The following is a 54,627-nucleotide window of genomic DNA, read 5'->3' as shown; positions in this document are numbered from 1 at the left end:
GGCTGTGGATCGAGCAGGGCAGCAGCGTGCTGCTGCGCGGGATCAGCGGTGGCGGGAAGAGCACGCTGCTGGGCCTGCTGGCGGGCGTGTTGCTGCCCGGCAAGGGCAGCGTGGAGGTCGCCGGCCACGCACTGCAGGCGATGCGTGGCGCCGCACGCGACCGCTTCCGTGCCGACCACCTGGGCGTGATCTTCCAGCAGTTCAACCTGCTGCCGTTTCTCAGTGTGCGCGACAACATCGCACTGGGCCTGCGCTTCTCGCGCGTGCGCAGCGCGCGCATCAGCGGCCCGGTGGATGCCGAGATCACCCGCCTGCTGCAGGCCCTGCAGCTGGACCCGGCGCTGATGCAGCGGCGCGCAGGCACACTCAGCGTTGGCCAGCAGCAGCGCGTGGCGGCGGCACGCGCCCTGATCGGCCGCCCGGCGTTGCTGCTGGCAGATGAGCCAACCTCGGCGCTCGATCGCGACGCGGCCACCGCGTTCCTGCAGCTGATGTCTGCGCAGTGCCAGGCGGCCGGCACCACGGTGCTGGTGGTCAGCCATGACGACAGCCTGGAGCGGTTGTTCGACCGCACGATTGCCCTGTCTCAGATCAACCAGGCAGGTGCCGGCCATGCTTGAGCTTGCCTGGGCCAGCCTGCGCAGCCGTGCGTTGAGCGTGGGCCTGACCGTGCTGGTCATCACCCTCAGCGTGGTGCTGTTGCTGGGCGTCGAGCGCGTGCGCACGCAAGCACACGAAGGCTTCGCCAGCACCGTGTCCGGTACCGACCTGATCGTCGGTGCGCGTTCGGGGCCGGTGAACCTGCTGCTGTACTCGGTGTTCCATATCGGCGACCCGACCAACAACGTGTCCTGGCAGTCCTACCAGGCGCTGTCCGCAATGCCGCAGGTGAAGTGGGCGGTGCCGCTTTCGCTGGGCGATTCCTGGCGTGGCTACCGCGTGGTCGGTACCAGCGATGCCTATTTCGAGCACTACCGCTACGGCGCCGGGCACCTGCTTGCGTTCGCGAGCGGACGGCCGTTCGATGACCTGTATGACGTGGTGATCGGTGCCGAGGTGGCACAAGCACAGAAGGTCGTCCTCGGCGATGAGATCGTGCTGGCGCACGGCACCGGCGCGGTCAGCCTGGCCACGCATGCCGACAAGCCATTCCGTGTCGCCGGCATCCTGCAGCGCACCGGCACGCCGGTCGACTCGTCGCTGCTGGTCTCGCTGCCGGCCATCGAGGCGATCCATGTCGACTGGCGCTCGGGCGTGCAGCTGCGCCGCCAGAGCGTCAGCGCCGAGCAGGCGCGTCATCTGGACCTGACCCCGACCAGCATCACCGCCTTCATGCTCGGCCTGAACTCGCGCATTGCCACGTTCTCGGTGCAGCGCAGGATCAACGAGTACCCGGACGAGGCGATGCTGGCAATCCTGCCCGGCGTGACGCTGCAGCAGCTATGGCAGTCGCTGGGCACCGCCGAGCGGGCGCTGCGGCTGATCAGCGCGATGGTGGTGGCACTGGGCATGGTTTCGCTGGTGGCGCTGCTGGTTTCGACCCTGCAGGAGCGGCGGCGTGAGATGGCCATCCTGCGTGCCACCGGGGCACGGCCGGGTTACATCGCTGGCCTGCTCGTGGTGGAAGCGGTGGCGACCAGTGCGGTGGCGTGCGTGCTGGCCCTGTCGCTGCTGGTGGTCGCCAGCATTGCCGGGCGCGGCTGGGTACTGGCCACCTTCGGTTTGTCGATCAGCCATGTGTGGCCGGATGGCCGCGAGCTGGGATGGGTGGCGGGGGTGCTGCTGATCAGCACAGTGGCCGGGCTGGTGCCGGCATTGCTGGCTTACCGGCGCACCTTGGCCGATGGCCTTTCAGCGGGAGGCTGAGCATGCGATGGATGCGGGTAGTGCCGATGGTGCTGGCGCTGGCCGCCTGTGAGCGGCCGGTGGATACCGGTGTGCAGGCCTTGCCACCTGCGCCGATTGTCGACCGCGCTGACGCTTCGGTTGCGGCAGAGCAGGAGCTGGACTGGTTGCAGATGATGCCCGAGGACGAACTGGCCGCGCTGGAGCGGGGCGAGGGCCCGGAGGTCGAGCACAACGGCAACCGGCGCATGCCGCAGTTCGGCACCTTCCGCACCGTGGACACGGTCCTGCAGCGACCGGTGCGCCTGCCAGGCTACGTGGTACCTCTAGCCAATGCGCAGGACGGGCGGCTGACCGAATTCCTGTTCGTGCCGTACTACGGCGCCTGCATCCACGTGCCGCCGCCGCCGCCGAACCAGATCGTGCACGTGGTGCTGCCGCGCCCGATCGAGATGCCGGACATGTACTCGCCATTCTTCCTGGCCGGCACCCTGCGTGCCGAACGGCTGGATGACGATCTGGCCGGCTCGGCCTACACCATGCGCGATGCGGAGCTGAGGCCGTATGAACCGTAGCCCCCTTTTGCTCATGCTGGGATGCCTGTGGCTGGCGGGCTGTACGTCGCCGGGCGGCGATGCCGTGGCGGTCGTGCCGCAGGACAAGCCGGCGCGCTCGGCCACGGCCGAAGCCCCCATCGACCGTTGGGACACGTTACGGCCCGACGAAGTGACCTATCAACGCCCACCCCCGCAGATCGGCCTGTCACGCAATGGCATGGACGGGGTGGGCGGGCTGATCGACGACACCGGCTCCGGCACGCCACCGGGACAGCAGATCGATCATTCCAGCCCGGACCGCGCAAGACAGTTCGGTTCTTCGCAGGTGGTCGATGCTGCCGATGGCCGCGCGGTGGACCTGGATGGCTACGTGGTACCGCTCGGCACCAACGATGCCGGCCTGGTGGATGAACTGCTGTTCGTACCGTTCTACGGTGCCTGCATCCACGTGCCGCCACCGCCGCCGAACCAGATCATCCACGTGACCCTGGCGACGCCGATCACGCTGGGCGATCTGTGGGATCCCTACCGGCTTGTCGGCCGCCTGCAGGTGAAGCGCTTCGACGCGGACATCGCCAGCGCCTCCTACGATGCTGCTGCGGCCACGCTGACGGCGATCCACAACTGATGCGCCGGCGCTGGATCATTGCTGCGGGGATACTGCTGGGCGCAGTTGTGCTGCTGGTTTGGTGGCAGCGCGCCCCCACCGCGCCGCCGTCGGTCGCATTTCCGGCGCCTTCTTCCGATGCCCGCCAGCGCATCGAACAGCGCCTGGCTGATGACCACGCCTTCCGCAACGACGTGCTGTTCCTGCTCGCGGCAACAGTGCGCGACCGCTGCCAGCCGGCGCAGGCAGGTCTGTTGGCGCGCATGGCCAATCGTGCATCGCTGCCGGTGCTGGCGGCGGTGAGTGCGGTGACCCAGCAGGACCCATCGCTGGACCGGCCGATCTACCAGTACATCCAGCATCGCGCTGATGCGACGCCGTGCGGCCAGCCGCTGCAGATGCCGCTGGCCGGTGGGCGCAGCATGGCCGTGGACATCGAACAGTACGCACGCACGTTCCCGGACAGCTACTTCGACCCGCAGCGCAGCAGCGAACCACGGGATTTTGATGGGGTGTCGTTGCAGCAGCGGGCCGGCAATGCCTGCAACAGCGTGGTGTATTCGGTGTTGCCGCTGGGTGGCACCGATTGGCGGTGCAGCAGCCTGCGCGCCAATGCCCGGGCGCGGGTGCGCGGGCTGTGCGAGGACGAACTGCGGCGCCGGCATGGGAATACAGGTGGGGAGCTGGACATGGCCGTAGGGCAGGGCATGCAGGCGGCCGTGGTATCAACCATCGCCGCGCTGCCGGAAGACTGCCGGTGATGATCCCTGACACCGGCCACACTCGGCAGGAGCGGCGCGGCAACATGAACATTGGCCGGACCCCAATCTGAACCGGTGGTACTGTCTCCATAACTATACCGGATATCCTGTATAGTTTTGGTGGTACTTCATCCCATCAGGTTCTCCCATGGCTCTGTCCCAGCCCTTGGCCGGCGCTCCGGCCCTGTCGCGTGCCCGTCGCTGGGCACTGTTGTTCACCGTCGCCGCCGGCCTGCTGCTGGTCACGCTGGATAACTCGGTGCTCTACACCGCACTGCCCACACTGACTGGGGAACTCTCGGCCAGCGCCGGCCAGGCGCTGTGGATCATCAATGCCTATCCACTGGTGATGGCCGGCCTGCTGCTGGGGGCGGGCACGCTGGGCGACCGCATCGGCCACCGCCGCATGTTCCTGATCGGCCTGGTGGTGTTCGGCGTCGCCTCGCTGGCAGCGGCGTTCGCCGACTCCGCAGCGCAGCTGATTGCCGCACGTGCGTTGCTGGCGGTCGGCGCGGCCGCGATGATGCCGGCCACGCTGGCGCTGATCGGCCTGAGCTTCCACGAAGAGCGCGAACGCAACATCGCGATTGCCATTTGGGGTTCGGTGGCCATCGTCGGTGCGGCGCTCGGCCCGATCATCGGTGGCTGGCTGCTGCAGCATTTCTGGTGGGGCTCGGTGTTCCTGATCAACGTGCCGGTGGTCGTGGTCGCGTTCGTGGCCACGCTGCTGCTGGCACCGGAAGGCCAGCGCGACACCTCGCGGCCGTGGGACCTGGTTTCGTCGCTGCTGGCTCTGGCGGCACTGTCCGGCCTGGTGCTGGCGATCAAGTCGCTGATCGCGACGCCGCCGTCGTATGCGCTGGGCGCAGGCGCGCTGCTGCTGGCCGTCATCAGTGGTGCGGCGTTCGCACGCCGCCAGCAGCAGTTGCCGTACCCGCTGCTGGACTTCGCGATCTTCCGTAATCCGGCGTTCCTGGCCGGCACGCTGTCGGCGGTGTTCACCCTGTTCGCGATGGCCGGCCTGCAGCTGGTCACCACCCAGCGCTTCCAGCTGGTGGCAGGCTTTTCGCCGCTGCAGGCGGGCCTGCTGGTGTCGGTGGCCGCGCTGGGCAGCCTGCCCAGTGCGCTGCTGGGCGGCAGCATCCTGCACCGGGTGGGCCTGCGCCCATTGATCTGCGGTGGCCTGGCTGCGGGCGCGCTGGGCGTCGGCGTGGTGGCGTTCGGCTTCCCGCACGGCCTTGGCTGGGTGGTCGCCGGTATGGCCATCACCGGCTTCGGTATGGGCGCGGCCATCTCGGTGGCGTCCACGGCCATCCTCAACAATGTGCCGGCGCACCGTGCGGGCATGGCGTCTTCCGTGGAAGAAGTGTCCTACGAGTTCGGTGGCCTGTTGGCTGTGGCGATGCTGGGCAGCCTGAGCGCAGCGATGTACAGCGCGTTCCTGCCGGTCTCGGCCGATATGCCCGCGCTTGCCCGCGAGGGTTTCACCCAGGCGCTGCATGCCGCGCGCGAGAGCGGGCAGGGTGATTGGTTCGCACTGGCTGCGGCGGCATATGACCGTGGCTACCAGAGCGTGCTGCTGGTGATCACGGCGGTACTGGCGCTGGGCGCGACGATCCTGGCGCACCTGCTGCGTGGCCGGGCCGGCAGCCGTGAGGGCGCCGCCGATCGCGTAAAATGACGCCATGAGAACCAGCAAGCGCGACCGCATCCTCGACGCTGCCGTCAACGTGATCAATCGTGACGGCGTGCGTGCGGTGACCTTCGAGTCGGTGGCGGCCGAGGCCAAGCTGACCCGCGGCGGCCTGCTGTACCACTTTCCCTCGCGCGAGGCGCTGCTGCGCGGGATCGACGAGTACCTGGCGCAGGCCTGGGAGGCGTCCATGGAAACGCTGCTGGGCAAGCGTGCGGACGAAGCCTCGGCGCTGGAGCGTTACCAGACCTTCGTGCGCGTGTCGGCCCAGAGCGCCACCCGTGCCGAACTGATGTTCATGCTCGAATCGGCCGACCCGGAGGCGGGCGAGCGTCCGTGGGGCCCGGCGGTTCAGCGCTGGGCACCGTCCGCGCCGGAGGCCGGGAATGTGGATCCGACGACGCTCGACAATTTCGTGGCACGTCTGGCCGCCGACGGCCTGTGGATCTACGAGGCGATGTACGAAGGGCAGCTGGATGAAGGCGTACGTGCCCAGGTGGCCGAGCGCATCGCCGGGCTGCTGGCAAAGTCTGACGGCACGTCCAGTTGAGCGGCCGGCCGGCGCGCCGACATCGCCCGTGGTAGAGCCGACCGCGGGTCGGCTGCTCTGCGGCCAAGCCATGAAAACCCCGCGCTTTGCGCGATGGTCGGCCAGCGGCCGACCCTACCCTGACGCAATTACCGAGCCTGCGTGGCGCTCGCGTCCAGCCACGCCCTGGGCGATGCCCCCAGCCGCTTGCGGAACGCCTTCGACAGTGACGGGGTATCGGCAAACCCCACCTCGATCGCCACCTGCTTGACCGCCACGCCGGCCCGCAGCTGCGCGCAGGCCAGGCTCAGCCGCCAGTCCAGCAGATAAGCGGCCGGCGTCGCCTGCATCACCTCCTTGAACACGGCCGCGAACGCACTGCGCGACATGCCGGCGGTCGCGGCCATGCGCGGCAGCGTCCATTCGTCCTGCGGCGCCTGGTGCATCGCCACCAGCGTACGAGCCAGCCGCGCATCGGACAGCCCGCGCATCAGCCCATGGCTGACGCCCGCTGCATCCGGATGATCGACCACCCAGCGCAGGATCTGGATCAGCGCGACCTCGAACAGGCGGTTGGTCAGCAGCCGTGAACCGCAGCGCTGGCGATCGGCCTCGGCAAACAGCAGCTGCAGGGTGTCATCCAGTTCGCCGATGGCCGCCAGCGGCACCACCATCACCGGTGGCAGCGACTGCACGATCGGATTGCGCGCACCGCCATCGAAATCCAGCGTGGCGCAAGTGAAATCCGGGCCATCCAGCGGCGCGTTGAAGAACACATGGTGCAGCGGCTGCGGGTACAGCAGCAGGCTGGGTGTGTCGATCTTCAGCCGGGGCAGCGCGATATCGCCGTCGGGATGGCGGACTTCCATTTCACCCTGGCGCAGGATGTGCAGGAACGCACGACCGGGCTGCGGCTCGAAGACATGCTGCCCGCACAGCGGGCCACTGTGGAACAGCGCCGCCTGCACCCGGAAGCGTTCCAGCAGGGAGGAGAGGCGATCTGGCGCAGGGGCGGCGGGCATGCTCATGGACGTATGGACAACATGTGTGGCGAATTACGACTGATGCGTCCGGAGAGTCTCCCTAGGATGAGCGGGTCGTCCAATCCCGGGCGCTTTCCCAAGGAGATCCACCATGTCCCGTGTCCCCCTGATCGATGCCGCCAACACCACCGCCGAACGCCAGGCCCTGCTGGGCCAGGTCAACGCCGCCTTTGGCGCCACCCCGGCCATGTTCCGCGCCGTAGCCAATTCGCCGGCCGTGCTGAAGAGCATGTGGGGTTCGTTCGGCGCACTCGGTGGCGGTCGCCTGTCGCCGCTGCTGGGCGAGCAGATCGCCGTGGCCATTGCCAACCGCAATGCCTGCGAGTACTGCCTGGCCGCGCACACGGCACTGGGCCGCAAGGCCGGCGCCAGCAGCGAGCGGATGGCTGCCGCGCAGATCGGCCAGTCCAGTGACCCGGCGACCGCCGCTGCCCTGGACTTCGCGCTGAAGGTGGTCGAGCAGCGTGCGCAGATCGCCGATGGCGACGTGCAGGCGCTGCGCGCGGCTGGCTTCGATGATGAGCAGATCGTGGAGATCCTCGCGCATGTGGCGCTCAACCTGTTCACCAACTACGTCAACGTCGCGTTCGACGTGCCGGTGGACTTCCCGAAGGTCGCGCTGCGCTGAGGTCTACCGGGCCGGGGGCGCTGTGCTCCCGGCCATCTTCAGCGGGCGTGGCCGTCGTCCGCCTGCAGCCGCTCCGGATGGGTATATACATTGAACCCGCTCTCCCGCGCGAACCCGACCAGGCACAGGCCGGCGCTGCGGGCCAGGTCGATCGCCAATGCGGTCGGTGCCGAGACTGCAGCCAGCACGCTGGCACCGGCGCGCACCGCCTTGCTGACCATTTCGTAGCTGGCCCGGCTGGAAATCACCAGCAGGCCGCCTTTAATGGTGTGTTCGTTGTAGTGCAGCGCGCCGATCAGCTTGTCCAGCGCGTTGTGGCGGCCGACGTCCTCGCGGACCCAGCCGATGCGCCCACTGGCATCGGCCCAGGCGGCGGCGTGGATGGAGCCGCTCACCGCATTCATCGGCTGGTGCTGCGCCAGCGTGGCCACCGCGCGCTGCAGAGCGGCGGCGGCATAGCTGCGTCGTTCGCGGACCTGCGGCAGTGGGCGCAGCACTTCCTCCAGCTGGCGCGTGCCGCACAGGCCACAGCCACCACGGCCGGGCAGCAGGCGTCCATTGGCCGGGTCCAGGTCGGCACCGGATGCCTCCTCGGCCACGGTCATCTGTAATTCGATGCCTTCCAGCTGCGGGCGGATCTCGATCGACAGCAGCTGCGAGGGCGTGTCGATCAGGCCCTCGCTGAGCGAGAACCCGAGCGCGAAGTCTTCCAGGTCGCACGGGGTGGCCATCATCACTGCAAAGGGGGCATCGTTGTAACGCAGCGCCACCGGCACTTCTTCGGCCACCATGTCGACCTGCTGCTGTTGCCTGCCGCCGCGCCAGCGCTGCAAGGGGCGCTGGGCGGTGCCGGCAGGCGGGATGTGCGGCGGGATCGAATAAGGCATGCAGCGCGTCCGGGCAAGGGGGAAACGCGGGCGGGCCACCGCCTGCGGTTTCGAGGATAGCGCAGTGGTCGCGTACAGACGCGGCTGTAACCGTTGCCCTGACAGGTTGTGCTGAAAACAGCCAGTGCCCTCTGGCGAAGCGGCGTGGGCCGTGCTTGACTGTGGGGCTTGCTGCGCAGCCGAAACGACCGCCCGCCGGCGTCGTGCCGTTCGTTGTAGCGTTCCTCCCGCCGACCTGCCTTGGCATGCTGGCCACGTTGAATGGAACGCCAGTCTCGCCGTGGCGCGAGGCGCCGGCAGCCGCCAGTTCCCCGCAACGGGCATCGCCGCCGATGCCTGACCCGTTGCGTCCCCCCATTGCGTGATTTCCTGCAGGCGCTCAAGCGCCTGCCATGACTGTTCGACTTTTTCTCGACTCTGCCTGCGACTTCGATGCGCGGGCGGCGGGCTGCGTTGCCCGACTCTGCAAAGGAATCACTCCCTATGCACCGTACTCTCTCCCTCGGCCTGCTGCTGGGCACCGTGTTTGCCACGACCGCCTGTGCACGTGCCGCCGAAGAATCCGCCGCCGCACCGATCGCCAGCGCAGCATCGGTGGCACCGATCCAGGCCAGCCCGGCCAAGGTCGATCCGGCCTTGCCGGTGGCCATCGTGCACAAGACCGCCAGCTGTGGTTGCTGCGGCATCTGGGTCGACCACCTGAAGGCCGCGGGCTTCCAGGTCGAGGTGCGCGACACCGATGACATGAATCCGATCAAGGTTCGCCTGGGCGTGCCGGTCGGCAAGGCCTCCTGCCATACCGCCGAGATCGGCGGGTATGTGGTCGAGGGCCACATACCGGCCGAGGACATCAAGCGCCTGCTGGCCGAACGCCCGGCCGCGCGCGGGCTGGTGCTGCCCGACATGCCGGCCGGTTCGCCGGGCATGGAAATGCCGGATGGCTACGTGCAGCCGTATACCGTCGAGCTGGTGCGCACCGACGGCAGCACCGAGCCGTTTGCCCGGCACGGACAGGGTGGCTGATGGACGGCGGGTGCCGGTCGTCCTGACCGGCACTCTTCGACGCGTCCTGTGTAGAGCCGAGCCCACGCTCGGCTGTTGTCGGCCGGCAAGACGAGCATGGGCTCGGCTCTACAGGATCTGCAGAATCAGCGTGCCGTGGCCGTTTCCTTGGCCAGCTGCGCGTCGAACTTCTTCTCGGCCGCATCCGCGTAGGCTTTGCAGCTCAGTACCTTCTCGCTGGCGTTGCTGCCAGCAGCATAGTTCCAGTTGCTGGCGCCCGGATGCGGGGTCAGCAACAGGTCGCAGGGCAGGCCGCGCACCGTAGCGAAGCTGCGTCGGTAGTCCTCGACCAGGCGGGGATAGCGGGCATTGCCCTGCAGCTGGTAGCCCGGCGCGCTCAGGCTGTCGGCATAGGCGATGCGCACCGGCTTGCCATCGCGCGTATCGGTCCAGGTCCAGGCGGTGCTGCCCGGGGTGTGCCCGGGCATGAAGTAGGCGGTGAACTCGATGCCGCCCAGCTTAACGACCTCCCGATCCATGACGATGCGGTCTGCATTGACCGGTGGAAACGTGATTTCGTCGCCGAAATGAAGGTCGTCGCTGCCGCCTCGGGCCAGCAGCACTGCGGTTTCGGCGTTCACGACCACCTGCGCCCCCGTGCGGCGCTTGATCTCGGCCACAGGGCCGGCGTGGTCGGTGTGCGCGTGGCTGAGCAGGACCATGCGCAGGGGACCGGTATTGGTTCCGCTGGCCTTCATGTTGGTCAGGAGGTAAGAGGCCATTTGCGGCATGCCACCATCGATCAGGACGAGGCCATCAGCCGTCTGGACCAGCAGTGCCGTCAGGTCATGCGTGCCGATCTGCCAGGTGTGATCGGCGATCTGCAACGGCGCCATCGGTTGCAGCCAGGAAGGGTCCACCGTGTAGGCCTGCAGCTGTGGCAGCGATGCGTCGGCGGCGGCGCCGTCGAAGGTGATGAGCGTGGCGGCCAGGGCGAGCGACGAGAGGCGAAGGTGCATGATGGAAAGAAGGTCGAAAGAGAGGAGGATGACGTTAACACGCACCTGGCGGCGCGCAGTTTCGCGAATAACTCATGGCTCCGATAAGGCGGCCTCGGTATCGGCAGCCGATTGTTCGGCCGATCTGGACTGTGAATCCATGTACACGGGCTGGAGCGAAGAATCGGCCGGGGCTAGCCTGTTCTCAGGCTCAAGGAGGTGGACCATGCATGTGCTCATGGTGATGCTCGGTGGCGTGCTCCTGCTGGGGGTGTTCCTGCTGTTTGGCCAACTCTGGAGCGTGGGCACCTCGCAGCTGCGCACGGCGCTGATCGCCTTCATCGCCACCTGGCTGCTGGTGGCCGTCGCCAACATGTGGGTGGGGGTCAGCAAGGCCGGTTATACGGTACGCGAGGAGCTGCCGATCCTGTTGCTGGTGTTCGCCGTGCCGGCGCTGCTGGCCGGGTTGCTGTACTGGCGCCTGGCGCGCTGAAGGCGTTGCATGCGTACCCGACCGCGCCTGCCCGCGCTGCGCCACCGAGATGGTCACCATGCCCGCGTGACCTACGAAGAACTGTTCTTCGATCTGGTCTACGTATTTGCGGTCACCCAGCTCAGTCACCACCTGTTGCACCACCTGGACCTGGCTGGCGTGCTGCAGACCCTGGTGCTGTGGTTCGCAGTCTGGCTCGGCTGGCAGTACGCGTGCTGGGTCAGCAACTGGTTCGACCCGCAGGCGCCGCGCATCCGCGGCTTGCTGTTCACCACAATGCTGTTGGCGTTGTTGATGTCCTCGTCCATCCCCGAGGCGTTTGCCGAGCGTGCGTGGATCTTCGCCGGAGCGTACGCCACGATGCAGGTCGGACGCACCGCGTTCGTGCTGTTCGAGGTCGGCCGCAACCATCCGTTGGCGCCTAACTTCCGTCGCATGCTGGCCTGGGTCAGCGTCTCGGCCTGCTTCTGGCTGGCCGGCGCAGTGGCCGAGGGCAATCTGCGGCTGGCACTGTGGGCGGTGGCAGTTGCCTGCGAATACATCTCGCCGATGTTCGGCTTCGCCTTCCCGGGCATGGGTCGTTCGCACACCCGCGACTGGACCATCGAAGGGGGGCACCTGGCCGAACGCTGCCAGCTGTTCGTCATCGTCGCGCTGGGTGAGACGATGCTGGCCACCGGTGGCGTGCTCAGCAACGTCGAGCATTGGAGCCTGGAAGTGGTTTCAGCGGTGCTGGCCACCTTCGCCGGCACGATTGCCATGTGGTGGCTGTACTTCGGCATCTCCAGCCACGATGCCACTGAGGCCATCACCCACGCCGAAGACCCCGGAAGGATGGGCGCCAACTTCCACTACGTGCATGCATTGCTGATCGCCGGCATCATCGCCACGGCGGTGGGCAATGATCTGGTCATGGACCATCCGGGGGTGGCCGCCACCAAGGTTTACGCCAGCGTGATGGTGGCAGGCCCGCTGATCTATCTGCTGGGCAGTGCCCTGTACAAACGCGTGGTCTATGGGCACGCGCCGCGCTCGCATCTGCTGGGCGCGGTGGCGCTGCTGGTGCTGGGGCTGGGGCTGATGCTACCGCACGTGCACCTGCTGGCCGCCGGATGGCTGACCAGCCTGGTGCTGCTGGGCGTGGGGCTGCTGGATACGCGATTGAAGCGCCGCTTGCTGCGGGCGTGATCCGTTGGGTCCGCCCACTGCTTCAGCCTTCACGGAGCGCGAGCGCGGCGCAGTGCCTGAGGGTCGACGCTACCGCCTCCGGCCAGCACGCGGATTGCTGGCAGGCCAGGTAAGCGCTGCGGCCATCACTGCAAGCTTGCCGATTGTGTTCATATTGCGGGCGGTGCCGTGCTGGGCATAGGGCACCCGCAAGCGCGAGTCGGCCATGCCGGCACCGTAGTGGATGAAGATCTCGCGCGTGCCGAGTGCAAGCTGTTCGTCGCGCCGGCCGGTCACGCCGTCCAGCGGATCGGCAGGCAGGCTGCCGTCGAGGAACAGGGCGACCACACGGTTGCCGGCCGCCTGCGCAAACGGGTTGCGTGCCACCACACCGGCAATCTCGTTGGCCGAGCGCACCAGCACGCCCACCGGCTTGCCGGCATAGGCCTGGAGCCGCTGGCCGAGGGCCTGGCGCACGCCTGTTTCGTCGAGCGAGCTGCGCAACACCACGTTGCCGCTGGCGATGTACGTGCGGACATCGGCGAAGCCTGCGTCCTCGCACATTGCCACCAGTTCGCGCATCGGCAGCTTGCCGGTGCCGCCGACGTTGACCGCGCGCAGCAGCGCGACGTGGACGTTCATGGCGTACCCGCCTGCAGGCGGTCGTACATGCGCACCAGGTCAACCAGGGTGCGTGCGCCCATCTTGCGCATCACCTGCGCACGGCGCACCTTCACCGTGATCTCGCTGACGCCCAGATCGCCGGCAATCTGCTTGTTGAGGCGGCCGCGCACCACGCCATCGACCACCTCGCGCTCGCCGGCATTGAGGGTGTGCCAACGCAGCTGTAGCGCGCCGAGCGCCTCGTCCTCGCGGCGGCGCTGGCGGTCGATCTCGATGCCCTTGTGGATGGCATCAAGCAGTTCCTGGTCACGGAAGGGCTTGGTGAGGAATTCGATGGCGCCGTCCTTGATCGCGTTGACGCCCATCGCGATGTCGCCGTGGCCGGTGATGAACACCACCGGAAGCTGCAGGCCGTGGTTGCCCATCGTGCGATGGAATTCAAGACCGCTCTGGCCGGGCATGCGCACGTCCAGCACGAGACATGCCGGTGCGTCTTCCAGCGCGTGTTCGAGGAAGGCCTGGGTGGAGGCGAAGGCCCGCACCTGCAGGCCCATCGAGGCCAGCAGGTCTTCCAGTGCCGCGCGCACCGACGGATCGTCGTCGACCACATAGACGATGGGTGCCGGATCGGGGTTGGCGGCAGTCGGCTTACGCATGGTGGGCGTCCGTGGCAATGGGCAGGTCGAACACAAAGCAGGCACCGCCGCCTGCCGGTCGTTCGGCACGGATCTGGCCGTCGTTGGCTTCGATCATCGAGCGGCTCAGGCTGAGACCCAGCCCCAGACCGTGCGACTTGGTGGTCCAGAAGGCATCGAAGACGCGTTCGGGATGGTCGGCGGGCAGGCCGACGCCGCGGTCACGCACACTGAGGCTGACCCGCTGGCCGTCGCGCCGGGTCAGCAGGGACAAGCGGCGGTCGGCGGTGGGCACGGTCTCCATCGCGTCCACCGCATTGAGGATCAGGTTGCCGATCACCTGCTGTACCTGCACGCGGTCGGCCTGCACCGGTGGCAGCTCGGCGTCCAGCAGCAGCGCCACGGCCACGCCATGCCGGTCCAGCTCGCTGCGCGACAGCGCCAGCATTTCCTCCACCGCCTGGTTCAGATCGAAGGCGCGTCGCTGCGGTGCCGCGCCCTGGGTCAGGCCACGGATGCGGGCGATCACGTCGCCTGCGCGGTGTGCATCGGCGAGGATGCGGGCCACGGTCTGGCGGGCCTTGTCCACGTTCGGTGGGTCCTGCGCGAGCCAACGCTGGCAGGCTTCGGCGCTGCTGGCGATGGCCGCCAGCGGCTGGTTCACTTCATGCGCGATGGAGGTGGTGAGCTCGCCCACGGTGGAGGCGCGCGCTACCCGCAGCAGGCGGCCCTGTGCTTCCTGCACGGCGGCCTTGGCCGCTTCCATGTTCAGGGCAAGGTAGGTTGTGATGCCGATCACCAGCATGCCGATGACCGAATTGACCAGGCCGATGCGGTAGGTGCCGAAGCGGGTCAGGAAGAAGCTCACCCCGGTCAGCGCGATGCAGGCCAGGGCAAGCGTGATCAACCCGCGTGCGCCCAGCACGCGCGATGCGGCCAGAATGACCGCCGCGTAGAAGCAGGCAGCGGCAACCGCGTAATCGGTGACGGTGTCGATCAGGAAGATCGCCGCCATCACGACGATCAGGACCAGCAGCACCAGTGGGCGGCGGGGCGACAGCGATGGCATCGGGGAAGCTCCCTGGCGTGGGCGGAAAGGATAGCAAAGCCGCCATCGGTGGATGCCGACCCTGTTCGGCACCGGTCAAAGCGATGCCTGGTAGTGCCGGCCGCTGGCCGGCATCTGCAGGGTGCTTCCGGAGATCATGAGGTTGCCGGCCAGCGGCCGGCACTACCGCAGTGGTGGGCATGCCGAGGCGATGCACGGGGCGTCCGGAGATCATCAGGTCGTCGGCCAGCGGCCGCCACTACTCCTCCAGGCCGGCGTTCCAGAACCCCTGCAGGACGCCGGGCGTGGTCGCCAGCGTGGCCAATACCGCATCGAGTTCGCCGGCATCGACGGTGGTGGCATACAGCACCGCTTCGATCTCCACGTCGCGCTCGCCAAACGGGCGCTGGTCGACCGCGCGCACCGGGTACTGCGCCTGTTCAAGCAGCAGCAACAGCTGGTCCAGTACCTCGGCCTGCTGCTCGCGCTGGCAGACCACGTTGATCGCATAGGTTGCCTCGCTGAACGCTTCCGGCAGCGGCTGCCGATGGATGCGGTTCACCACCGGCCGCAGCAGGGTGTTGGCGGCCAGCACGAACACCGCGGCGAGCACTGCTTCGGGCAGCAGCTTGATACCGGCACATGCTCCCACCGCCGCCGATCCCCACAGGGTGGCGGCGGTGTTCAGGCCGGACACCTGCGCGCCGTCCTTCATGATCGCGCCGGCACCAAGGAAGCCGACGCCGGAGATCACATAGGCCACCACATGCAGCGGTGACGGTGGGCCGCCGTACAGGTCATGGAAGCGCACCGCCAGATCGACGAACACCGCCGCACCCACCGCCACCAGCGTGTTGGTACGCAGGCCGGCGGTGCGTTGCCGCAGCTGCCGTTCCAGGCCGATGATCGTGCCCAGCACGAACGCCACCGACAGGCTGATCAGCGAGCTGAGCGTGGCGCCGGCGTTGAACGCCGGCAGGTTCGGATTGATGTCCATTGTGTTTCTCCCTGGACAAGCGGCGGGCGCTTACTGCCAGCCGTAACGACGGATGTAGAACCGCTTCAGCGCAGTGGTCAGCACCGCGTAGCCGAACAGGATGGCCACCAGGAAAGGCCAGTAGCCGGCCGGCAGCGCCTGCAGCTTGAAGTAGCCGGCCAGCGGGCTCATCGGCAGGGCCACGCCAATCGCCATGATCAGGCCGGTCATCAGCAGCAGTGGCGGCGCGGCGATGCTCTGCAGGAACGGCACCTTCGGCGTGCGGATCATGTGCACGATCAGGGTCTGGGTCAGCAGGCCGACCACGAACCAACCGGACTGGAACAGACCCTGGTCGGCCGGCGTGCGTGCATCGAACACGTACCACATCAGCGCGAAGCAGGTCAGGTCGAAGATCGAGCTGATCGGCCCGAAGAACACCATGAAGCGGCCGATGTCCGCCGGGTTCCACTTCAGCGGCCTGCGCACCAGCTCCTCGTCCACGTTGTCGAACGGAATGGCGATCTGCGAGATGTCGTACAGCAGGTTCTGCACCAGCAGCTGCAGCGGCAGCATCGGCAGGAACGGCAGGAACGCGGAGGCCACCAGCACCGAGAACACATTGCCGAAGTTGGAGCTGGCGGTCATGCGGATGTACTTCAGCATGTTGTTGAACGTGCGCCGGCCCTGGATGACGCCTTCCTCCAGCACCATCAGGTTCTTCTCCAGCAGGATGATGTCGGCGGCCTCCTTGGCGATGTCCACCGCACTGTCCACGCTGATGCCGATATCGGCCGCGCGCAGCGCCGGTGCATCGTTGATGCCGTCGCCGAGGAAGCCGACCACCTTGCCCTGTGCGCGCAGTTCGCGCACCAGGCGCTCCTTGTGCAGCGGCGTCAGCCGCGCGAACACGCGATGGTGGTGCAGCGCCCGCGACAGCGCGCCGTCGTCCATGCGCTCGATCTGCGGCCCGGTCAGGATGGTGTCGGCATCCAGTCCCACCTGTGCGCACACACGGGCGGTCACCAGTTCGTTGTCGCCAGTGAAGACCTTGACCTCGACGCCGTGTGCGGCCAGCGCCTGCAGCGCCTGCGCGGCCGATTCCTTCGGCGGGTCCAGGAAGGCCACGTAGCCGACCAGGGTCAACCCGCACTCGTCCGCCTGCGAGTAGGTGGTCTGGCTGGCTGCGGTCTCCTTCATCGCCACCGCCACCACGCGCAGGCCCTGTTCGTTCAGTTCCTCGGTGGTCTGCCGCACCCGCGCCAGGCGGCGCTCGTCCAGTGGCATGTCCTGGCCGTTCTCGCGCACGGTGCTGCACACCGCCAGCATCTCTTCCACGGCTCCCTTGCAGATCAGCTCATGGTGGTCCTCGCGCTCGGAGACCACCACCGACATGCGGCGGCGCTCGAAGTCGAACGGGATCTCATCCACCTTGTGGTAGTCCTGCGACAGCCGCAACGAACTCTGCAGCTCCACGTGCTCCAGCACCGCGCGGTCGAGCAGGTTGATCAGGCCGGTCTGGAAGTGACTGTTGAGGTAAGCGAACTTCAGTACGTCTTCCGAATCCTGGCCGAACACATCGGTGTGGCGCTCCAGCGCGATCCTGTCCTGGGTGAGCGTGCCGGTCTTGTCGGTGCACAGCACTTCCATCGCGCCGAAGTTCTGGATGGCATCCAGGCGCTTGACGATCACCTTGCGCCGCGACAGCAGCACCGCGCCCTTGGCCAGGGTGGAAGTGACGATCATCGGCAGCATTTCCGGCGTCAGGCCCACCGCCACCGACAGCGCGAACAGGAACGCCTCGGTCCAGTCGCCCTTGGTCCAGCCGTTGATCAGCAGCACGAATGGCACCATCACCAGCGCGAAGCGGATCAGCAGCCAGCTGACACTGTTGACGCCGGCCTGGAACGCGGTGGGCGCACGGTCGGTGGCGGTGCTGCGCTGGGCCAGCGTGCCGAAGTAGGTGCGGTTGCCCGTGGCCAGCACGATGGCGGTGGCCGTACCGGACACCACGTTGGTACCCATGAACAGCAGGTTGTGCTGTTCCAGCAGGCCGGCCAGGCCATCGCCCGGGTGCGCGAACTTCTCCACCGGCAGCGATTCGCCGGTCATCGCTGCCTGCGCCACGAACAGGTCCTTGGCGGTCAGCACGCGGCAATCGGCCGGAATCATGTCGCCTGCCGACAGCACAATGTGGTCGCCGGGTACCAGTTCGCGGATAGGCAGGTCCAGCAGGCGTGCCGGGCGGCGGCTGTGCAGGTGCGCGCCGAAGTACTGGTCGGCCACATCCGCAGCCTCGGTGCCGGGATTGCGGCGCAGAACGCGCGCAGTGTTGCCGACCAGTGCCTTCAGCCGCTCGGCAGCACGGTTCGAGCGACCCTCCTGCACGAAGCGGATCAGCGTGGACAGCAGCACCATCGCACCGATGACGATCGTCGCCTTGATGTCCTCGGTCAGCCAGGACACCGCCGCCAGCACGGTCAGCAGCAGGTTGAACGGATTGCGGTAGCACTGCCACAGGTGGCGCCACCACGGCAGCGGCTTCTCGTGATCCACCTCGTTGGGGCCGAGCGTGGCCAGTCGCTCCTCGGCCTCATGCGGGCTGAGGCCATCGGCATGTGATTCCAGCGTGGTCAGCAGCTCGGCTTCGTCCTGCTGGGCGAGGGTGACCAGGCCGGTGGTGAGCGCGAACGGCGCGGCCTCGGCGCTGCCAGGGCCGAAGCCGGCTTCGGGCATCGCACGGCGGCGGAACAGGTTGCCTGCGCGGCGGCTGCGCAGGAAGGCGTTGAACCAGGCGTTGAGCAGGCTCATGGGACGCTCCTCGAATGTCAGAGCCGGCCGCAGCCGGAACACGAACGGAATGGGTGAGACAGATCAGGCGTGGCGCATGGCCAGCACCGCCGGCGACCACGGCTGCATGCGCAGGCGCTGGCTGCCACCGATGCACAGTGGCTTCATCGCGTCGCGCAGGGGATAGGGCAGGTGCCGCAGCACGTTGATGCGTTCGCTGATCGGCAGCAGCGACAGCGCGTCGGCCACCACGCGTGGCGAACCGAGCGACAGCGAACGGGCGAACATCACGGGGCCGTGTTGCAGCAGCTGGCTGCGCAGCGCGGCGACATCGCGCTCGCCGATCAGGCGGCGCAGCGTGATGTAAAGGATCTTGTAGGACATGGGGGTGATCTCCAGGCAGGCGGCGCCTGGCGGCCCCCCGTCACTCAAGCAGGCAGGGACCGGCGGGCAGGCGCCAGGAACAGGCAGCAATCAGGCATACGGGTCGCGGTGCGCCCGGAAGGGTCGGGGTCCATCTGCGTCTCCATGAGGGGAGGGGGCCGGCCAGGATTGCCCTGGCCAGTGGCGATATTGTCCGCCCCTGAACGGGGCAGGCCTAGAGGCCGGTGGGTTAGCCCGGCTATACCTTGGTATAGCCGGGCATGCACAGCGCCAATCGAGGGTTCAGTGATGGATCAATGCGGAGCGCTGGTCTGCTTGCACACGTCGTACTCGCCATGGCTCAGCGTCTTGTTGCGGTCGGTATCGCAGGCATGCAGGCGTTCGGCCCAGTCCGGCGCCACCGCATCGACTTCCGCCAGGGTGACGATGCCGTCCTTGTCCTTGTCAAGCGAGTCATAGGGCGGTATCAGCTTCACTTCGGTGACGTCTTCGGCGGCGGTGGCCCTGCTCGCCTCCTGGGTTCTGGAACAGGCGCCCAGCAGCAGGGCCGCACAAAGCGAGAGTGCAATGGGAAGGTAGCGACAAGCGATCATGGCGTGCTCCTGAAGAAAAGGCGGACGACCGGTGCGGTGGTCACGGCAGGATCTTCTGCGCGGGCCTGTAAGTGGGCTGCGAAGAATGGGGTCCGTCGACCATTGCCGGTGGGCCGCCATTCACCGGGCCGCGCAGCAGCGACTGTGCGCGGACGCCTTGGGGGAGGTGGCTCGACGGAGATGGCTCGGTAGCGTCGTGTGCTGGTCGACTATCGCGCGCAGCGCGGGGCCTTCAGCTTCCTGCCAAGAGCAGTCGACTAACAGTCCACTCTACCCTCGAACGGCAGGAAGCCGGCCAGCGGCAGGCACTCCCGTCTGCTTCAGAAGCGGTCTGCAAAGGCGTCCGTGGCTCGCACCAGCGCATCCACCGTGGCCGGCTCGTTGGCACTGTGGCCGGAGGTCACCATCTCCAGCCGCGCTTCCGGCCAGGCCTGGGCCAGGTCCCACGCACTGCGCGGTGGGCAGATGATGTCGTAGCGCCCCTGCACGATCACGCCCGGCAGGTGACGGATGCGATCGATATCGCGCAGCAGCTGGTCGGGTTCCAGGAAGATGCCGTTGCGGAAGTAGTGCGCCTCGATGCGGGCCTTGGCCAAGGTATCCAGCGGATCATCAGTGGATTGGGCGTCGACGTCGTGCTGCAGGGTTGCCGCGTTGTCTTCCCAGCCCAGCCAGGCCTGCGCGGCCTCGATGCGGGTCGCCTCATCCGGGCCGTCCATGCGGCTCCAGTAGGCCGCAATCATGTCGCCGCGCTCGGCTTCCGGGATGTAGGCCTCGTAGCGGTCCCAGCGCTCCGGAAAGATCCAGCGCGCACCGCCATCGGCCTCGGCGAACCAGCGATTCTCCATTTCGCGTCCGAGGAATACGCCGCGCACGATCAGGCCGGTGGCGCGCTCGGGATGCGCTTGTGCGTAGGCCAGTGACAGGGTCGACCCCCAGGAGCCGCCATAGACCAGCCAACGCTCGATGCCCAGGTGCTCACGCACTTTCTCGATGTCGGCCACCAGGTCCTGCGTGGTGTTGTGGCGCAGCTCGCCGAACGGCGTGGAACGGCCACTGCCGCGCTGGTCGATCAACACGATGCGGTAGCGTGCCGGATCGAAGAAGCGGCGATGGGTGGGTGAAATGCCCGCGCCTGGGCCGCCGTGCAGGTACACCACCGGAATGCCGCCCGGTGTGCCGCACTCTTCGACATGCAGCGTGTGCAGATCGCTCACCTTCAGGGTGAACTCGCGGTAGGGTTCGATGGCGGGGTACAGGGTGCGCATGGCGGGTGTCTCACAAGCAGGGGCGGCCAGCATAGCGCCGCCACCTGCGGGCTGCAGCGACGGGCTCCTGCGCGGCGCTGGAAATGGGCTGGCCGATGCGCATAAGCTTCCGCGATGCAAGCGACCACGACAGGGACGTCAACCTTCAACTTCACCCTTGGCAGCGGCGCGCGCGAGCTGCTGAAGTGGGTCGCACTGCTGGCCATGACGGGTGATCACGTGGCCAAGGTGGCCTTCGGCGGCTACGTGCCGGTGGTCAGCGAACTGGGGCGTATTGCCTTCCCGCTGTTCGCGCTGGTGATGGCCTGCAACCTGGCCCAGCCCGGGGCCGACCTGCGCAAATCGATACGCCGGCTCGTGCTTTGGGGGCTGATCGCCCAGCCAGTGCACGCATTCGCGTTTGGTTCCTGGCTGCCGCTCAACATCCTGCTTACCTTCACGCTGGCGGCCGTGGCCGTTCATGCGCTGGCGAACCATCGGCCCGTTCTGCTGTTGCTGGCTGCCGGCGTGCTGCCGATGTTCGTGGATTACCAGTGGGCGGGTGTCGGCTGCGTGCTGGTGGGTTGGATCGCGTTCCGGCATCGCGCGCGGTGGCTGTTGCTGGCCGGGCTCGCAGCGGTGTGCTGGGCGAACCACAACGGCTGGGCGCTGCTGGCGATACCGGTGGTGCTGCTGGCCGCGCGGGTGAATTGGCCACTGCCGCGCTGGCGGTGGGTGTTCTACGGGTACTACGTGGGACATCTGGCGGTGCTGGCGTTGATTGCCTATCTGCTTGCGTAATGTCGCAACTGGCGCGTCGCCTGTCTTGAATGCCGGATGCGGTCAAGGAATGCGCGGTGCCGATGCGGGTGAAGCATGCCGCCATCGGCATGGTGCAAGTTGTTGAATCTTCGGCTCGATTGTCGATATGCGACAATGCTGCCACTGCGTGAACGTTGCTGTCTTTGCACGTGGGTTGTTGGCGCCTGCCACCCCGCCGTGCACATGATGGATTGCCGCCGGAAAAGGGTGGCCGGGTGTGGAAACCCGTTTAGCTATGCGTTGTTTACGCTTGCCAGCCGGCGTCGCCTTGCGCGGCGCCGGCTGGCATTCCGTTCGCGTTCCATGGCGGGCGGTACGTGGGGTGCGCGCAAGCGAACCCACCGGGTAATGACGCTTAGCTACCGGTTTCCACACACGTACCGTCCGCCGCCTTTGTTAAGGGCGGTGGTCCCGCATGCCTTGCACGGAGACCTGCCATGAACGCATCGGAGTTTCCCCATCAGCGCGCCCCGGCCAATGCCGATGAGGGGCACGACATCCCGCCCGATCCCAACAACCTGACGGCCCTGCTGCATCGCATCGGGTTGGGCGCGGCTGCAGACGGCCAGCCCTGGCCCGAGCGCCATCAGCTGCCGGGCCGGTGCCTGGCGTTGGCCGACGCCGACGGTGCACTGGCCGGGCTGCGTATCGTGCAGGAGATCCTGCTGGCGGCCGAACGCGCCCGCCAGAATGGCGGCCCGGAACAGTACGTGGGCGATCGCGTGATGGAAGGTCTGAAGCTGGCCGCGCTGGCGTTGACCAGCCACGCCATCTACCGCCTGCATCCCGAGTAGATCCACGCCATGCGTGGATGCCGTTCATGTAGAGCCGGACAAAACGCAGCCGAGCATGGCTGGGCGCCATGCGTGGCCGCTACCGCGGGTGCCTCATCGGCCACCACGCGGCAGCCGCACTGGCACCCCACGCCACCCACGCGCCCAGCCCCGCGTAGACCAGCGCCTGCAGGCCGGCCGCAAGCACGAACGGTTCGGCGCGCTGTGCCATCGGCAGGCACACGCCACCCAGCACCAGCAGGCCGGCCAGCAGCCATGCTGCCGAGCGCATCGACGCTCGCTCCCGGGTTGCACGCGGCAGTACCGCGCAGGCGGCTGCTACGCAGAACGGCAATAGCAGCGGCATGGCCTGCCAGGCCACACCCACGGCCAGGCTGACGCAGGCAATGGCAGCCCAGCAGATCCGCTCGCGCACCGCCGGGTGTTCGTGGCGTGCCAGCGATGTCCCCAGCGCATGGATTCCAGCCGCGATCGCACCACCCAACAGCAACCCTGCAGCAACATCGCTCCAATAGTGAACCCCCAGCCAGACCCGGGCCATTCCGGCGATCACCCCGGCCAGCAGCGCGATACCCAGCACTGCCGAGCGTTTGAACCTTCCGGTGATGTGTTGGCGTGCCAACAACCACAGCGCGACCAGCACGAAGAAGCAGGTGGCGCTGGTGGTGTGCCCGCTGGGCAGGGAAGGGCCGGCGGCACCGGCCGGGCTGAGCGTGGCGTCGAAGCTGAAGGGGCGTGGCACCGGTGCGAAGACCTTGATGCTCTGCACGGCCAGCGTGACCACCATCAACGCCATCAGCATCAGGCGGGATGCCTGCGCGCCGAACGCAACCCACAACACGGGCATTGCCAGCAGATAGAACCAGAATTCGCCCAGGACGTTGCCGATCATCGCCAGCCCGCGCACCGGCCACTGCTGGGTGCGGTGCACGCGATCCAGCTCCGCTTGGCGGAAGGCCGAGGCGGCCCCGAAGCGCGCGACGGGGCGTACTTCACTCTCGGCTACTGCGTGCAGGCGCTGATACGCGTGCTCCAGCTGCTGCGGGAAGCGCGTGCGCAGCTGGCGGGCTTCGTCACGGCTGACCCAGCGCGCCTGGATGATCTCCCGCCCGAGGTGCGGCGCATCCAGCACATTCACCGCATTGCCGTGCACCTGGACGGGTTCGAGGGCACGGCAGGCGAACACATGCACACCCGCCCTGTCGTCCAGCAGGTCGGTGGTGGCGACGGCAAACCCAGCTTCTTCCAGCGCTTCGCGGGCGGCGGTCTGTTGCGGCAATTCACCGTGTTCTGCCGTTCCGCCAGGCAGCTGCCAGCGCGAGGTGACATCCTGCACCAGCAGCAGGCGCTCACCCGAGCGCATGACGCAGACCGAGGCGGCGGTTGCCAGCGGGGGTACGAGCAGGAGTGTTGCGAGCAGCACATGTCGCAACGACGTGGTGAACGAGGGAAAGGCTGGAAGGCGCATGGCACCACCGCGTGGGGAGGGTCACGCCGATGGTGGAGTACGGCCGGGAAGGGCACTATCGGATTCGTACGAATCCGATAGTGCACTTTTGTAGATCCACGCCATGCGTGGATGGCGTTCGCGAATTGCCTGACGATCCGTCGAGCCGTGCCCGCGCTCGGCTCACCGGACCAGACGGAGCCTTGCATGGCTCAGCGCTACAGCAACCGCGTTGTGCGGGCGTACTGCGAGAAAAGACAATCGCGATGGGGCGTGTCTTGTTTAGCTGGCTGCAGCGTTCGTAGTGCGGATGGATTTGCAGCAAGTTGCATGGCATTCGGTGGCGTACGGCGCGAAAGTTTCCGGGCCTAACACTTTTCGATTCCTGGACGCCATGAACAACCTCACCCGACAGCCTCTGGCGGCAGCACTGGTGCTGGCCCTGGTTCTGCCCGCAGCATCGGTGGCCGCCGCTCCTCCCGGCGTGCCTTGCCCGAGCATTCCGCGCCCGGCAGATCCGGGTGATCCGGCTGTAGAGGTGTCCTACCTGTGCGGCGTTGAGATTGCCGCACACGGTCTCTGGTTCGATCGGTCGCTGGAGGTCTACGACGCCACCGTGATCGGCAGTCGCGATCGCTGGCCTGGCGTGGAGATGGACATCATCACCATGGCTATCTGGTGATGGACGACAGCCCGGTCGAGACTAGAGGGATGATGTCCGACGCCGTGGTGATGGCCAGCAACCATGTGGACGGCGCAAGGATCGGCCGGTCGCACCTGCGGATCTCCGGCGAGGCTTCGACGGGGCTGTACGCAGGCAACATTTCGCCGGACGCGTCAGGTCTTATCGCCAAGGCGAATACGACCACACCGCCTACGAAGTGCAGGCCGGCGCCGAGCTGAAGCTGGGCCAGCGCTGGGGGGCCGTGGGGCGGCCTGAGCGTGCAGCGCGGTGACCGTGGCTATCGCAACGTGGGCGGCCAAGTGGGTTTGCGCATGGCCTGGTGATGTCTGTCTGGGTGCGACGAATCAGCGGTAGCTGACAATGAATGGCGTAGATCGCCATAGTTTGTCGTGATCAACTTTGAAACAAGTTGTATTCAGATGCTCTGGGTGAACTGACACAGTGGCCGCTTCTGAAATCCGCCTTTTCTCCGGATACACAACAAGTAGAAGCATTGATGCGTTCGGCGCCACCTCGTCATCTCCTTGCCGCCTCATTGGCCGGCATCCTGTTTCACATCCCGCTGGCCATGGCACAGCATGTTGTCGCTGATGGCAGCATCGCGGGTGAGGACTTCAAAATGCCTGCAGCGGGTGACTATGTCACCACTGATCCTGCCCAGCACGCCTTCCATGCACTTAATGGCGGCATGATCTTGGGCGACGACGGCATCCACTTGTCAACCCAGGGTGAGAAAGCTGCCGGCGTGCGCGTGGAGGGAGCGGGCAGCGCCGTGTTCCTGGGTCGCTCCAGCAGCATTCTGACCACGGGTCATGACGCGGCGGGTATTGCGGCAGTGGCGGCGGGGTTCGATGGAACGCAGATCGCCATTGAAACCCGCGGTGACGCCGCAAGGGGTGTCGACCTGGACAACGCGCAGCTCGCGTTGTCGCAGGCGACAGTGCAGACCTCGGGAAATGCGGCACACGGTATCGTCGCCACAGGAGGCAGCCACGTCCAGTTGCAACGCACTGATGTGATGGCTCTGGGGGCAGGCGCGTGGGGCGCGGTACTGCGCGATGCCAGCCAGCTGCAGCTGGATGGCACGGTGGTTTTCAGTGAAAAGCATGGCGCAGTGCGCATTGAAGGTAGCGGCGACACCCGTATTGAACTGTCCAACGGCGCATTCCTGTATGGCGGGAATGGCACAGCGGTATCCCGGGATCCAGCAGCTACCGGACGCGTCGATGTCGTGCTGAGCGGAGGCTCGGAAATCCGCGGCGATATTGTTTCGGCACCGGGCGTTACCTCGAGCCCTGTCGGCGCGGCGGCGGATCTGCACGTGCGGCTGTCCGGTGCGTCAACGTGGACGGGACGTTCGGACGCCGTGCGTTCGTTGTGGCTGGAGAATGGTAGTACCTGGGCGTTGAGTGGAGATTCGCGTGTCGGATCGCTTGGTGTCCGCAGCAGTGCGCTGCATCTTTCCGAGGGAGCGCGCTTCAACTCGCTGACGGTTGAGGGTGATCTGCATACGGAGGATGCGCACCTCTACTTCCGTGGGGCGCTGGAAGGCGATGACTCGGCCGTGGATCGCCTGCATGTGGTGGGTGACACCCATGGCGATGCGCGCGTCTACGTGTCCAACGTCGGCGGTGTGGGTGCAGCGACGCTTGAAGGCATCACCGTGATCCAGGTCGATGGCAGGTCGGATGCGAGCTATACGCTTGCTGGGCGTACCGTTGCCGGCACCAACGAGTATTTCCTGCACAAGGGTGGTGTGGCCGGCGGTGAAGGCAACTGGTTCCTGCGTTCCGAATTGCCGACGACGCCCGATCCGTGCCAGGTCGATCCGTTGGCGCCGGGCTGTGCGCCGATCGAGCCGGTTGACCCGGTTGACCCGGTCACTCCGCCGTCTGTGCTGCGCCCGGAGGCCGGTGTCTACCTGGCCAATCAAATCGCTGCGCTGGGCATGTTCAGCCACCGGCTGAGTGATCGGCTGGGCAGCCTGGATGGAGGTGATGCACGCAATGCCTGGGCACGGTTCGGGCATGGTCAGGCCAACTTCACCGTGGTGGGTGGCCAGCTGTTGGCCAACGGCAACACCTCGGTGCTGCAGATCGGTACTGACCTGCTGCGGCGTGGCAACGCGGCTGCCGGGGTGATGCTGGGCAGTGGTCGCGCCGACAGCAGCGCAGTGTCTGATCTGACTGGCTACAGTGCCAAGGGTCGGGTGCGTGGCAGCGCGGTGGGCGTGTACGGCACCTGGTTGCAGGAGGCCGATGGCACGCGAGGCGCGTATGTGGATGCGACCCTGCAATACGGCCGATTCGACAACCGGGTGCAGGGCATCGGCCTGGCGCCGGAGCACTACGATTCGCGCATGGCCAGTGCGTCGCTGGAGACCGGCTACACCTTCAACGTGTGGCAGGGTGCCGCAAGCGCACTGTATGTGCAGCCGCAGCTGCAGCTGAGTCATGTTGACTTCCGCGCCGATCGCCACTTGGAGAGCAATGGCACGGTGATCGACCACGCCGATGCCGGTGGCCTGAGCGGGCGCCTGGGCGTGCGCGTGTTCGGTCATGGCACTGCCGCCGGCAACACCGTGCAGCCGTACCTGGGCGTGAACTGGCTGCGTGGCAGCGGCACCAGTACGTTGCAGTTCAACGGTGACACACTGGGGGCGGACGTGCCGCGCAACCGCTACGAAGTGCAGGCCGGTGCCGAGCTGAAGCTGGGCCAGCGCTGGGGGGCGTGGGGCGGCCTGAGCGTGCAGCGCGGTGACCGCGGCTATCGCAACGTGGGCGGCGAAGTGGGTTTGCGCATGGCCTGGTAAGTGAGCCTGCATCGGAGTCAGATCCCCTTGCCAAGGCAAGGGGATCTGACCCCGGCTGCTGCTGGAGAGCCGAGTCTATGCTCGGCTCCACAGCAGATCCACGCCACGCGTGGATAACTTCTCAGAAATCCATGGTTGCCGAGAACAAAGCCGTTCTCGGTGCCCCCAGCGCCAGGCTGGAAAGCAACGGCATGCCCCAATACGCCTTGTTGGTCACGTTGTTCACCGTGGCGCGCAGCGCCAGCGGCCTGCCGGCCAGTGTGGTGCTGTAGCGCGCGCCCACGTCGAACAACGTGCGCCCCGGCACCGACAGGCGGTTGTCGGCACTGATGTACTGCTTCGACATCGCCGTGGCATTACCAGTCAGAGTCAGGCCTTCCAGCGCGGGCACATCCCACTCCACGCCCAGCTTGGCCTGCCGCTGCGCAATTGCCGTGGCCATGCGGCCTTCATTCACGCCGCCAGCCGTGCGGGTCAGCTTCGGCTGTACATAGGCCACGCCACCGAGCAGGCGCACGCCGTCCATCGGTGTGCCGAAGAAGCCCCATTCTACGCCCCGGTTCCGCTGTTCGCCGCCGAACGAGAAGATATTCGTGACCGGGTCGGTGTAGCTGCTGGGGCGCTTGATTTCATACAGGCTGAAGGTGTGCGCGAAGCGGCCCAGGTCCAGCTTCAGGCCCAGCTCCTTCTGCCTGGTGCGGAACGGCGCGAATACATCGCCGGCATTGGCGGCGGTCATCGGCGCGGTGGCGCCCTGGCTGAGGCCCTCGATGTAGTTGGTGTAGAGGGAGATCGTGTCGGTGGCCTTCACCAGCAGCGCCGCTGCCGGGGTGGTGGCGCTCTCGTCGTAGCGCGAGGTGCGTGCACCCGTGGCGACGTTGAAGGTCTCACTGACCACCTGCTGGCGGCGCACGCCCAGGGTCAACTGCACGCGCTCATCGGCGAAGGACAGGGTATCGGCAACGCCGAGGCTGTCCAGCTGCAGTTCGGTATGCGAGATGTGTGGCGCCACGAACGGCGCGGCCGGGCCCCAAACCGGGTTGTACAGGTTGGTGGTCCAGTCCCAGCCTGGCACGCTGCGGCGGCCGTAGTCGTTCTGGGTGTGCTGGTAGTGGGTCACGTTGGCAGCCCACTGGTGGCCGACGCTGCCGGTCCGGAACGAACCGCGCAGGCCGGCATCGCCGGACTGCTTCCTGATATCGAAGGCGAGCTGGCCGATCACCGTGGTGAAGTCGCCGGCCGGGTTGAGGATCTGCGCGCTGATCGAACCGTTGTAGCGGTAGTCGGTCCTGCTGGTGCCGTAGGCCAGGTAGGCCATCAGGGTATCGTTGATGTCCAGTTCGCCGCGCAGCATCGCGCCCTTGTCCTGGCTGTCCACGTAGGCCCAGTCCGGGTTGATCAGCGTATCGCCACGCGGCGGCCGCGGAATGGCGACGCCGGGTGCCAGGCCGACGCCACGTGCGGGGCCGTCAACACGGTCATCGGCGCTGTACAGATCGGCCGACAGCCGCGCACGTTCGCCGCGCCAGTCCAGTGCCAGCGAACCGAGCTGGACCTTCTTGCGCTGCTTGCCCACGGCGCCATCGCCATCACGGTACGCGCCGTTGAAGCGGACGCCGAACTGCTTGTCCGCGCCGAGCCGACGGCCCATGTCCACATGGGTGCCGAACTGCGCGTCGGAGGCGAAGTTGGCGCTGATCCGCAACAGCGGCTGCTCGCCAGCGCGCTTGGGCACCAGGTTGACGCTGCCGCCGACCGAACCACCCGGCGGCATGCCGTTGAGCAGCGCGGAGGGGCCCTTCAGTACCTCGATGCGTTCGAACATTTCCGGCGAGGTGCGGTAGTAGGGCGCCATGCCACTCAGCCCGTTGAAGGTGGTGTCGCTGGTGCTGGAGGCGAAGCCGCGGATTGCGTAGTTCTCGCTCCAGGAACCGGTGACGCCGTTGCTGAACACCGTGGGGTCGGTGGCGGCGATGACGTCGGTCAGGTCCTTGGCCTGGCGGTCGCGGATGAAGGACTCGGTGTAGCTGACCGTACTGAACGGCGTATCCATGAAGTCCTTGTCGCCGAGCAGGCCGATACGGCCACCGGCGGCCACCTGGCCGCCGGCATAGTCGCCGGTCACGCGGCGCTGTTCCTGTACCTGCACCGAGGGCAGGGTGGACGGCGCGGTTTCGGCCAGCGCGGCACACGATGCCATCAGGCCAAGCGCGAGCGCCGATGCGCGGTAGCGCCGGGCCAGCCCGTGTGGAAGTGGCTGGCTGCAGGACACGGCGGCAGCATGGTTTTGTGAAGAGTAGAAGGGGGATACGGTCATGCCAGGGTCCTGTGAATCGCGAGGGCGAGCGCGCCTGGCGCGCGGCCATCGGCAAGCACGGGGGAGGGCGCAGCGCGGGGTTGTCGGCTGGGTGGGGACCTGGCGGGAAGTGAGCCACGGGCTCGATCCGGACTGCGCCATGATTGCGAACCAGACGCATTCCGAATTAGTTGAGTAAATTAAACTAAAGAGACCGAAGCGGACAAGAGGGTCCCTTTGCTGGCACCCTCGGCAGGGTATGAACACGCAACGCGAAACCACGGTGCCGCCTCGCGGCCGTCCACCGACCATCACCCCCGAGCGCCTGGCCGACATCGGCATCCGCCTGGGTCTGCCCAACCTGACCATGGCCAACGTGGCCGCCGAACTGGCGGTGACCCAGGCCGCGCTATACAAGCGCGTGGCCAGTTTGGAGGCGTTGAAGCGGCTGGTGGCGGAGGCAGTGTTCCGGCGCTGGCAGATCCCGCGCGCGTCGGCCGATGCGGCGGGCGGTCTGCAGGGCTATCTGATGGTGTTCGTGGCATCGTTGTGCGAGGTGGTGAAGGCGCATCCCGGGTTGCCGCCATACCTGCTGCGGCGCACGGTGGCGACCGCGCCGATGCTGGAAAAGATTGCCTCGCACCAGGCGCATGTGGCCGAAGTGTTCGGCCTGCCGATGGACAAGGCACGCCGGCTGCTGGCCACGATCGCGTTCTATTGCATGGCCGGTGCCGACACCATCTACGCGATTGCGGACGACGAAGAAGGCCAGGTGATCACCGAGTTCAAGCAGGGCATGCGGGCGCTGGTGATCGGGTCGTTGCAGTTGTTGGATGCGGAGGACGCGGACGGATCACCGTGATGCCATCCACGCATGGCGTGGATCTACAATGCGGCCATGCCAGCCACGCCCACCCTTGAAGATCTGCGCCGCTATGCGGTGGCGCGCACCCTGTTCAAGCCGACCACGCTGCTGACCGCGATCCGGAAGCTGGGCTTCGTGCAGGCCGACCCGATCCGGGCACCGGCACGCGCGCAGGATCTGACCCTGCGGCACCGGGTGAAGGACTATCGCGCGGGTGATCTTGAACGGCGTTATGCGCGCTTGCCGGTGGAAGAGGACTGCCTGGTGAACTACGGCTTCCTGCCGCGCGAGCATCTGGCGCTGATGCACCCGCGCGTGTCCAAGCGCGAGTGGGACGCCGAGACCCATCGCCGCGCGGCCGAGGTGCTGGCGTTCGTGCGCGAGCGCGGCAGCGTGCATCCGCGCGAGGTCGACCAGGCGTTTGCGCATGGGCGGGTGACCAACTACTGGGGCGGCACCAGCAACGCCAGCACGCATCTGCTGGACGGCATGCACTACCGTGGCCTGCTGCGGGTGCAGCGGCGTGATAGTGGCACGCGCATCTATGCAGTGGCCGAGCACGCCGAACCGGATGCCAGCGAGCAGGCACAGATCGAACGCCCCGCTGCCCTGATTGATCTGGTGGTGCGCAAGTACGCGCCGTTGCCGTCGGCCAGCCTGACCTATCTGGTGCGCCTGCTGGGCTATGGTGCACCGCATCTGGCCGAGCAGACCCGCAAGGCATTGGCGCTGGCCAAGCAGCAGCTGGCCAGCTGCACGCTGGAGGGCACCACCTGGTACTGGCCGGCAGACGAGAATCCACGCTCGCGCAGGCACGCGCCAGACGAGCAGGTGCGCCTGCTGGCGCCGTTCGACCCGGTGGTATGGGACCGCCGCCGTTTCGAGCTGTTGTGGAATTGGGTCTACAAGTTCGAAGCGTACACGCCTGCGCCGAAACGCCAGTACGGCTACTACGCACTGCCGGTGCTGTGGCACGACCAGGTAGTGGGCTGGGCCAACCTGAGCGTGCGCGACAGTGAGTTGGTGTCGAGCGTGGGTTATGCCGGCAAGTCGCTGGCCCGCGACAAGGTGTTTGGTGGCGCGCTGGACGACGAGCTGCAGCGCATGGCGGAGTTCCTGTAGCGCCAAGCGGCGCATGGGTACCTATCTGGTGCTGGCCGCGTTGGTGTGTTCGTCTGTGATCGGGTTGGGCTTCGGCTGCTTCCCGGCACGCAGTGCTGCACAGCTGGACCCTATCCAGGCACTGGCGGCGGAATAGGGCCGCCCGCTATGGCACCTGTAGAGCCGAGCCCGCGCTCGGCTGCACTCCGTTCAGGTCGCGCTGTACCGAGCGCTGCGCGCAGCAAGCCGAGCATGGGCTCGGCTCTACAGCTACTCAGCGCACCTTGCCTTTGATCGGCACGCTTCCTGGCAGCTGGGAATAGCCGCCGTCACCCCAGTGCCGGGTGATGCGCTGGAAGAACAGCGAGTTCGGCACGCGCAGCAGGCAACCGGGCGCGCCGTCGCCACGATCACTCAGCGTGGTGTAGATCAGGTTGATATCAACCACCTGACCGCACAAGCCCGGCTTGTCCACGCTTTCCAGCACTTCGATGGTGTCATTGATGCGGAACGGGCGCGTGGCGACGATCAGGAACGAACAGAACAGGTTGGACAACACGCTCCACGCGGCGAAGAACGCCACCGCACCGACCGCCATGAACCCGGTCAGCGCGGTCCACAGCACCGAGCGCGACACGCCCAGTCGCTCCAGTATCAGCAGCGCGGCCGCCAGATACAGCAGCAAGGCACCGCCGCGGCGCAGGCCCACATGAAGCTCTGGTGCCAGCCTGCCGCGCTCCCGCGCCTGCACCAGCAGCCACGCCAGGGCATGCACCATCACCCATGCGACGCCGAGGATGGCCAGCACCTCGGCCACCGGCACAACGACGGTCAGCCAGTCCTCGATCCAGGCGGGCAGTCCGGTCATGAGGGGTCACAGTGTTGCCGCGCCGCCGGAGATGGTCAGCAGCGCACCGGAGGTGTAGCTGGCGCTGTCCGAAGCCAGCATCACATAGGCCGAGGCCAGCTCGGCCGGCTGTCCGGGGCGGCCGAACGGCGTCTGTGCGCCGAACTGTTCGACCTCTTCGGCGGCCATGCCTGCGGGAATGAACGGCGTCCAGATCGGGCCGGGCAGCACGGCATTGACGCGGATCTGATGCTCGGCGAGCAGGCCGGCCAGCCCCAGCGTCAGGTTGGCGACGGCACCTTTGGTTGCAGAATAGGGAAGGATGTTCGGCGTCGGTCGCTTGGAATTGACCGACGCCGTGTTGATGATCGCACCACCACCGCGCAGGTGTGGCACGCACAGCCGGGTCAGATTGAACACGGCATGCACGTTGGTATCGAACGTCCGCTTCCAGTCATCCAGGGTGATGTCATCGAAGTGCTCGTAGTAGCGCTGGTAGGCCGCGTTGTTGACCAGGATGTCGAGACCGTCCAGTTCGCTGGCCACGCGGTCTACGAGCGATCGCGCCTGCGCCGGGTCGCTGATGTCACAGGGCACCAGCACGGCCTTGCGCCCGGCCTGTTCGATCTGCTGCTGCACATGGCGGGCGTCGTCCTGCTCGCCATCGAGGAATGCGATGGCAACGTCGGCGCCTTCGCGCGCGAAAGCGATCGCCACCGCCGCGCCGATACCGCTGTCACCGCCGGTGATCAGTGCCTTCTTGCCCTGCAGCAGGCCATGCCCGCGATAACTGTCCTCGCCGTGGTCCGGCCGGGGCTGCATCTGCGCAGTCTTGCCGGGGAAGGATTGCTGCTGGGCCGGGAAGGGCGGGCGTGGGTAGTCGGGCAGGGCCATCGTCACTCTCCGAAAGGAAACCGGCGCCAGTCTCCCTGCAAGCGGGTAAACGGCTGGAGGGCGCGGTGTCGTTGCAGCGTGGACGCCTGCGCGCGCGGCTTCACACTGGATGCGCGATGGTGGTCATGATGCTGTTGGCCGGTTGCCTTGAATCCAGCCGCGTGTGCTGCACGATGATCGGCTGGTCGGATTCGACGAGGGTGGCGAAGCCCGTGCCGCGCGGCACAGGTGCCGGATGCTGCAGATCGTTGAAGCGCAGATGGCAGGTGCGCCGCGCCGGCACCGTGATCCGGTAGGGGCCCACCGGATCGCGGTCCTCGAAGTAGAGGGTCAGGGTGACATGTGCGTCCTCGTTGCCGGCATTGAGGACGCAGCATGTTTCGTGACTCTGCATCTCCGGTGACGGGCCGTTGCTCCAGGCCGGAATGTAGCCTTCGGCGATAGCCCAGCGTCGATGCCCGATGCAGGAAGCGTTCGTTTCCATGACGCCGTTTTAGCTGGAGGGGTGTTGCCATCGTGTCCAGTCCCCGCACGGAATCCGTGATGACCATCGGCTACCACGCATCGCATGAGCAGTTCCCGCCCACCACCTTGCTGGGCCTGGCGCTGCGCGCCGAACAGGCGGGATTCGAGGCCCTGATGTGCTCCGACCATTTCCACCCGTGGACGGCTGCGCAAGGCAGTCCGGCCACAGCTGGGTGTGGGCCGGCGCGCTGGCGGTGCAGAGCGCGTTGACCCTGGGCATGGTGACGTGCCCGATGCTGCGCCAGCACCCGGCCTTGGTGGCACAGGCAGCGGCGACGCTGGAGCAGCTGGCGCCGGGCCGGATCTGGCTGGCGCTGGGTACCGGCGAGGCCCTGAACGAGCGCATCACCGGCCAGCCGTGGCCAGCCAAGCGCGAGCGGCAGAAGGCGCTGCGCGATGCTGCCGAGGTGATGCGGCGGCTGTGGGGCGGCGAGCGGGTCGACCACGACGGTGGCTTCCAGGTGCGCCAGGCGCGACTGTACAGCCGGCCGGCACTTCCCCTGCCGCTACTGGGGGCGGCCGTCACTGAGGAAACCGCACGCTGGATGGGGGGCTGGGCCGATGGCCTGATCACCATCAGCCAGCCACTGGCGCAGTTGCGGCGCGTGTGCGGCGGCGCCTGCGGTCCGTATTCGGCCATGACCCGGGCCACTTCACTGGCGTCGCCGCGCGCCAGGGCCAGGAAGAAATGATTGTTCAGATGGAAGTCGAGCAGGTGCGAAAGCCGCCGCCCCTGGCACAGGAAGTCACCGTAGCGGGACGCGCGGACATCCGCTTCGCCGATCAACGGTAGCCCTGGCTGCTGTGCGTCTGCCGTGGCGCGCATTTCCTCCAGCAGCCACAACCCGTCGTCGCGCGGGTCCGCGTGGCGGGCGCGCTCGACCATGTACGGGACCGCATCCACGCGGAAGCCGGCCACGCCGCGCTGCATCCAGAACGTCATCACCCGCAGCAGTTCGTCGCGTACTGGCGCATGGGCCAGCTCCAGGTCTGGCTCGTGCCGGTAGAACATGTGCCGGTTGAACGCGCCTGCCTCGGCGTCCCAAGTCCAGGCAGACGCCTCGTTCGGCGGGAACATGGGCTGCAGGCCGTCGTCGGGCACGTGGTCGCTCCACAGGTACCAGCGGCGCCATGCCGGGTCGCCCCGCTGCGCGGCGACGAACCATGGGTGGGCGCTGGCAGAGTGCTGCATGACCAGCTCGACGATGATGCCGATACCGCGTGCGTCGGCAGCATCGACCAGGCGCTGGAACGCCGCCTCGTCACCCAGGCGTGGATCGATGCGGTAGTGATCGGTGACATCGTAGCCACCGTCACGGCCGGCATTGCAATAGAACGGCAGCAGCCACAGGTGGCTGACACCGAGCCACTGCAGGTAGTCCAGCTTTTCGGTGATGCCATCCAGGGTGCCCCAGCCGCGCCCATTGCTGTCGCGGAACAGGTAGGGGTCGACCTGGTAGATCGCGCGCAGCGGGCGCACCGCCTTGGGGCTTCTCCGTCACTGGCCACGGGTGACCAGCCTGCTGTCGCCCGTGGCAGCGGTTCGTGAAACGGATGGCACCCTGTCATGACATGGCATCCACGGACTCTGCATGCGCGGGCGCGCACAGTGAATGCTCATTCCCGGCGCCGAGGAGTCTTCCTGCATGGCCCGACGTAAAACGCTTCGCATTGCCACGTTCAACGTCAACGGCATCGGCACACGCTTGCCGCAGCTGTTGGACTGGCTGCACAGGGAATCGCCGGATGTGGTTGCCCTGCAGGAACTGAAGGCGACCGACGCCGCGTTTCCGGCTTCAGTATTGGAAGAGGCGGGATACGGCGCGCTCTGGCAGGGCGAGGCGCGTTGGAACGGCGTGGCGCTGCTGGCACGAGGGACCACGCCGGTCGAGAGCCGCCGCCGATTGCCGGGCGAGCCCAAGGACACCCAGAGCCGCTACCTGGAGGCGGCGGCGCACGGGGTCATCGTGGGTGCCCTCTACCTGCCCAACGGCAACCCGCAGCCCGGGCCCAGGTTCGACTATAAGCTGCGCTGGATGGAGCGCCTGATCCGGCATGCGCGCAGCCTGGTCGAGCTGCCGCATCCGGCGCTGCTGCTGGGTGATTTCAACGTGATTCCCACGGACGCCGATGTCTATGACCCGAAGGCCTGGCGCCGCGATGCGCTGTTCCAGCCTGAAGTGCGCGAAGCCTTTGAACGACTGCTGGCGCAGGGCTGGACCGATGCGGTGCGGGAGGTGCACGGCGACGCCACGATCTATACCTTCTGGGATTATTTCCGCCAGCATGCCGAGCGCGACCGTGGGTTGCGCATCGATCATCTGCTGTTGAACCCCGTACTGGCGGAGCGACTGAAGGACGCTGGCGTCGACCGCTGGGTACGCCTGCAGGCAAAGGCCAGCGACCACGCGCCGGCCTGGGTGACGGTAAGCGCGTGATCAACGCGCGGCGGGGTCCTCGCGTCGCTCGCGGCGTACCCGTGCGCGGGTGCGATACAGGCGGCTGTCCGCTTTCTGGATGGTGTCGGCCACCGGCTCGCCGGGCGTGTTGATGGCCGCGCCCATCGAGAACGCGCTGGGCGAGAGCGCGGCGTGGTCCTGGTACCAATGCTCCAGTTCGCTCAACCGGCCGTCCGCAGGCGCGACCAGTACCACCATGAATTCGTCGCCGCCCAGTCGCACCACTGTCTCATCCTTGCCCAGCGGTGAGCGCAGGAACGTGGCGAACTCGACCAGGACGGCGTCGCCACGCCGGTGGCCTTGGGTGTCGTTGATGTGCTTGAAGTGGTCCAGGTCGAACATCACGCAGGCCCAGCGCTCGTCAATCAGTTCATCCAGCCGGTGCAGGTAACGCCGGTTGTAGCACTGGGTGAGCGGATCCTTGAAGGACATCTCGCGCAGCTGCTGCTCCTGCATCCTCAGCGCGGTGACGTCCTGTGCATGCCCCAGCACGTAGGGCGGGCTGGCTTCGTTGTCGAGCACGTTGTGGTACGCCCAGTAGTGACGCGTACCATCGGCGGCAATCAGCTCGATCACGCCAGCGTCGGTGTGATTTGCCCGGATCCGAGCGAGGTAGGCCTTGAAGCACTCGCGTTTTTCCGGCGGCATCAGGTCACACAGGCTGCGCCCGATCATCTGGCTTTCCTCGAAGCCCAGCGACTGCACCGCCGCGGGATTCACCGAGGTCAATGTGCCGTCCAGCGTGTGGGTGCAGATCAGGCCCAGGCTGTAGTGGAACAACCGCCGGTAGCGGGTTTCGCTCGCTTCCAGCGCGTCCAGCGCGGCTCGTTCGTCCGTGATGTCCTGGATCGCCCCGACCAGGCGCGGATGGCCGTCGACCTGTTGCCGGCTGCCAACGACCCGGGTCCAGATCGCACGACCGTCGGCGGTGGTCATCGGTAGCTGTACTTCCCAGGAAGCGCCTTCGTCGATACAGCGCTTTACCGCAGCCTGGATGATATTGCGGCTGTCTTCGCGATAGAACGAGAGTGCGGTCTCCAACGTAGGCTCGAAGTTGCTGCGTACGCCATGCAACTGCTTGGTTTCCCGTGTCCAGCGCACCTCGTTGGTCAGCAGGTCCATCTCCCAGCCGCCTACCCGTGCGGCACGGTTGGTACGCTCCAGGAAGTCCTCGCTGCGTTTCAGCTCGCGGTGCAGCGCCTTGGCCTGGCCCACCTGCGCCATCAGGGTGCTGCGCTGTTCCAGCACCTGGGTGGTGACCCGCGCCAGATGCACCATCAGTTCGCGCTGGGAGGGGGACAGCACACCGGGCATCGGGTCGAGCAGGCACAGCGTGCCGATACGTGCGCCGTGCGCCGAGCCCAGAGGGATGCCAGCGTAGTGGCGGATGCGCGGCCCACCCGTCACCAGGGGATTGGTGGAGAAACGTGGGTCCTGGCGCGCATCGGGTATCTCGAACAGCTCGTCCTGGCGTATGGCATGGGTGCAGAAGGAAATTTCGCGGGCCGTTTCGCGGACGCCCTCAAGGCCGATGTTGGCCTTGAACCACTGGCGGTCTTCGGCTACCACGCTGATCAGGCCCATGGTCATGCCGGTTGCGGCGCGGGCGGAGGCGACGATGGCATCGAACACCGGCTCCGGCGGCGTATCCAACAGGTGCAGTCGTTCGATTTCGAGCAGTCGTTCGGCTTCGTCCATGGCGCTTTTCAGGGCTGGGTGGCGAGGGCGGTTGCGGCGGCTGTCTGGGACTAACGTAGTAGGTGCGGCGTTATGTATCGCCATGGCTGGGTGATGCCGACGTGAGCTGGGTGCGCCGGTTCAGTGCTCGCGCAGCGACGCCTGCAATGCGGTTGCCAGCGCCGCGTCCCCGGACACCAGATCCTGCCAGCGCAACGCAATGCCCTTGCGTCGCCCCTTCTCCGCCAGCTTCAGGCCTTCAGGGTCCACAGTCAGGGTGTAGGGCTGGCCATTGATCTCCAGTTCGCGTCGCAACGGCTTGTCGAGAGGTGTCATCAACGTCTCCTTGCGGGGGCGGAGATGCGGCGTCGCCGCACCGATACGTGACGGTGGTCACGGACGTGCCATCGCCAGGGGAAATCGACGGCTCGGGTGATTCCGATGCGTGGACCAACTTCCGGGTCGGACGGAGGCGGGGTGCCATCGCTGGCGATCACGATGCCATGGCTGCCGGTCACCAGATCGGCGCCGTCGAAGCTGCGGTCCAACCCGAAGGCCTGCGAGAGCTTGCCGGGGCCACTGGCCAGATCGTGGTCGCGGCGCGCGGCGGGGCGCAGTTCGCGCATACGCTCCAGGCCCAGCAACGGCTCGATGGCCCGCAGCAGCACCGCCACGCCTTCGCCTGCTTCGCCGCAGACCACGTTGCTGCCCCAGTGCATGCCGTACGTGAAGTAGACATAGAGGTGGCCGGCCTCACCGAACATGCTGGCCGTGCGCGGCGTTGGCCCGCGATAGGAGTGCGCGGCGGGATCGTCGCTGCCGGCATAGGCTTCAACTTCGACGATGCGGCCAGCGCGACCATCGTCGCGCACCAGCAGTTTGTTGAGCAGCTCCGGCGCAACGTCGGTCGATGGACGCCGGTAGAAGCTGCGCGGCAGGATCTGCAGGGAGGCGGGCAACCAATCCGGCACGGTGGTGGCAGGCTCGGGTGAAAGACCGTGGCACTGTGGCATCGATCAGGTGAAACGGGCGCAGACGCCGCGTCATTCCGGCGCAGGCGGTGCGGCCAATGCAGCGCGCCGGGCGGCATACACCTCCGGCGTCTGCGGCTTGATGAACAGTGCCACCAGTTCCGGATACTCGCGCTTCACCGCCGTTTCGATGCGGGTGATGCAGGCTTCGATCTGCGGGGTCCGGCGGTCATCCTCGAACTCAGCGCTGAGCATGGCCACGACCTGTTCCGGGCCCATCTGCATGGTGGTCACGCCATTGGCACGGCGCAGGTCCGGATCGGTTTCGGCCACCGCCATGATCCGCTCGGCCACCGCAGGATGGGCCGGCTCGCCCACCAGCAGTCCCTTGGTTTCGCGTGCGAGAAGAAAGGCGGTGGCGGCAAGCACGCCGGCGATGCACAGCGACGCCACACCATCAAGCACCGGCATGTCCAGGACCTGGGCGGCCACGAGCCCGATCAGTGCGAAACCCAGGCCCAGCAGGGCCGCGCTATCCTCCAGCAGCACGGTAAAGGTGGAAGGATCCTTGCTGCGGCGGAACGCTTCGAAGTAGCCAAGTCTGCCCTTGGTGCGCCGGAACTCACGCAGCGCCACCCACCAGGAAGCCCCCTCGAACAGGATGGAGATGCCCAGCACGCTGTAGCTCAACGCGTGGTTGGTGGCCGGCTCCGGCTGGCGGATGTGCTGGATACCTTCGTAGGCCGAAACGCCGGCGCCGGCAGCGAACACCAGCAGGGCGACGATGAAGCTCCAGAAGTACAGTTCGCGGCCATAGCCGAACGGATGTACCGGGTCCGGCGCCTTGCCGGCGCGGCGCAGCCCGTACAGCAGCAGCACCTCGTTGAGGGTGTCGACCAGCGAATGCACGCCCTCGCTGAGCATGGCCGAGCTGCCGGAGATGCCGGCAGCAATGAACTTGGCGATGGCAATGGCCAGGTTGCCCGCGAGGGCGGCGTAGATGACCAGACGGGAACCGGTGGGGGCGGACATTCGGGTGTGGGTAGAGACAGTCGGAGTGGCTCATCCTCCGCGCCTGGCCGTGCTCAGCACGTCGACGGCCTCCGCGTGGCGGGGCGAGAAGGGCTGCGCCCACCGTCGACGTTTCCCCGAGCAAGTGCATCCGACACCGTGGCTTCAGCCGCCATGCATTTTCTTTGGCAGTTTTTCCTTTGGCGCGATCTTGGGAGGGGGCGTCGAAGAACGTGGCGCATACTCGGCCAAAGGTGTCGCTGAGGGAGGCGTTGCGTACCATGTCACCACATCGCTGGCCGGGATCGGAACAGAGCGAGATGGCTTCTTTGGCGTCCAACCGGACTCTGCAATGACCATGTGGCTACCAAGGCGATTGAGAACGAAGACGTCGTGAATCTCATAGAGTTCCTTCCCTGAGCCTTGCACCGTGCTGCATGAAGCGATGACCGAAGCGGCCTTGGCGATGCGGCAGCCTTCACTTGATACAACGACATTCTGATGCGGGCGCAGGCCCAGTTGGAACGTCGCCGCAGCACGATCAAGTGCCTCGAACATAGTGCCTGCCATTGAGAGCAGATAGATGATTGTAATGGATGCGGCGATAAGCCTCTGCTGCATGGGCAGAGCGCGAAGAGACAGAAAGAGGAAGTGGAGCAAAGGGAGCGCGAGATAGATACACACCAGTTCGGCGGTTGTTAGATTCTCTGCGGCTGAATGCGTGCCGAAAACTACAAGGGTCAAGAAAGGAAAGAAGAAGAGGTAGAGCCCTGTCGAGAACGCAACCAGTCTCAATGACCATGCGATGCGGCTGACCGGTGTGGATGCATCGCGCTTTAGAAGGATAGGGGCGAACGAAAGCAGCGCGCCAAGAAGCAGGAGTAGCGGAAGTGCCCACAAATTTTGCTCGCCAGTTTCAGTGAACAACGCGGCCCAGAGGAAAATTAGAGCGATGACGCCGCCCACCAGTAGCAGCACCAAGCTGAGTCCAGTGGGTGCAACCCAAGGTCCATTGCTATTCCTGGGGCTGAGCTTGTCTGTGATGGCCCCGGCCGCATGCCACTCGCGCAACAAAGCGACGGGTAGCAACGCGTAAACAACGAGCAGAACTATCATCAATGCCGAGAATGCGACAATAGCAATTGCAACCAGCCCGAGGTCGGTCAGCGTCATTGCAGGCAGATAGCGAACACGCCAGAAGAACGCGACCATTACGAGGGTGCCGAGCAGCAGGAACAGCCACTTGTGCGTGTAGATTTCAACAAGCAACTTTGAAATCGCTGGCCAAAGTGGGCGGGGCGGTGGCGGGGTCGTGTAGGGGTAGGGCGGTGAGAAAGACAATCTGGTTCTTCCATGGGGGAGTTCCAAGAAGAAGTATCGGCTGCAGTGCGCTTTGCTTGAATGTTCGATCTTTGCAGGCAGCCGCATCGTTCGCTGCGGCCAGAACCAAGCGCAGCTTGGATGTTGATTTGCACTGGCACTGATGTAACTGCGCCAATGCAAGCTACAGGCGTGGCAATGATGACTTCCTGGAATTGATGCGAGTCAGTCAGGGCAGTTCTGCCCTTGGAGTTGCGGCCAGCAGCCGGCACTACCGCTCAATCCGCCATCACCCGCCCAATTGCATCGGCCAGCAGGGCGCGTACCCGTTCCGGTGGCAGGTCGGGATCGCGCACGGCGCGCATGGCCAGGCCCTCCACCAGCAACCGCAGCAACAGGGTGCGTCTGGCGATGCCTTCCTCGTCAACGCGCTGGCCCAGATTGAGGTCGCGCTGGCGCAGCCAGGCCTGGATGGCCGCACTGGTCTGCTTGTCATGGGTACGCAGCACACCGGCCAGCTCCGGATCGCGATGGGCTTCGGCATTGATTTCCGCGTACAGCGCAACGCTGGCGATGGCATTGCCGTGGATCGGCAGCACCTCGCCGCGTGCCCATTGCTGGTAGCACGCGAGCAGGCCATCGACTAGGTCCGAGGCCGCCGGCATCTCGCTGATCGAGGCCTGGTCGTGACGCAGTTGGCGCTCGATCAGCGCCAGGATCAGGGCGCGCTTGTTGGCGAAATAGCGGTACATCAAGCCTTGGCTGATCTCGGCCTCGGCGGCGATATCGCCGATGGACCCGGCGTGAAATCCACGAGTGATGAAGCACTTCTGGGCGGCGTCCAGAATGCGCCGTCGCTGTGCCTCGGCATGGGCGGCAGCAGGATCTTCGGAGGTGGTTACGGCGGTTTTCGGCGTCATTGCGTGAGGTCAGGGCGTCCAGAGGCGGGATAGTACGTCACAAAAGGTGTGAATGAACGGTCATTCATTTGTAATTCCCGCCTCCCAGGCTGCGCCGGACTTCTCCTTCCGCGAATGAGTCCGATGCGCCACGCCATGCTGCACCGCCCGCTGCTCACCCTCGCCATCGCCGCCGCCCTGCCGGCGCTGGCCCATGCCGAAGACAGCCCCAGCGCCGACGCCAGCGCGTCCGCCGATGCCGCACGTACCGTGGTCGCCCTCGACCAGATAATGGTGACCGCCCAGAAACGCGCCACCAACCTGCAGGAAACCCCGATCTCGGTATCGGTAGTCGATGCCGAAGCGCTGAAGGACCGCAGCGCGATTTCGCTGGGCAGACTTTCCGATGGCTCCATTCCGTCGCTGCGGGTCACGCCATTCGCTACCCGCAGTTCGGCGCTCAACATCGGCATCCGTGGCATCGGCGCCTCCGGCGACGCCAACCAGCCTGCGCGTGATGCCGGCGTCGGCATCTACGTCGATGGCGTGTTCATGGGCCGCGCGCAGGGCCTGGGCAGCATGCTCTACGACGTGGAGCGCATCGAAGTGCTGAAGGGCCCGCAGGGGACGCTGTTCGGCCGCAATACCGAAGGCGGCGCGGTGAGCATCGTGACCAAGGCGCCGACCGGCGAGTTTGGCGGCAGCGTCAGCGCCGGGGTGTCCAACTTCAGTGGGTACAACAGTGCGCTGCACCTGGACCTGCCCAAGGTGGGCGATGTCAGCTTCAAGATCGACGCCGTACAGGCCAAGCGCGGCGGCACCACCGAAAATCCCATGCGCGGCGAGCGCGACTTCAACAGCTACGACAAGCGCGGCGCACGCCTGAGCGCGCTGTGGCAGCCGAGCGATGACTTTTCGCTGCTGTACGCCTTCGACCGCTCCTACGATGCCACCACGCCGTATCACACCCAGGTGCTGGTGCCAGGCGCCTACCTCAGCCCACTGCAGAAGGCCGGTGCCAGCCTGGACCGCCGCGACAGTGCCATCCTCGGTGGACCGCTGGAAGACAACATCGGCCGCACCAGTGGCCATCTGTTGAACCTGTCGTGGGTGTTGAATGACACCCTTGAACTGAAGTCGATCAGTTCCTACCGCGAACTCACCCAGGGCCAGTTCGACATGGGCCTGGTCGATGCGATTTCTGCTTACGGTGGCGCAGGGACGCCGTTCGGTCGTTACAGCCTGGCGCAGGTCTACCAGCACCAGTACAGCCAGGAATTGCAGCTGATCGGTAACACCTCGCAGGTGCAGTTCCTTGGCGGTGCGTTCTACTACCACGAGACCGCTGGCGACAATGCACAGACCCCGAACATGCTGGTGTGGGGGCCGGGTGGCAACAGCTACACGGTGAACCCGGCGACCAATCCGCTGGATCTTTCCCGGGTGCGTATCGACCGTGCCAGCAAGGCGTGGACCGACAGCCTGGGCGTGTTCGGCCAGGCCACGTGGACACCGGAAGCACTGCAGCGCCTGCACTTGACCGCCGGCGGTCGCTACACCCGTGATGACAAGAAGGGCAACCTGTACATCGTCAACGGTGCCGCCACCAACCTTGCGTTCAAGGACCGCTGGAGCCGCTTCGACCCGATGGTCAACATCGCCTACGACCTGGGTGAGCACGCGATGGTCTATGCCAGGTACAGCACCGGCTTCAAGGCGGGCGGCGCCAACTCACGTTCGACCAATTACGCGGCCTTCGGTCCGGAGGAAGTGACGGCCTATGAGCTCGGCTTCAAATCGCAGTTCTGGGACAACCGTGCACGCCTGAACCTGGCCGTGTTCGATTCGACCATCGCGCACAAGCAGATGGACTTCTCGCTGCCGTTCGACCCGAACAGCGGTGAAACACGCACCACCATGGTCACCACCAACGCACTGAGCGATGGCAAGTCCCGGGGTGCGGAGCTGGAATTCAACGTGATGCCGGTGGACAACCTCACCCTCGGCCTCAACTACGCCTACACGAAGATCGAAGCGCAGACCGCGACGGACCCGTTCGGCGCTGGCGTGCAGGTGACCGTGCAGCCGCTGCTGGCACCGAAGAATGCGGGCAGCCTGTCGGTCGACTATCTGGTGCCATTCGCCAACTTCTCGGCACTGAAGTTCCATGTGGACGGCAACTGGTCCGACGGCTACTACACCAGCGAGTACGACCAGATGCTGACCGACAGCTCGTTTGTGGTGAACGCACGGGTGGCGCTGGTGGACGTTCCGGTCAACAGCACCGGCACCACGATGTCGTTCTCGCTGTGGGCACGCAACCTGCTGGACGAGCAGCACCTGTTCTACAAGATCAACAGCGCGGCACTGGGCCAGAGCGGCATCTTCAACGACCCGCGCACCTTCGGCCTGGATGTGGCCGTCAACTTCTGATTCGAACGGAGAACCCCATGAAGACCCGCCATACCGAACTCGCCCTGGCCCTGATGCTGAGCCTGCCGCTGGCCGCGACGGCTGTTGCCGCTGATGCGCCACACGCCGTCGCCGCGAAGGCCTCCGCCGCCGCCAATGTGAAGCCGGTCGCTGCCGATGCACAACGGGTGATTCCGCTGCAGGGTGCCTGGAATGTACGTACCTTCGCCGGCCTGCAAGGCCGCCACGGTCCGATTCCGGCCGATGCATTCGTGCGCACCGCCGATCTCGGCCGCCTGACCGAAGCCGACCGTGATGCCCTGGTCGCCGCCGGTGTGAAGCTGGACATCGATCTGCGCACCACCGATGAGGAGGCACAGTCGCCGGACCTGCTGGCCCGCGATGATCGTTTCGATTATCAGCGAATCTCCCTGATGGGCACCGAGAAGATGGACCTGCAGAAGATGATGACCAGCTTCCCCGATTCGCTGGGCGAAGCCTATGTGCAGTGGCTGGGCCACAGCCAGCCGCAGTTCAAGCAGGTGTTCCAGCGCATTGCCGCGCAGCAGGACGGTGCGGTGCTGTTCCATTGCACGGCCGGCAAGGACCGCACCGGCATCATCGCCGGCCTGCTGCTGGACCTGGCCGGCGTGCCGAAGGCCGAGATCGTGCACAACTACGCGATCTCCGCGCATTACCTGGAAGGGCAGCCGAAGGATAGCGCGATGAGCGCGCAGATCATGGCGCTGGCAAAGCAGAACCCGGAGATCGGCCGCAAGTTGGCGGGCATGGCCGGTACTGCGCCGGACAACATGGAGCAGTTCCTGGCGGCGCTGCACAGTCAGTACGGTGGTGCGGAAGGGTACCTGAAGTCGATCGGGGTCAGCGAGCAGGAGATCCAGCAGTTGAAGGTGCGGCTGGGTCAGGCCGGCTGATAGGTCGTGCCGGCTGTTGGCCGGTTGACGTGCAGATACCGAAGGGATGCCGGCCATCGGCCGGCATGACCCGCAGCCTGGCATGGCCTGGCGCTACTGATCCGGCTTCACCCTTGCCACCCGTTTCCGGTACTCATACACATTGTCACCGCGGATGCGCTTTTCCTCGGTGCCGGTGACCCGGCCGACCTGCTGGTCCGAGCCGGTGACCGGCTTGGCCTCGATCTCGGTCTCGTGCTCGAAGGAGTGCGATTTGTCGGTGTTGCGGTAATAGCGGTACAGCGCCCAGTACAGCGCGGTTGCGCCGGCCGGACCTGCCGCCAACAGCCAGAGGCCACTGTCGTCGCTCATGTCGATGCCACCAGGAAGGCAATTGCGAGGGCTTCAATGACGGTGCCGGTGGCCAGGGCCGCCAGCAGCATCTTCCATTGCTGCACGGGCACACTGCCCATGGTTTCGCCGGTACGGCCGTTCACCGCGATGTAGTGCAACATGCCGCCGTTCTTTCCGGGCTGGTGATACGAGTACAACCACACCGGCAGGTACATCGACACCCAGCGCGTTCCATGCACCTCCAGCTGTTCCTGTTCCCAACGCACGCCACGGTTGTAGCGCCTCATCGACCCTTCCACCTGCGCGCGGGCGATCGACAGCAGCTGGTCTTCCAGCCGCGGCCGCAGCTTCTCCACGTCGAGGTTGCGCTTCTCCGAGGTGAAGCCAGCCAGGTATGAGGCGTTCCATTTCACCGCGTTCTTGGTATCGAACGGCAGGATGGTGTTGATGATGTTGTTGGTGTTGGCGCGGGTATCCAGATTGCCGCGCTCGGCCGAGGATTCCAGAGGCAGGTCATCAACGGTGAAATCGATCTGGCGCTCCACCTGGTAGACATCGGCATCGTACAGGGTGCGCTTGTTCTTCTCGCTGCCCACCGTGTATTGCCGGGTCTGGATCTCGCCCTTGCCGGCCACGGCCGCGCTGACGTTGCTGTCCACAATCATGTAGGGCAGGAACACGCCCACCACGTTTTCCGGGGTGAACTGCTCCTTGAACGCCTTCAGCGCGAACATGCGGCGCTTGTCGACGAACTGGCGGATGCGCGCGACCGCATCGTCCTTCTTGATGTGGAAGGGCAGCACCGCGTCGGGCACCGCACCATTGCTGATCTGTTCGTTGACGCCGAATACATGGCGGCACCAGTGGCAGCGCGCCGTCATCGTGCTTTCGGTGTTGACCGTGACTTCGGCGCCGCAGCCCGTGCACTTGAACGTCATCAACGCCGAGGTGTCGGCATCGATGTTGCGTGCACCGGAGGCGATGACCGTGCCACGCAGCTGGTCGATGGCCTCGCCCAGCCCGAATTCCTCCTCGACCCGCGCGCCATGCCATTCGTGACGGCAGTACAGGCAGACGAGGATATCGGTGCCGGCCTTGGGCCGGATGTCGGTGGCGCCGCACTTCGGGCAGCGGTTGAGGCCGTCCTTCAGCTCGCTGGCCGAGGTATCAATGGCCACAGGATCGGGCGCTTCCACATCATCGCGGATGGCCTGTGGCAGTTTCGAGGTGTCCAGCGGGAAGCTGCCGGGCAGGGGAGGGACGTCCTGCGGCGAACCGGGCCCATCCAACGACGCCGCCGGCAAGGGCGGCGGCGTCGCGGGCGCGGATCCGGGCAGCGGCGGTGGGCCGTTTCTGGGATCGGACATGTGGGTTGTGCGTCCTGCTGTTACAGGCCCAGCGCCTTGGCTTTCAGGGCGTCATAGTCGCCCTGGGTGATCAGGCCCAGGTCCAGCATTTCCTTGGCCTTCTTCAGCTTGGCCACCGGATCGTCGGCAGCCGGCGTGACCGGCTGCTGCATGCCGCCGACACCGAACATGCCTGAGGCCATGCCGACACCGACCAGGCCAGCCGCACCGCCGTTCTCGCCGGCGGACTGGATGCCCTGGGCAACGCTGGCCTGCAGGTTGGAATTGCCGCGCGAGCCAGACAGTGCATCTGCGCGCTGCACGGTCTTCAGCAGTTCGCGGGTATTGGCGTCGTACTCGATCGAGACAATAGCGGTCTTGACGATGGCCAGGCCGCGTTCGGACTTCCACTGGTAGCCCTGCTCGACGGCGGCCGACAGGCTCTGTGCAAAGCCCAGCGAGTCCTGCTGCAGCCTGGTGATGCGATTGCCCTTGCCCGGATCGTTCGTGTACAGGCTGAAAGCCGGCGCCAGCGAACCGACCACTTCATTGAACAGCTGGCTGGCGGCGGCGTTGTCCAGGTCGGTGAAGTCGAACACCTGGCCCGGCTGCAGGTAACTGGCCGGCACGAAGTTCTTCACGAACAGGATCGGGTCGACGATCTTCAGCGTGTACGAGCCACGCGTGACTGCACCCACCTGGGTATTGAGGAAGCCGTCGTCCCAGTAGATTTCCGACTGGGTCCCGAAGCGGTTGTCCGGCAGCTCCTTCAGCGAGACGAAATAAGCCGCCTGCTGCGAACCGGGCTGGCCGCCGAACTTGAAGCGTTCCCAGCTCTGCTTGATGAAGGTGCTGACCAGGCCGTCACCGGCGAAGATCGATTGCGAGTTCAGGTCGTCCGAACGCCACTCGTAGCCGCCCGGTTCGGCGACGAACGCGGTGATCGCGCCGTCCTGGAACAGCAGCAGGCCGTAGCCCTCCGGCACGATGATCTTCGAGCCGTTGCTGATGATGTTGGACGAGCCGCTGGTGTTGGAGCCGCGGCCGGCGTTGGTGCCGCGCGGCACCGCCGCGAACAGGGCCGCCGTCGAGGGCAGGCCCGTGGGCACGGTGTAGAAATCCTTCCACTGGTCGGCCAGCACACCACCGACCGCACCCTTCACCGCCTGTACCAGACCCATGTCCAACTCCCTGTGATTCGAGGGCAGGCACCATGCCTGCCGAGCTGGGCTGAATATAGCAGCGGGCAGGGACCGCTGTGGTGCCGGAAGATGAATCCAGGCCCTGCCGGGGCGCAGGACCGTGCCTGGCGCTGTCTCTACAACATGTACGGGATCTTGAAGGCGAGCGTGAAGTCCGGTGCATCCGGGGTCAGCCCGATGCCGAGCAGGGTCACCAGTGTGGTGTGCTGGTTGAGCGCGTAGGTCACGCCCAGATTCAGTGATGCCGCGTTGGCGTCGCTGCCGATCACTTTCATCCACTTCCCGCCTTGGAAACGGGTGGAAGCGCGGGCGCTGATGCGGTCGCTGAAGGACAGGCTGAGGCTGGTGCGCTCGTTGAACGCAAAGGCCACGCCAGCGCCGAAGTAGACCGCGCCGCCGAGCTTCACGTCACCCGGGTTGACCGTGTCGGGGTTGCTGTCGATATCACTGAAACCACGCGGGAACGAATGCACATAGCCAACGTTGGCGAACAGGATTGCCGGATCGGCGGTCTTGACCATCGACAGGCCCACGTTGGCCTGCCACACGCCATTGCCGGTGGGCTGTTCCCTGGGAACGGCGAAGCGGATGTAGTCATCGTCGTCGCGCTCGATCACCTTCCAGTCCAGACCGTAGGGTGCGCGCCCGGTAGGGGCGGTGACCCCGGCGGTGAGCACCGTTTCCGGGCGCCAGCCGCGTTCGCCGAACAAGCGGTAGTTCGCACTCAGGCCGATATCGCCCAGCCCGTTGCCATTGGTTTCTTCCTGCGCGATCGCGGCCGCCGCACCGCCGGCGCCGCCCTTCTGGTAGACGGTGCGCCGCGCCAGGTAGGGCACGTCCAGGTTGAGCGTCAGGTTCGGGCTGACACCCCAACGTGCGGCCAGGTTGTAGGTGAGCGAATCGGATTCAACGTTCTCGATGGCGATGTTGCCGAGGAAGATCGCGTCCAGCGCCAGGAAACCATTGAGGGTGAGCTGCTTGCGGTCGTAGCGGGCGTAGGTGAGGCTGTTCTCGACGGTGAAGCGGCGCGAGAACAGGGCCGACTGCTGTTGTTTCACATCATCCACGCTGCGCCGCGATTCCTGCTTCGCCTGCTGTGCCTCGGCCGCCGTGCTGGCGTAGCCCTCGCTACCCTGCGACGTCTGTAGCGTCGAGCCATGCTCGACTGCGGCGCCCGTTGCCGCCGCCGTTGCCGGCCCGGTGGGCCCGGTGCGTCCACTCAATCGCGCCTGCATCGCCTGCACCTGCATGTCCAGTTCGCGCAGCCGCCGCACTTCCTGTGCATAGTTGGATTTGAGCTGCTCCAGCTGACTGGCCAGTGCCTGCACGTCGGCGCCATCGTCCGCCGCTGGCGGTGCGGCGAAGGCGGTGCCCGCCAGCGCCGCCAGCGCCAACGGGGTGATCCTCATCAAGGTGTGCATGTTCGTGTCCTGCGTTGTGGAACGCTTCCCCCAACGCCGTGCCGTGGTGCTATCGGCCCGGCCCCATGCCGCGGTTCATCGCAATCGCCTGGGCCACGTTCTGGCTCAACGGCAGGTTGCCGCCCGCGGTATCCCGCACCAGTTCCAGCCGCAGCTGGTTGCTGGCGATCTGCCCGTCACCGGCCAGGGCGATGCCCTGGCCGACGCTGCCGTTGCGTATCCATTGCTGGACCATGCCCTGGCCCTCCACCTGCAGTTGCAGGCGTGCCTGGTTGCCGTCCAGCACTGCGGAGGCCGAGACGCCTGCACCCTGCGCACTGAGCGAATGGGCACCGTCATCGGAAAGGCCCGGCACCGTGCCGTTGCGCACCACCAGCGTGGTCGCATTGCGGGCAACGTTGCCATCGCCGGCCACCTGCACGCTCTGCAACAGGCCATTGGCGTTGGCCAGGCCGGTGCTGTCGATATGGCGGCCCTGCGTGTCCGGCAGCGGCGCATCTGCGGCAGTCACGTGCACGCTGGGCTGGAAGCTCAGTTTCGGGCTGCCGCCGCCGCGGAAGTCCATGCCCAGGGTCAACGCACCCTGCAATACGTTTCCGTTGCCGGCCTGCCACTGCGAGACCATCGACACCCCGAACCACGCGACGGTATTGCCGCCCACGGTGTAGCGGCCGCGCATCAGGTTCAGTTCGGGATCCGGAATTTCCTTCAGGCCGCGTCCCGGCGCAGCATCCGCCGCCTGCAGGGGCAGGGCGGGGCTCGCCAGCAGCAGGAGCATCAACAGACGGTGGCGGAACATGGCGGAACCTCCTTCAGAACAGGTCGGCGTGGCTGAAGCCGAAATCGACCAGTTCGGCATCGGTGATCGGCCCCTGTCGCGCGTAGAGCGCGCGGGCACTGGGCCGTTCGCTGGGTTGCAGCAGGACTGTGTTGCGATCGAAATCACTGCCGATCACCACGAATACGGCACGCGATGGCCACGCAGCGAGGAATTCAGGCAGCGCCAGGCTGCGGTTGCCAAGGATGGGATCAGCCACCTCGACCACACCGCCGCGCACCTGCTTGAGCACCACGAAGTGGCGGAAGCCGCGCACGTCCATCAGCACAAGACCCGGAACCCGAAGCGTGCGCAGGCGTGCCTCATCGATGCGATAGCCGCGCCCGCGCATGCCCAGCGATTCCACGTAGCGCTTGATGTCGAGCAGCGAAAAGCCACGCTCGGCTACCAGCGCCGGGTCGGACACCCCCATCATCCCTTCGATCACCGTCGCCTCGTCGGTGTCCAGGTGGTAGGCATGGCGCAGGATGGTCGCCAGTGCGGCCGCTCCGCAGCTGTAATCGGTGTGCTGGCGTACCACGTTGCGGTAGCGCCGTTCCTGCATGCTCTCCACCTTCTGCTGCAGCAGCGCGCCATTGGGCAGTACGCCGGCGAAGTCGACGTCGCCCGCCCGCGCGGACGCGCCGCCCAGCAACAGCAGGCAGGCCAGCAGGCGTATCGAGAGACGGTGGCCGAACATCGCATTCTCCGGCAGCAAGGGGGAGCCCCTGTCCCAAGGGGGAGGAGGAACAGGAGCTCCCGGGAACCCGGCCATTGGCGGACGGCCGGGGTGTTACGCTTACTCGCCGCTGCCACCACCGCCGCCGGTGCTGGGCTGGGCGACTGCCAGGGCCAGGCTGTTGGCCTGCAGGTTGCCGGTGCCCGCGGCCACGTTCACGCCGATGTTGCCCGAGGCGCCGGAGAAGGCGCTGCCCGACAAGGCCGAGGTGTTGGTCGCGTTGACGTTCACCCAGCGCGTGGTGCTGACCGTGCCGCTGAGGCTGGCATACAGGTCGGCCACGCCCAGCTCGACGAACTGGCTGGTGCCACTCTCACGCGTATCGAAGCCCAGGCCGCCCACCCCCGGCCGGTTGGGGTTCATCGTGGCGTTCTGGATCTGGTTGTCCAGATCGATATGGCCGGTGCTGCTGCCACCCGGGTGTGGCAGCTCGCCACTCCAGGTATCCAGATAGTAGTTGGCCATCTGGTAGGCGTTGCCGGTACCGCGGTAGGTGCCGGCGCCATAGGCCAGGGTCAGGCCGCTGACGCCGCCACGCATGCCGACCTGCACGGTATCGGTGTAGGACTGCACGAAGCCGGCGTTGCTGACCGTGTTGCCGGTGGAGACCTGGTTGGAGCTGATGCTCGACTGCGCCACCGCGGTGGTCGCGACCGACGCCGCCAGCGCGTTCTTCTGCTCGTTGTTGTTGCCCGAAGCAATGTTGACACCGATGTTGCCTGACGCACCGCCAAAGGCATTGCCACCGAGACCTGCGGCATTGGTGACACCGGAGTTCATGGTCGCGTTGCCGAAGCCGGCCTGGTTGACGAACACCTCGGCGTCGGCCATGCCGAAGCTGAAGGACGCATCGGCAGCGGACAGCGACGCGGCGTTGTCCTGGGCGTTGTTGTCGCCCGATACCACGTTGAAGCCGAGGTTGCCGGAGGCACCTGCGCCCACGCTGTCACCGATGGAGGCACTGTTGGTGACCAGGCTGTTGCTGGTGGCGTTGTTGCTGATCGATTGGCGGTTGTCGATCACGGCAATGGCCGCCGAGTCGAGGTCGATGTCGCCGGTGATGTTCGGGTCGCCGGAGAAATTGATGTCGGTGCTCAGTCGCAGGTCCTTCTCCAGGTTCACGTCGACGCCGTGGTTGTTCTTTTCCTTGCGTTCGTCGGCCTGGATGGTGCTGTGCTTCTGCACATTGACGTTGACGGTACGGTTGCGCACGTCGTTGTCGGTGTGGTTGTGCGTCTCGTTGCGGGTTTCGCTGACGGTGTGGGTGTGGTTGATGTTCGCGTTGGTGTTCTGGTTGTCCCAGCCATTGGCCGCAGCGGCGGTCGAGGCAGTGGCAATCGCCATGGCGAGCATGGTCCGTTTGACGGTCGCTTTCATGGTGCCCTCTCTCTCATCAGGTGGTGCATCGGTTGGGTGGTTGTCACGGGCGGTCCTGCACGACCAGGCCCAGTACATTGGCCGTGTCATTGCCGCTGCCCGCGATCTGATTGAGTTGCAGGACCCCGTCGAATCCCCGCAGCGCGGTGCTGGTGACACCGGCGCTGCGGGTGCCCGTCGCGACGCCGCGACCGGCGTCGTCCCGCCCCCCTGCCAACGCGGAACCCTCGGCGGCCAAGGCCGTATCGTCGGTTTCGCGTATGCCCTGTCGGGCCAGCGTCGCGCTGACGACGTTGAGCGTCGTGTTGGCGATGCCGCTGGCCTGGTTGATGGATGCGATGCCGCTGGCACCGGCCAGCGCCTTGCCATCGATGACGGCGGTGGCGTGCATCGGTGCACCCAGCACGCGGTTGCCACCGCGCAGTTGTCGGTTGGCGATCGAGACGTCGGCATGTTCGCCCGTGGCGATGCCGCGCAGGTTGGCCTGCAGATTGAGGTCGCCGGCCGCCTGGTTGACCGCGATGGCGCCGTTCGCGCCGGCCAGTGCATGGCCGTCGATGCGGGCAACGTCGAGGTAGGCGAGCATGCCGCTGTAGTCATCGGCCTGCGCGATCAACGGCGTGGCAGGCAGGATCAGCAGCAGCCAGTGCGCCCGCCTCACTTGCCACCTGCCGGGGCCATGCCCTGCAGCGGGAACTGGCCGAGCGCGCCGCGCACGGTCTCGCCGATGCCGCGAGTACTGTTGCCGACCGCGCCGAGCGGCCCGCTCATGGCGCCACCGAGACTGCTGCCGACCATGCCGTCACCGTTGCGGCCGAGCGTACCGCCCAATGCCTGCTGCGTCACACGTTCGACCGTGGTGCCTGCGGGTGCGGTGGCTGTGGCTGCCTGACCCGCCCCCATGCCTGCGTAGTCTTCATCGCTCAGCTCGTCCATCCCGTTTGCCGGGGCACCCGCACCGAGGGCCGCCGCGATCTCGCGCTGGGGTTTCGGGTCGGCGATCAGCGCCATGCCGGGCGGCGCCATGCGATAGGCCGGGCGTGCGGACACATCACGCAACAGGACGATTTCGCCCGGTTGAGCCTTCACGCCCTGGCGTGCACCGGAGGCAGAGGCGCTCGCACCAACCGACAGCAGGGCCACGGCCAGCGTTGCCAGCAGGCCGCGAATGGGGGTGATGCCGTCCATGCCGATCTCCCGTGGTGGGTGCGGCGGAACCACGCATCAACCGTGCCAACCCTGCAAGGCTTGGCTGCCCTGGCGCCAGGCGCTGGCGGGAGTCGGGTGCTGCTGCCGCGCTGTTACAGCACCATCGGAAAAATGCTGGGATCGCGCTGTACCTAGCGCGGCAGGGCAAGGCGGGCGCCCGACTGTCACACCGGTGTTACAGGTGCCGTCGCGGACTGTAACGATGCCGCTTCAGCCGGTGGTCTCTTGACGCGGCGCTCATTGCGCCGCCGTTTAGCGCAGCGCTAGGATCCGCCCATCAAAGGCCGCTGCGGTGGCCGTAGAAGGTCCCGGCGGAGGGCGGCACGCCGGTGATTGCCTGACAGTCCGCCGACGGTGTCCGGATGCTGGGGGAAGCATGGCGGCGGTCCCGGAGGCTTCTACATCACGTTGCGTGCTCTGGTTCGGCGAGCCGCTGGCGAACGAGCGCAGCGCGCTGGCGGCCGCAGGCTGGTACGTGCGCCGCATCCATCCCGACCCGGCGATGGCGATCGGGCTGCGCGGGCGTGATCGGCTGCTCGCTGTGCTGGATCTTCGCCATCTGGATACGCCCGCGCTGCAGTTGCTGGCGCCATGGATCGAACAGCACGTGCATCTGCCCTGGATTGCGGTGCTGCCACCCGGCGCGGGGCCCACGCCTGCAGCGTGGCTGCCCTTGCTGCAGCGTTGCATCTCGCGGTTCACGCTGCCTTTCGGCCTGCAGGACCTGGTGGCTGCGATGCGCCAGCAGTTCGACGCGGATGATCCTTCTGCCAGCGAGGTATGCGCCGGCCAGGGGCCGCGCACACTGATCGGCGAGAGTCCTGCGTTGCATGCGGTGCGCACCGTGCTGCACAAGTTCGCGCCGGTCGAACTGCCGGTGCTGGTCACCGGCGAAACCGGTACC

General features: G+C 66.4%; 56 protein-coding genes and 1 pseudogene (2 of these 57 cut by a window edge). 24 read left to right on the top strand and 33 right to left on the bottom strand.

Going from position 1 to position 54,627, the window contains the following annotated elements:
• From RCF13_RS22645 to RCF13_RS22615, 7 genes are all read left to right on the top strand, one after another.
• Nucleotides 1-620, top strand: partial view of an ATP-binding cassette domain-containing protein gene (locus RCF13_RS22645; RefSeq protein ID WP_061479410.1) — the 3' portion only. Its footprint begins 76 nt before the window's first position; only the last 620 of its 696 coding nucleotides appear in the window; the start codon falls outside the window, past its left edge; its stop codon occupies nt 618-620.
• Nucleotides 613-1,866 carry an ABC transporter permease gene (locus tag RCF13_RS22640; protein ID WP_134967838.1) on the top strand — a complete coding sequence of 418 codons (1,254 nt, stop codon included), beginning with the start codon at nt 613-615 and terminating at the stop codon, nt 1,864-1,866. The genes RCF13_RS22645 and RCF13_RS22640 overlap by 8 nt, the downstream gene beginning before the upstream one ends.
• A 2-nt stretch (nt 1,867-1,868) precedes the next feature.
• Nucleotides 1,869-2,420 (top strand): DUF3299 domain-containing protein, encoded by a 552-nt coding sequence (locus RCF13_RS22635; RefSeq protein ID WP_134967837.1) that lies wholly within the window; start codon nt 1,869-1,871, stop codon nt 2,418-2,420.
• A complete protein-coding gene (locus tag RCF13_RS22630; RefSeq protein WP_134967836.1) occupies nt 2,410-3,030 on the top strand; it encodes a DUF3299 domain-containing protein in 621 nt (206 codons plus the stop codon). Before RCF13_RS22635 ends, RCF13_RS22630 begins: the two co-directional genes overlap by 11 nt.
• Entirely contained in the window at nt 3,030-3,770 is a 741-nt protein-coding gene (locus RCF13_RS22625; protein ID WP_134967835.1) for a hypothetical protein, read from the top strand. Before RCF13_RS22630 ends, RCF13_RS22625 begins: the two co-directional genes overlap by 1 nt.
• A 148-nt stretch (nt 3,771-3,918) precedes the next feature.
• Nucleotides 3,919-5,451, top strand: coding sequence for an MFS transporter (locus RCF13_RS22620; protein WP_134967834.1), 1,533 nt, complete (start codon nt 3,919-3,921; stop codon nt 5,449-5,451).
• Nucleotides 5,452-5,455: 4 nt separating this feature from the next.
• Nucleotides 5,456-6,013, top strand: coding sequence for a TetR/AcrR family transcriptional regulator (locus RCF13_RS22615; protein WP_061479404.1), 558 nt, complete (start codon nt 5,456-5,458; stop codon nt 6,011-6,013).
• A gap of 128 nt (nt 6,014-6,141) precedes the next feature.
• Here RCF13_RS22615 and RCF13_RS22610 read toward each other — a convergent pair whose 3' ends face one another.
• Nucleotides 6,142-7,020 carry an AraC family transcriptional regulator gene (locus tag RCF13_RS22610; protein ID WP_134967833.1) on the bottom strand — a complete coding sequence of 293 codons (879 nt, stop codon included), beginning with the start codon at nt 7,018-7,020 and terminating at the stop codon, nt 6,142-6,144.
• Nucleotides 7,021-7,126: 106 nt separating this feature from the next.
• Here RCF13_RS22610 and RCF13_RS22605 point away from each other — a divergent pair, with 106 nt between their 5' ends.
• Entirely contained in the window at nt 7,127-7,663 is a 537-nt protein-coding gene (locus RCF13_RS22605; protein WP_134967832.1) for a peroxidase-related enzyme, read from the top strand.
• Nucleotides 7,664-7,701: 38 nt separating this feature from the next.
• On the opposite strand, the gene fdhD is transcribed toward RCF13_RS22605, so the two are convergent.
• Nucleotides 7,702-8,550: a formate dehydrogenase accessory sulfurtransferase FdhD gene (gene fdhD / locus RCF13_RS22600; protein WP_308141561.1), complete on the bottom strand. Its 849-nt coding sequence runs from the start codon at nt 8,548-8,550 to the stop codon at nt 7,702-7,704.
• 483 nt (nt 8,551-9,033) lie between these two features.
• On the opposite strand from fdhD, the gene RCF13_RS22595 reads away from it, so the two are divergent.
• Nucleotides 9,034-9,573 carry a DUF411 domain-containing protein gene (locus RCF13_RS22595; RefSeq protein ID WP_134967830.1) on the top strand — a complete coding sequence of 180 codons (540 nt, stop codon included), beginning with the start codon at nt 9,034-9,036 and terminating at the stop codon, nt 9,571-9,573.
• A gap of 125 nt (nt 9,574-9,698) precedes the next feature.
• Here RCF13_RS22595 and blaL1 read toward each other — a convergent pair whose 3' ends face one another.
• Nucleotides 9,699-10,571 (bottom strand): L1 family subclass B3 metallo-beta-lactamase, encoded by an 873-nt coding sequence (blaL1, locus tag RCF13_RS22590; RefSeq protein WP_134967829.1) that lies wholly within the window; start codon nt 10,569-10,571, stop codon nt 9,699-9,701.
• A gap of 205 nt (nt 10,572-10,776) precedes the next feature.
• Here blaL1 and RCF13_RS22585 point away from each other — a divergent pair, with 205 nt between their 5' ends.
• Nucleotides 10,777-11,043 carry a hypothetical protein gene (locus RCF13_RS22585; RefSeq protein ID WP_061480327.1) on the top strand — a complete coding sequence of 89 codons (267 nt, stop codon included), beginning with the start codon at nt 10,777-10,779 and terminating at the stop codon, nt 11,041-11,043.
• Nucleotides 11,044-11,052: 9 nt separating this feature from the next.
• On the top strand, nt 11,053-12,231 hold the full coding sequence (locus RCF13_RS22580; protein WP_134967828.1) for a low temperature requirement protein A: 1,179 nt from the start codon (nt 11,053-11,055) through the stop codon (nt 12,229-12,231).
• Between the two features lie 69 nt (nt 12,232-12,300).
• Here the strand turns inward: RCF13_RS22580 and RCF13_RS22575 are convergent, their stop codons facing one another.
• From RCF13_RS22575 to pip, 8 genes are all read right to left on the bottom strand, one after another.
• Nucleotides 12,301-12,852 carry a DUF1697 domain-containing protein gene (locus RCF13_RS22575; RefSeq protein WP_134967827.1) on the bottom strand — a complete coding sequence of 184 codons (552 nt, stop codon included), beginning with the start codon at nt 12,850-12,852 and terminating at the stop codon, nt 12,301-12,303.
• Nucleotides 12,849-13,490 (bottom strand): response regulator transcription factor, encoded by a 642-nt coding sequence (locus tag RCF13_RS22570; protein ID WP_061480324.1) that lies wholly within the window; start codon nt 13,488-13,490, stop codon nt 12,849-12,851. Before RCF13_RS22570 ends, RCF13_RS22575 begins: the two co-directional genes overlap by 4 nt.
• Nucleotides 13,483-14,538, bottom strand: a complete 1,056-nt coding sequence (locus RCF13_RS22565; protein ID WP_134967826.1) for an ATP-binding protein — start codon at nt 14,536-14,538, stop codon at nt 13,483-13,485. Before RCF13_RS22565 ends, RCF13_RS22570 begins: the two co-directional genes overlap by 8 nt.
• A 238-nt stretch (nt 14,539-14,776) precedes the next feature.
• Nucleotides 14,777-15,514, bottom strand: coding sequence for an MgtC/SapB family protein (locus tag RCF13_RS22560; protein WP_134967825.1), 738 nt, complete (start codon nt 15,512-15,514; stop codon nt 14,777-14,779).
• Nucleotides 15,515-15,544: 30 nt separating this feature from the next.
• On the bottom strand, nt 15,545-18,304 hold the full coding sequence (mgtA, locus tag RCF13_RS22555) for a magnesium-translocating P-type ATPase (protein ID WP_134967824.1): 2,760 nt from the start codon (nt 18,302-18,304) through the stop codon (nt 15,545-15,547).
• Nucleotides 18,305-18,367: 63 nt separating this feature from the next.
• Nucleotides 18,368-18,667, bottom strand: coding sequence for a hypothetical protein (locus RCF13_RS22550; protein ID WP_049410891.1), 300 nt, complete (start codon nt 18,665-18,667; stop codon nt 18,368-18,370).
• A gap of 293 nt (nt 18,668-18,960) precedes the next feature.
• Nucleotides 18,961-19,260 (bottom strand): hypothetical protein, encoded by a 300-nt coding sequence (locus tag RCF13_RS22545; protein ID WP_134967823.1) that lies wholly within the window; start codon nt 19,258-19,260, stop codon nt 18,961-18,963.
• Between the two features lie 320 nt (nt 19,261-19,580).
• A complete protein-coding gene (gene pip / locus RCF13_RS22540; protein WP_061480318.1) occupies nt 19,581-20,528 on the bottom strand; it encodes a prolyl aminopeptidase in 948 nt (315 codons plus the stop codon).
• Nucleotides 20,529-20,642: 114 nt separating this feature from the next.
• Between pip and RCF13_RS22535 the strand changes: the two genes are divergently transcribed.
• Together RCF13_RS22535 and RCF13_RS22530 are read left to right on the top strand one after the other, a co-directional pair.
• Nucleotides 20,643-21,308, top strand: a complete 666-nt coding sequence (locus tag RCF13_RS22535) for a TraX family protein (protein ID WP_134967822.1) — start codon at nt 20,643-20,645, stop codon at nt 21,306-21,308.
• A 458-nt stretch (nt 21,309-21,766) separates the two neighbouring features.
• Entirely contained in the window at nt 21,767-22,123 is a 357-nt protein-coding gene (locus tag RCF13_RS22530) for a hypothetical protein (protein ID WP_032962681.1), read from the top strand.
• A 79-nt stretch (nt 22,124-22,202) separates the two neighbouring features.
• Here RCF13_RS22530 and RCF13_RS22525 read toward each other — a convergent pair whose 3' ends face one another.
• A complete protein-coding gene (locus tag RCF13_RS22525; protein WP_235643206.1) occupies nt 22,203-23,591 on the bottom strand; it encodes a phosphatase PAP2 family protein in 1,389 nt (462 codons plus the stop codon).
• A gap of 373 nt (nt 23,592-23,964) precedes the next feature.
• Between RCF13_RS22525 and RCF13_RS22520 the strand changes: the two genes are divergently transcribed.
• Entirely contained in the window at nt 23,965-24,252 is a 288-nt protein-coding gene (locus RCF13_RS22520) for a hypothetical protein (RefSeq protein WP_134967820.1), read from the top strand.
• A 32-nt stretch (nt 24,253-24,284) separates the two neighbouring features.
• A complete protein-coding gene (locus tag RCF13_RS22515) occupies nt 24,285-24,473 on the top strand; it encodes a hypothetical protein (RefSeq protein WP_231352129.1) in 189 nt (62 codons plus the stop codon).
• Nucleotides 24,474-24,787: 314 nt separating this feature from the next.
• On the opposite strand, the gene RCF13_RS22510 is transcribed toward RCF13_RS22515, so the two are convergent.
• Nucleotides 24,788-24,970, bottom strand: a complete 183-nt coding sequence (locus tag RCF13_RS22510; RefSeq protein WP_231352128.1) for a hypothetical protein — start codon at nt 24,968-24,970, stop codon at nt 24,788-24,790.
• Here RCF13_RS22510 and RCF13_RS22505 point away from each other — a divergent pair, their 5' ends adjacent.
• On the top strand, nt 24,971-27,067 hold the full coding sequence (locus RCF13_RS22505; RefSeq protein ID WP_308141560.1) for an autotransporter outer membrane beta-barrel domain-containing protein: 2,097 nt from the start codon (nt 24,971-24,973) through the stop codon (nt 27,065-27,067).
• 121 nt (nt 27,068-27,188) lie between these two features.
• Here the strand turns inward: RCF13_RS22505 and RCF13_RS22500 are convergent, their stop codons facing one another.
• Nucleotides 27,189-29,384 carry a TonB-dependent siderophore receptor gene (locus RCF13_RS22500; protein WP_134967817.1) on the bottom strand — a complete coding sequence of 732 codons (2,196 nt, stop codon included), beginning with the start codon at nt 29,382-29,384 and terminating at the stop codon, nt 27,189-27,191.
• A gap of 238 nt (nt 29,385-29,622) precedes the next feature.
• Between RCF13_RS22500 and RCF13_RS22495 the strand changes: the two genes are divergently transcribed.
• Genes RCF13_RS22495 through RCF13_RS22485 form a run of 3 tightly spaced genes read left to right on the top strand, consistent with a single transcriptional unit; the run spans nt 29,623 to nt 31,486 of the window.
• On the top strand, nt 29,623-30,225 hold the full coding sequence (locus tag RCF13_RS22495) for a TetR/AcrR family transcriptional regulator (protein WP_134967816.1): 603 nt from the start codon (nt 29,623-29,625) through the stop codon (nt 30,223-30,225).
• A gap of 12 nt (nt 30,226-30,237) precedes the next feature.
• Entirely contained in the window at nt 30,238-31,350 is a 1,113-nt protein-coding gene (locus tag RCF13_RS22490) for a crosslink repair DNA glycosylase YcaQ family protein (protein WP_231352126.1), read from the top strand.
• Nucleotides 31,351-31,363: 13 nt separating this feature from the next.
• A complete protein-coding gene (locus RCF13_RS22485; protein WP_260619799.1) occupies nt 31,364-31,486 on the top strand; it encodes a hypothetical protein in 123 nt (40 codons plus the stop codon).
• A 117-nt stretch (nt 31,487-31,603) separates the two neighbouring features.
• Here the strand turns inward: RCF13_RS22485 and RCF13_RS22480 are convergent, their stop codons facing one another.
• The 3 genes from RCF13_RS22480 to RCF13_RS22470 all read right to left on the bottom strand — a co-directional run bounded on the left by RCF13_RS22480 (nt 31,604) and on the right by RCF13_RS22470 (nt 33,554).
• On the bottom strand, nt 31,604-32,197 hold the full coding sequence (locus tag RCF13_RS22480) for a mechanosensitive ion channel domain-containing protein (protein ID WP_308141559.1): 594 nt from the start codon (nt 32,195-32,197) through the stop codon (nt 31,604-31,606).
• Nucleotides 32,198-32,203: 6 nt separating this feature from the next.
• A complete protein-coding gene (locus RCF13_RS22475) occupies nt 32,204-33,070 on the bottom strand; it encodes a glucose 1-dehydrogenase (RefSeq protein ID WP_019659796.1) in 867 nt (288 codons plus the stop codon).
• 100 nt (nt 33,071-33,170) lie between these two features.
• The gene (locus RCF13_RS22470) at nt 33,171-33,554 is read right to left on the bottom strand and encodes a sensory rhodopsin transducer (protein ID WP_134967814.1); all 384 of its coding nucleotides are present in this window, start codon (nt 33,552-33,554) and stop codon (nt 33,171-33,173) included.
• Between the two features lie 259 nt (nt 33,555-33,813).
• Between RCF13_RS22470 and RCF13_RS22465 the strand changes: the two genes are divergently transcribed.
• The gene (locus RCF13_RS22465; protein ID WP_331275682.1) at nt 33,814-34,287 is read left to right on the top strand and encodes an LLM class flavin-dependent oxidoreductase; all 474 of its coding nucleotides are present in this window, start codon (nt 33,814-33,816) and stop codon (nt 34,285-34,287) included.
• A gap of 77 nt (nt 34,288-34,364) precedes the next feature.
• Here the strand turns inward: RCF13_RS22465 and RCF13_RS22460 are convergent.
• A pseudogene (locus tag RCF13_RS22460) lies at nt 34,365-35,075 on the bottom strand (alpha-amylase family glycosyl hydrolase); the annotation flags it as partial.
• A 166-nt stretch (nt 35,076-35,241) separates the two neighbouring features.
• Here RCF13_RS22460 and RCF13_RS22455 point away from each other — a divergent pair.
• Nucleotides 35,242-36,033: an exodeoxyribonuclease III gene (locus RCF13_RS22455; RefSeq protein WP_134967813.1), complete on the top strand. Its 792-nt coding sequence runs from the start codon at nt 35,242-35,244 to the stop codon at nt 36,031-36,033.
• Here RCF13_RS22455 and RCF13_RS22450 read toward each other — a convergent pair whose 3' ends face one another.
• The 6 genes from RCF13_RS22450 to RCF13_RS22425 form a co-directional block, all read right to left on the bottom strand.
• Nucleotides 36,034-37,752 (bottom strand): PAS domain S-box protein, encoded by a 1,719-nt coding sequence (locus tag RCF13_RS22450; protein ID WP_231352125.1) that lies wholly within the window; start codon nt 37,750-37,752, stop codon nt 36,034-36,036.
• A gap of 120 nt (nt 37,753-37,872) precedes the next feature.
• Entirely contained in the window at nt 37,873-38,067 is a 195-nt protein-coding gene (locus RCF13_RS22445) for a hypothetical protein (protein ID WP_134967812.1), read from the bottom strand.
• Entirely contained in the window at nt 38,067-38,702 is a 636-nt protein-coding gene (locus tag RCF13_RS22440) for a DNA-3-methyladenine glycosylase (protein WP_231352124.1), read from the bottom strand. Before RCF13_RS22440 ends, RCF13_RS22445 begins: the two co-directional genes overlap by 1 nt.
• Nucleotides 38,703-38,774: 72 nt before the next feature.
• Nucleotides 38,775-39,734, bottom strand: a complete 960-nt coding sequence (locus RCF13_RS22435) for a cation diffusion facilitator family transporter (RefSeq protein WP_134967810.1) — start codon at nt 39,732-39,734, stop codon at nt 38,775-38,777.
• A 144-nt stretch (nt 39,735-39,878) separates the two neighbouring features.
• The gene (locus RCF13_RS22430; RefSeq protein ID WP_134967809.1) at nt 39,879-40,982 is read right to left on the bottom strand and encodes a hypothetical protein; all 1,104 of its coding nucleotides are present in this window, start codon (nt 40,980-40,982) and stop codon (nt 39,879-39,881) included.
• A gap of 329 nt (nt 40,983-41,311) precedes the next feature.
• Nucleotides 41,312-41,953, bottom strand: a complete 642-nt coding sequence (locus RCF13_RS22425; RefSeq protein ID WP_134967808.1) for a TetR/AcrR family transcriptional regulator — start codon at nt 41,951-41,953, stop codon at nt 41,312-41,314.
• Between the two features lie 123 nt (nt 41,954-42,076).
• On the opposite strand from RCF13_RS22425, the gene RCF13_RS22420 reads away from it, so the two are divergent.
• Together RCF13_RS22420 and RCF13_RS22415 are read left to right on the top strand one after the other, a co-directional pair.
• Nucleotides 42,077-44,365 carry a TonB-dependent receptor gene (locus RCF13_RS22420; RefSeq protein ID WP_181357845.1) on the top strand — a complete coding sequence of 763 codons (2,289 nt, stop codon included), beginning with the start codon at nt 42,077-42,079 and terminating at the stop codon, nt 44,363-44,365.
• Nucleotides 44,366-44,382: 17 nt separating this feature from the next.
• Nucleotides 44,383-45,279, top strand: a complete 897-nt coding sequence (locus RCF13_RS22415; RefSeq protein ID WP_134967806.1) for a tyrosine-protein phosphatase — start codon at nt 44,383-44,385, stop codon at nt 45,277-45,279.
• Nucleotides 45,280-45,372: 93 nt separating this feature from the next.
• Here RCF13_RS22415 and RCF13_RS22410 read toward each other — a convergent pair whose 3' ends face one another.
• From RCF13_RS22410 to RCF13_RS22370, 9 genes are all read right to left on the bottom strand, one after another.
• Nucleotides 45,373-45,630 carry a hypothetical protein gene (locus tag RCF13_RS22410; RefSeq protein ID WP_061478325.1) on the bottom strand — a complete coding sequence of 86 codons (258 nt, stop codon included), beginning with the start codon at nt 45,628-45,630 and terminating at the stop codon, nt 45,373-45,375.
• Complete coding sequence (locus tag RCF13_RS22405) at nt 45,627-46,979, bottom strand: TFIIB-type zinc ribbon-containing protein (protein WP_134967805.1); 1,353 nt, start codon at nt 46,977-46,979, stop codon at nt 45,627-45,629. The genes RCF13_RS22410 and RCF13_RS22405 overlap by 4 nt, the downstream gene beginning before the upstream one ends.
• Nucleotides 46,980-46,999: 20 nt before the next feature.
• Nucleotides 47,000-48,139: an SPFH domain-containing protein gene (locus RCF13_RS22400; RefSeq protein ID WP_134967804.1), complete on the bottom strand. Its 1,140-nt coding sequence runs from the start codon at nt 48,137-48,139 to the stop codon at nt 47,000-47,002.
• Between the two features lie 137 nt (nt 48,140-48,276).
• The gene (locus RCF13_RS22395) at nt 48,277-49,581 is read right to left on the bottom strand and encodes a transporter (protein WP_134967803.1); all 1,305 of its coding nucleotides are present in this window, start codon (nt 49,579-49,581) and stop codon (nt 48,277-48,279) included.
• 49 nt (nt 49,582-49,630) lie between these two features.
• A complete protein-coding gene (locus tag RCF13_RS22390; protein ID WP_134967802.1) occupies nt 49,631-50,380 on the bottom strand; it encodes a hypothetical protein in 750 nt (249 codons plus the stop codon).
• Between the two features lie 13 nt (nt 50,381-50,393).
• Nucleotides 50,394-51,098 carry a C39 family peptidase gene (locus RCF13_RS22385; protein ID WP_134967801.1) on the bottom strand — a complete coding sequence of 235 codons (705 nt, stop codon included), beginning with the start codon at nt 51,096-51,098 and terminating at the stop codon, nt 50,394-50,396.
• Between the two features lie 99 nt (nt 51,099-51,197).
• Nucleotides 51,198-52,514: an adhesin gene (locus RCF13_RS22380; RefSeq protein ID WP_134967800.1), complete on the bottom strand. Its 1,317-nt coding sequence runs from the start codon at nt 52,512-52,514 to the stop codon at nt 51,198-51,200.
• Between the two features lie 43 nt (nt 52,515-52,557).
• Nucleotides 52,558-53,175, bottom strand: coding sequence for a hypothetical protein (locus RCF13_RS22375; protein ID WP_134967799.1), 618 nt, complete (start codon nt 53,173-53,175; stop codon nt 52,558-52,560).
• On the bottom strand, nt 53,172-53,702 hold the full coding sequence (locus RCF13_RS22370) for a hypothetical protein (RefSeq protein ID WP_061478317.1): 531 nt from the start codon (nt 53,700-53,702) through the stop codon (nt 53,172-53,174). Before RCF13_RS22370 ends, RCF13_RS22375 begins: the two co-directional genes overlap by 4 nt.
• Before the next feature lie 397 nt (nt 53,703-54,099).
• Here RCF13_RS22370 and RCF13_RS22365 point away from each other — a divergent pair, with 397 nt between their 5' ends.
• On the top strand, nt 54,100-54,627 hold the start of the coding sequence (locus RCF13_RS22365; RefSeq protein WP_134967798.1) for a sigma-54 dependent transcriptional regulator. It continues 828 nt past the right edge of the window; 528 of the gene's 1,356 nt are visible here — the first part of the coding sequence; the start codon lies at nt 54,100-54,102; its stop codon lies beyond the right edge, outside the window.

Source organism: Stenotrophomonas maltophilia group sp. RNC7 (assembly GCF_030910085.1).
Classification (GTDB): Bacteria; Pseudomonadota; Gammaproteobacteria; order Xanthomonadales; family Xanthomonadaceae; genus Stenotrophomonas; species Stenotrophomonas sepilia.
The sequence above is the reverse complement of the archived record's forward strand: the minus strand, read 5'-3'. Positions and strand labels throughout refer to the sequence as shown.

Bases quoted from the DNA above. Each gene is read 5' to 3' on its own strand.
- RCF13_RS22640 (WP_134967838.1), top strand. From the start codon at position 613: ATGCTTGAGCTTGCCTGGGCCAGCCTGCGCAGCCGTGCGTTGAGCGTG.
- RCF13_RS22635 (WP_134967837.1), top strand. From the start codon at position 1,869: ATGCGATGGATGCGGGTAGTGCCGATGGTGCTGGCGCTGGCCGCCTGT.
- RCF13_RS22630 (WP_134967836.1), top strand. From the start codon at position 2,410: ATGAACCGTAGCCCCCTTTTGCTCATGCTGGGATGCCTGTGGCTGGCG.
- RCF13_RS22625 (WP_134967835.1), top strand. From the start codon at position 3,030: ATGCGCCGGCGCTGGATCATTGCTGCGGGGATACTGCTGGGCGCAGTT.
- RCF13_RS22620 (WP_134967834.1), top strand. From the start codon at position 3,919: ATGGCTCTGTCCCAGCCCTTGGCCGGCGCTCCGGCCCTGTCGCGTGCC.
- RCF13_RS22615 (WP_061479404.1), top strand. From the start codon at position 5,456: ATGAGAACCAGCAAGCGCGACCGCATCCTCGACGCTGCCGTCAACGTG.
- RCF13_RS22610 (WP_134967833.1), bottom strand. From the start codon at position 7,020: ATGAGCATGCCCGCCGCCCCTGCGCCAGATCGCCTCTCCTCCCTGCTG.
- RCF13_RS22605 (WP_134967832.1), top strand. From the start codon at position 7,127: ATGTCCCGTGTCCCCCTGATCGATGCCGCCAACACCACCGCCGAACGC.
- fdhD (WP_308141561.1), bottom strand. From the start codon at position 8,550: ATGCCTTATTCGATCCCGCCGCACATCCCGCCTGCCGGCACCGCCCAG.
- RCF13_RS22595 (WP_134967830.1), top strand. From the start codon at position 9,034: ATGCACCGTACTCTCTCCCTCGGCCTGCTGCTGGGCACCGTGTTTGCC.
- blaL1 (WP_134967829.1), bottom strand. From the start codon at position 10,571: ATGCACCTTCGCCTCTCGTCGCTCGCCCTGGCCGCCACGCTCATCACC.
- RCF13_RS22585 (WP_061480327.1), top strand. From the start codon at position 10,777: ATGCATGTGCTCATGGTGATGCTCGGTGGCGTGCTCCTGCTGGGGGTG.
- RCF13_RS22580 (WP_134967828.1), top strand. From the start codon at position 11,053: ATGCGTACCCGACCGCGCCTGCCCGCGCTGCGCCACCGAGATGGTCAC.
- RCF13_RS22575 (WP_134967827.1), bottom strand. From the start codon at position 12,852: ATGAACGTCCACGTCGCGCTGCTGCGCGCGGTCAACGTCGGCGGCACC.
- RCF13_RS22570 (WP_061480324.1), bottom strand. From the start codon at position 13,490: ATGCGTAAGCCGACTGCCGCCAACCCCGATCCGGCACCCATCGTCTAT.
- RCF13_RS22565 (WP_134967826.1), bottom strand. From the start codon at position 14,538: ATGCCATCGCTGTCGCCCCGCCGCCCACTGGTGCTGCTGGTCCTGATC.
- RCF13_RS22560 (WP_134967825.1), bottom strand. From the start codon at position 15,514: ATGGACATCAATCCGAACCTGCCGGCGTTCAACGCCGGCGCCACGCTC.
- mgtA (WP_134967824.1), bottom strand. From the start codon at position 18,304: ATGAGCCTGCTCAACGCCTGGTTCAACGCCTTCCTGCGCAGCCGCCGC.
- RCF13_RS22550 (WP_049410891.1), bottom strand. From the start codon at position 18,667: ATGTCCTACAAGATCCTTTACATCACGCTGCGCCGCCTGATCGGCGAG.
- RCF13_RS22545 (WP_134967823.1), bottom strand. From the start codon at position 19,260: ATGATCGCTTGTCGCTACCTTCCCATTGCACTCTCGCTTTGTGCGGCC.
- pip (WP_061480318.1), bottom strand. From the start codon at position 20,528: ATGCGCACCCTGTACCCCGCCATCGAACCCTACCGCGAGTTCACCCTG.
- RCF13_RS22535 (WP_134967822.1), top strand. From the start codon at position 20,643: ATGCAAGCGACCACGACAGGGACGTCAACCTTCAACTTCACCCTTGGC.
- RCF13_RS22530 (WP_032962681.1), top strand. From the start codon at position 21,767: ATGAACGCATCGGAGTTTCCCCATCAGCGCGCCCCGGCCAATGCCGAT.
- RCF13_RS22525 (WP_235643206.1), bottom strand. From the start codon at position 23,591: ATGCGCCTTCCAGCCTTTCCCTCGTTCACCACGTCGTTGCGACATGTG.
- RCF13_RS22520 (WP_134967820.1), top strand. From the start codon at position 23,965: ATGAACAACCTCACCCGACAGCCTCTGGCGGCAGCACTGGTGCTGGCC.
- RCF13_RS22515 (WP_231352129.1), top strand. From the start codon at position 24,285: ATGTCCGACGCCGTGGTGATGGCCAGCAACCATGTGGACGGCGCAAGG.
- RCF13_RS22500 (WP_134967817.1), bottom strand. From the start codon at position 29,384: ATGACCGTATCCCCCTTCTACTCTTCACAAAACCATGCTGCCGCCGTG.
- RCF13_RS22495 (WP_134967816.1), top strand. From the start codon at position 29,623: ATGAACACGCAACGCGAAACCACGGTGCCGCCTCGCGGCCGTCCACCG.
- RCF13_RS22490 (WP_231352126.1), top strand. From the start codon at position 30,238: ATGGCGTGGATCTACAATGCGGCCATGCCAGCCACGCCCACCCTTGAA.
- RCF13_RS22485 (WP_260619799.1), top strand. From the start codon at position 31,364: ATGGGTACCTATCTGGTGCTGGCCGCGTTGGTGTGTTCGTCTGTGATC.
- RCF13_RS22480 (WP_308141559.1), bottom strand. From the start codon at position 32,197: ATGACCGGACTGCCCGCCTGGATCGAGGACTGGCTGACCGTCGTTGTG.
- RCF13_RS22475 (WP_019659796.1), bottom strand. From the start codon at position 33,070: ATGGCCCTGCCCGACTACCCACGCCCGCCCTTCCCGGCCCAGCAGCAA.
- RCF13_RS22470 (WP_134967814.1), bottom strand. From the start codon at position 33,554: ATGGAAACGAACGCTTCCTGCATCGGGCATCGACGCTGGGCTATCGCC.
- RCF13_RS22465 (WP_331275682.1), top strand. From the start codon at position 33,814: ATGGTGACGTGCCCGATGCTGCGCCAGCACCCGGCCTTGGTGGCACAG.
- RCF13_RS22455 (WP_134967813.1), top strand. From the start codon at position 35,242: ATGGCCCGACGTAAAACGCTTCGCATTGCCACGTTCAACGTCAACGGC.
- RCF13_RS22450 (WP_231352125.1), bottom strand. From the start codon at position 37,752: ATGGACGAAGCCGAACGACTGCTCGAAATCGAACGACTGCACCTGTTG.
- RCF13_RS22445 (WP_134967812.1), bottom strand. From the start codon at position 38,067: ATGACACCTCTCGACAAGCCGTTGCGACGCGAACTGGAGATCAATGGC.
- RCF13_RS22435 (WP_134967810.1), bottom strand. From the start codon at position 39,734: ATGTCCGCCCCCACCGGTTCCCGTCTGGTCATCTACGCCGCCCTCGCG.
- RCF13_RS22425 (WP_134967808.1), bottom strand. From the start codon at position 41,953: ATGACGCCGAAAACCGCCGTAACCACCTCCGAAGATCCTGCTGCCGCC.
- RCF13_RS22420 (WP_181357845.1), top strand. From the start codon at position 42,077: ATGCGCCACGCCATGCTGCACCGCCCGCTGCTCACCCTCGCCATCGCC.
- RCF13_RS22415 (WP_134967806.1), top strand. From the start codon at position 44,383: ATGAAGACCCGCCATACCGAACTCGCCCTGGCCCTGATGCTGAGCCTG.
- RCF13_RS22410 (WP_061478325.1), bottom strand. From the start codon at position 45,630: ATGAGCGACGACAGTGGCCTCTGGCTGTTGGCGGCAGGTCCGGCCGGC.
- RCF13_RS22405 (WP_134967805.1), bottom strand. From the start codon at position 46,979: ATGTCCGATCCCAGAAACGGCCCACCGCCGCTGCCCGGATCCGCGCCC.
- RCF13_RS22400 (WP_134967804.1), bottom strand. From the start codon at position 48,139: ATGGGTCTGGTACAGGCGGTGAAGGGTGCGGTCGGTGGTGTGCTGGCC.
- RCF13_RS22395 (WP_134967803.1), bottom strand. From the start codon at position 49,581: ATGCACACCTTGATGAGGATCACCCCGTTGGCGCTGGCGGCGCTGGCG.
- RCF13_RS22390 (WP_134967802.1), bottom strand. From the start codon at position 50,380: ATGTTCCGCCACCGTCTGTTGATGCTCCTGCTGCTGGCGAGCCCCGCC.
- RCF13_RS22385 (WP_134967801.1), bottom strand. From the start codon at position 51,098: ATGTTCGGCCACCGTCTCTCGATACGCCTGCTGGCCTGCCTGCTGTTG.
- RCF13_RS22380 (WP_134967800.1), bottom strand. From the start codon at position 52,514: ATGAAAGCGACCGTCAAACGGACCATGCTCGCCATGGCGATTGCCACT.
- RCF13_RS22370 (WP_061478317.1), bottom strand. From the start codon at position 53,702: ATGGACGGCATCACCCCCATTCGCGGCCTGCTGGCAACGCTGGCCGTG.